This is a genomic window from Paenibacillus sp. SEL1, from assembly GCF_054602535.1.
In genome coordinates this window covers 2,867,501-2,925,171 of sequence record NZ_CM137723.1, presented here as the reverse complement: position 1 = coordinate 2,925,171, position 57,671 = coordinate 2,867,501, and the positions used below count along the sequence as shown (strand labels likewise).

The 57,671-nt window shown below is 47.7% G+C and carries 56 protein-coding genes, 2 rRNA genes, 1 pseudogene and 1 riboswitch (2 of these 60 running past the window's edge); of the genes and pseudogenes, 12 read left to right on the top strand and 47 right to left on the bottom strand.

The window, feature by feature from the left end; translation table 11 throughout:
- Positions 1-413 carry the 3' portion of a DoxX family membrane protein gene (locus ACYCSE_RS13425; RefSeq protein ID WP_459698380.1) on the top strand. Its footprint begins 106 nt before the window's first position, so only the last 413 of its 519 coding nucleotides appear in the window; the start codon falls outside the window, past its left edge; it ends in the stop codon at positions 411-413.
- Between the two features lie 158 nt (positions 414-571).
- Here the strand turns inward: ACYCSE_RS13425 and ACYCSE_RS13420 are convergent, their stop codons facing one another.
- From ACYCSE_RS13420 to ACYCSE_RS13410, 3 genes are all read right to left on the bottom strand, one after another.
- Complete coding sequence (locus ACYCSE_RS13420) at positions 572-1,363, bottom strand: dioxygenase family protein (RefSeq protein WP_250243234.1); 792 nt, start codon at positions 1,361-1,363, stop codon at positions 572-574.
- A gap of 92 nt (positions 1,364-1,455) precedes the next feature.
- Positions 1,456-2,280, bottom strand: coding sequence for an alpha/beta hydrolase (locus ACYCSE_RS13415; RefSeq protein ID WP_459698379.1), 825 nt, complete (start codon positions 2,278-2,280; stop codon positions 1,456-1,458).
- A 271-nt stretch (positions 2,281-2,551) separates the two neighbouring features.
- Positions 2,552-2,851 (bottom strand): hypothetical protein, encoded by a 300-nt coding sequence (locus ACYCSE_RS13410; RefSeq protein WP_013308832.1) that lies wholly within the window; start codon positions 2,849-2,851, stop codon positions 2,552-2,554.
- Positions 2,852-3,048: 197 nt separating this feature from the next.
- On the opposite strand from ACYCSE_RS13410, the gene ACYCSE_RS13405 reads away from it, so the two are divergent.
- A complete protein-coding gene (locus ACYCSE_RS13405; RefSeq protein ID WP_459698378.1) occupies positions 3,049-3,480 on the top strand; it encodes a hypothetical protein in 432 nt (143 codons plus the stop codon).
- Positions 3,481-3,641: 161 nt separating this feature from the next.
- Here the strand turns inward: ACYCSE_RS13405 and ACYCSE_RS13400 are convergent, their stop codons facing one another.
- The 10 genes from ACYCSE_RS13400 to ACYCSE_RS13355 form a co-directional block, all read right to left on the bottom strand.
- Positions 3,642-4,589 carry an ABC transporter substrate-binding protein gene (locus ACYCSE_RS13400; protein WP_459698377.1) on the bottom strand — a complete coding sequence of 316 codons (948 nt, stop codon included), beginning with the start codon at positions 4,587-4,589 and terminating at the stop codon, positions 3,642-3,644.
- Positions 4,590-4,718: 129 nt separating this feature from the next.
- A complete protein-coding gene (locus ACYCSE_RS13395) occupies positions 4,719-5,744 on the bottom strand; it encodes a FecCD family ABC transporter permease (RefSeq protein WP_459698376.1) in 1,026 nt (341 codons plus the stop codon).
- The gene (locus ACYCSE_RS13390) at positions 5,744-6,763 is read right to left on the bottom strand and encodes a FecCD family ABC transporter permease (protein WP_420488441.1); all 1,020 of its coding nucleotides are present in this window, start codon (positions 6,761-6,763) and stop codon (positions 5,744-5,746) included. The genes ACYCSE_RS13395 and ACYCSE_RS13390 overlap by 1 nt, the downstream gene beginning before the upstream one ends.
- A gap of 258 nt (positions 6,764-7,021) precedes the next feature.
- The gene (locus ACYCSE_RS13385) at positions 7,022-7,996 is read right to left on the bottom strand and encodes a glycoside hydrolase family 43 protein (protein ID WP_459698375.1); all 975 of its coding nucleotides are present in this window, start codon (positions 7,994-7,996) and stop codon (positions 7,022-7,024) included.
- 188 nt (positions 7,997-8,184) lie between these two features.
- Positions 8,185-9,471: a threonine ammonia-lyase IlvA gene (gene ilvA, locus ACYCSE_RS13380; protein ID WP_459698374.1), complete on the bottom strand. Its 1,287-nt coding sequence runs from the start codon at positions 9,469-9,471 to the stop codon at positions 8,185-8,187.
- A gap of 212 nt (positions 9,472-9,683) precedes the next feature.
- Positions 9,684-10,523 (bottom strand): carbohydrate ABC transporter permease, encoded by an 840-nt coding sequence (locus ACYCSE_RS13375; RefSeq protein WP_029517136.1) that lies wholly within the window; start codon positions 10,521-10,523, stop codon positions 9,684-9,686.
- Positions 10,524-10,526: 3 nt separating this feature from the next.
- Complete coding sequence (locus ACYCSE_RS13370) at positions 10,527-11,489, bottom strand: carbohydrate ABC transporter permease (protein ID WP_023987071.1); 963 nt, start codon at positions 11,487-11,489, stop codon at positions 10,527-10,529.
- 27 nt (positions 11,490-11,516) lie between these two features.
- Positions 11,517-12,809, bottom strand: coding sequence for an ABC transporter substrate-binding protein (locus ACYCSE_RS13365; protein ID WP_459698373.1), 1,293 nt, complete (start codon positions 12,807-12,809; stop codon positions 11,517-11,519).
- Between the two features lie 240 nt (positions 12,810-13,049).
- Positions 13,050-13,274 (bottom strand): small acid-soluble spore protein Tlp, encoded by a 225-nt coding sequence (tlp, locus tag ACYCSE_RS13360; protein ID WP_013308822.1) that lies wholly within the window; start codon positions 13,272-13,274, stop codon positions 13,050-13,052.
- A gap of 73 nt (positions 13,275-13,347) precedes the next feature.
- Complete coding sequence (locus tag ACYCSE_RS13355) at positions 13,348-13,959, bottom strand: alpha/beta hydrolase (RefSeq protein ID WP_061830865.1); 612 nt, start codon at positions 13,957-13,959, stop codon at positions 13,348-13,350.
- A gap of 216 nt (positions 13,960-14,175) precedes the next feature.
- On the opposite strand from ACYCSE_RS13355, the gene ACYCSE_RS13350 reads away from it, so the two are divergent.
- Positions 14,176-14,487, top strand: coding sequence for an autorepressor SdpR family transcription factor (locus ACYCSE_RS13350; protein ID WP_061830867.1), 312 nt, complete (start codon positions 14,176-14,178; stop codon positions 14,485-14,487).
- Positions 14,484-15,140: an SdpI family protein gene (locus ACYCSE_RS13345; RefSeq protein WP_254351178.1), complete on the top strand. Its 657-nt coding sequence runs from the start codon at positions 14,484-14,486 to the stop codon at positions 15,138-15,140. The genes ACYCSE_RS13350 and ACYCSE_RS13345 overlap by 4 nt, the downstream gene beginning before the upstream one ends.
- A 132-nt stretch (positions 15,141-15,272) precedes the next feature.
- Here the strand turns inward: ACYCSE_RS13345 and ACYCSE_RS13340 are convergent, their stop codons facing one another.
- Both ACYCSE_RS13340 and ACYCSE_RS13335 read right to left on the bottom strand, forming a co-directional pair.
- Positions 15,273-16,097: an aldo/keto reductase gene (locus ACYCSE_RS13340; RefSeq protein WP_459698372.1), complete on the bottom strand. Its 825-nt coding sequence runs from the start codon at positions 16,095-16,097 to the stop codon at positions 15,273-15,275.
- A 44-nt stretch (positions 16,098-16,141) separates the two neighbouring features.
- On the bottom strand, positions 16,142-16,435 hold the full coding sequence (locus ACYCSE_RS13335) for a putative quinol monooxygenase (RefSeq protein ID WP_459698371.1): 294 nt from the start codon (positions 16,433-16,435) through the stop codon (positions 16,142-16,144).
- A 161-nt stretch (positions 16,436-16,596) separates the two neighbouring features.
- On the opposite strand from ACYCSE_RS13335, the gene ACYCSE_RS13330 reads away from it, so the two are divergent.
- The 5 genes from ACYCSE_RS13330 to ACYCSE_RS13310 all read left to right on the top strand — a co-directional run bounded on the left by ACYCSE_RS13330 (position 16,597) and on the right by ACYCSE_RS13310 (position 22,148).
- Complete coding sequence (locus ACYCSE_RS13330) at positions 16,597-18,270, top strand: ATP-binding protein (RefSeq protein ID WP_459698370.1); 1,674 nt, start codon at positions 16,597-16,599, stop codon at positions 18,268-18,270.
- Positions 18,263-18,991, top strand: coding sequence for a response regulator (locus ACYCSE_RS13325; protein WP_250259378.1), 729 nt, complete (start codon positions 18,263-18,265; stop codon positions 18,989-18,991). Before ACYCSE_RS13330 ends, ACYCSE_RS13325 begins: the two co-directional genes overlap by 8 nt.
- Before the next feature lie 201 nt (positions 18,992-19,192).
- Positions 19,193-20,173 carry an ABC transporter substrate-binding protein gene (locus ACYCSE_RS13320; protein ID WP_069291128.1) on the top strand — a complete coding sequence of 327 codons (981 nt, stop codon included), beginning with the start codon at positions 19,193-19,195 and terminating at the stop codon, positions 20,171-20,173.
- The gene (locus ACYCSE_RS13315; protein ID WP_459698369.1) at positions 20,170-21,174 is read left to right on the top strand and encodes a FecCD family ABC transporter permease; all 1,005 of its coding nucleotides are present in this window, start codon (positions 20,170-20,172) and stop codon (positions 21,172-21,174) included. Before ACYCSE_RS13320 ends, ACYCSE_RS13315 begins: the two co-directional genes overlap by 4 nt.
- The gene (locus ACYCSE_RS13310; protein ID WP_322174417.1) at positions 21,171-22,148 is read left to right on the top strand and encodes a FecCD family ABC transporter permease; all 978 of its coding nucleotides are present in this window, start codon (positions 21,171-21,173) and stop codon (positions 22,146-22,148) included. The genes ACYCSE_RS13315 and ACYCSE_RS13310 overlap by 4 nt, the downstream gene beginning before the upstream one ends.
- Positions 22,149-22,188: 40 nt before the next feature.
- On the opposite strand, the gene ACYCSE_RS13305 is transcribed toward ACYCSE_RS13310, so the two are convergent.
- From ACYCSE_RS13305 to purM, 16 genes and pseudogenes are all read right to left on the bottom strand, one after another.
- Positions 22,189-23,442 carry a serine hydrolase gene (locus ACYCSE_RS13305; protein WP_459698368.1) on the bottom strand — a complete coding sequence of 418 codons (1,254 nt, stop codon included), beginning with the start codon at positions 23,440-23,442 and terminating at the stop codon, positions 22,189-22,191.
- Between the two features lie 183 nt (positions 23,443-23,625).
- Positions 23,626-24,051 (bottom strand): OsmC family protein, encoded by a 426-nt coding sequence (locus ACYCSE_RS13300; RefSeq protein ID WP_023987060.1) that lies wholly within the window; start codon positions 24,049-24,051, stop codon positions 23,626-23,628.
- Positions 24,052-24,105: 54 nt separating this feature from the next.
- The gene (locus ACYCSE_RS13295) at positions 24,106-24,855 is read right to left on the bottom strand and encodes an amino acid ABC transporter ATP-binding protein (protein WP_302055497.1); all 750 of its coding nucleotides are present in this window, start codon (positions 24,853-24,855) and stop codon (positions 24,106-24,108) included.
- Positions 24,856-24,869: 14 nt separating this feature from the next.
- Positions 24,870-25,517, bottom strand: a complete 648-nt coding sequence (locus ACYCSE_RS13290) for an amino acid ABC transporter permease (RefSeq protein ID WP_039272371.1) — start codon at positions 25,515-25,517, stop codon at positions 24,870-24,872.
- A gap of 85 nt (positions 25,518-25,602) precedes the next feature.
- Positions 25,603-26,460 carry a substrate-binding periplasmic protein gene (locus tag ACYCSE_RS13285; protein WP_452566268.1) on the bottom strand — a complete coding sequence of 286 codons (858 nt, stop codon included), beginning with the start codon at positions 26,458-26,460 and terminating at the stop codon, positions 25,603-25,605.
- A gap of 98 nt (positions 26,461-26,558) precedes the next feature.
- Complete coding sequence (locus tag ACYCSE_RS13280; RefSeq protein WP_452566267.1) at positions 26,559-27,236, bottom strand: TetR/AcrR family transcriptional regulator; 678 nt, start codon at positions 27,234-27,236, stop codon at positions 26,559-26,561.
- 267 nt (positions 27,237-27,503) lie between these two features.
- Positions 27,504-28,527: pseudogene (locus ACYCSE_RS13275) on the bottom strand (NADP-dependent oxidoreductase).
- Positions 28,528-28,614: 87 nt separating this feature from the next.
- The gene (locus ACYCSE_RS13270; protein ID WP_459698367.1) at positions 28,615-29,697 is read right to left on the bottom strand and encodes an alkene reductase; all 1,083 of its coding nucleotides are present in this window, start codon (positions 29,695-29,697) and stop codon (positions 28,615-28,617) included.
- A 49-nt stretch (positions 29,698-29,746) separates the two neighbouring features.
- Positions 29,747-30,532: an SDR family NAD(P)-dependent oxidoreductase gene (locus ACYCSE_RS13265; RefSeq protein WP_459698366.1), complete on the bottom strand. Its 786-nt coding sequence runs from the start codon at positions 30,530-30,532 to the stop codon at positions 29,747-29,749.
- On the bottom strand, positions 30,529-31,230 hold the full coding sequence (locus ACYCSE_RS13260) for an SDR family oxidoreductase (protein ID WP_250259391.1): 702 nt from the start codon (positions 31,228-31,230) through the stop codon (positions 30,529-30,531). Before ACYCSE_RS13260 ends, ACYCSE_RS13265 begins: the two co-directional genes overlap by 4 nt.
- A 361-nt stretch (positions 31,231-31,591) precedes the next feature.
- On the bottom strand, positions 31,592-32,170 hold the full coding sequence (locus ACYCSE_RS13255; RefSeq protein WP_250259393.1) for a TetR/AcrR family transcriptional regulator: 579 nt from the start codon (positions 32,168-32,170) through the stop codon (positions 31,592-31,594).
- Positions 32,171-32,572: 402 nt separating this feature from the next.
- Entirely contained in the window at positions 32,573-33,034 is a 462-nt protein-coding gene (locus ACYCSE_RS13250; RefSeq protein WP_459698365.1) for a DinB family protein, read from the bottom strand.
- Positions 33,035-33,250: 216 nt separating this feature from the next.
- Entirely contained in the window at positions 33,251-34,516 is a 1,266-nt protein-coding gene (purD, locus tag ACYCSE_RS13245; protein WP_459698364.1) for a phosphoribosylamine--glycine ligase, read from the bottom strand.
- Positions 34,517-34,587: 71 nt separating this feature from the next.
- Positions 34,588-36,135, bottom strand: coding sequence for a bifunctional phosphoribosylaminoimidazolecarboxamide formyltransferase/IMP cyclohydrolase (gene purH, locus ACYCSE_RS13240; RefSeq protein ID WP_459698363.1), 1,548 nt, complete (start codon positions 36,133-36,135; stop codon positions 34,588-34,590).
- 130 nt (positions 36,136-36,265) lie between these two features.
- Positions 36,266-36,880 carry a phosphoribosylglycinamide formyltransferase gene (gene purN, locus ACYCSE_RS13235; RefSeq protein WP_069012413.1) on the bottom strand — a complete coding sequence of 205 codons (615 nt, stop codon included), beginning with the start codon at positions 36,878-36,880 and terminating at the stop codon, positions 36,266-36,268.
- Entirely contained in the window at positions 36,880-37,920 is a 1,041-nt protein-coding gene (gene purM, locus ACYCSE_RS13230; RefSeq protein WP_068938538.1) for a phosphoribosylformylglycinamidine cyclo-ligase, read from the bottom strand. The genes purN and purM overlap by 1 nt, the downstream gene beginning before the upstream one ends.
- A 201-nt stretch (positions 37,921-38,121) precedes the next feature.
- Between purM and ACYCSE_RS13225 the strand changes: the two genes are divergently transcribed.
- Positions 38,122-38,298, top strand: coding sequence for a hypothetical protein (locus ACYCSE_RS13225; RefSeq protein WP_459698362.1), 177 nt, complete (start codon positions 38,122-38,124; stop codon positions 38,296-38,298).
- A gap of 81 nt (positions 38,299-38,379) precedes the next feature.
- Here ACYCSE_RS13225 and ACYCSE_RS13220 read toward each other — a convergent pair whose 3' ends face one another.
- The 11 genes from ACYCSE_RS13220 to ACYCSE_RS13170 all read right to left on the bottom strand — a co-directional run bounded on the left by ACYCSE_RS13220 (position 38,380) and on the right by ACYCSE_RS13170 (position 49,295).
- Positions 38,380-38,574 (bottom strand): hypothetical protein, encoded by a 195-nt coding sequence (locus ACYCSE_RS13220; protein WP_165179504.1) that lies wholly within the window; start codon positions 38,572-38,574, stop codon positions 38,380-38,382.
- Between the two features lie 59 nt (positions 38,575-38,633).
- Positions 38,634-40,115 carry an amidophosphoribosyltransferase gene (purF, locus tag ACYCSE_RS13215; protein WP_023987052.1) on the bottom strand — a complete coding sequence of 494 codons (1,482 nt, stop codon included), beginning with the start codon at positions 40,113-40,115 and terminating at the stop codon, positions 38,634-38,636.
- The gene (gene purL / locus ACYCSE_RS13210; RefSeq protein WP_459698360.1) at positions 40,100-42,343 is read right to left on the bottom strand and encodes a phosphoribosylformylglycinamidine synthase subunit PurL; all 2,244 of its coding nucleotides are present in this window, start codon (positions 42,341-42,343) and stop codon (positions 40,100-40,102) included. Before purL ends, purF begins: the two co-directional genes overlap by 16 nt.
- The gene (gene purQ, locus ACYCSE_RS13205) at positions 42,321-43,010 is read right to left on the bottom strand and encodes a phosphoribosylformylglycinamidine synthase subunit PurQ (RefSeq protein WP_459698359.1); all 690 of its coding nucleotides are present in this window, start codon (positions 43,008-43,010) and stop codon (positions 42,321-42,323) included. The genes purL and purQ overlap by 23 nt, the downstream gene beginning before the upstream one ends.
- A gap of 4 nt (positions 43,011-43,014) precedes the next feature.
- On the bottom strand, positions 43,015-43,260 hold the full coding sequence (purS, locus tag ACYCSE_RS13200) for a phosphoribosylformylglycinamidine synthase subunit PurS (protein WP_013308797.1): 246 nt from the start codon (positions 43,258-43,260) through the stop codon (positions 43,015-43,017).
- Between the two features lie 58 nt (positions 43,261-43,318).
- Positions 43,319-44,200, bottom strand: coding sequence for a phosphoribosylaminoimidazolesuccinocarboxamide synthase (locus ACYCSE_RS13195; RefSeq protein WP_025719826.1), 882 nt, complete (start codon positions 44,198-44,200; stop codon positions 43,319-43,321).
- Positions 44,201-44,892: 692 nt separating this feature from the next.
- Positions 44,893-46,191: an adenylosuccinate lyase gene (gene purB, locus ACYCSE_RS13190; protein ID WP_013308794.1), complete on the bottom strand. Its 1,299-nt coding sequence runs from the start codon at positions 46,189-46,191 to the stop codon at positions 44,893-44,895.
- Positions 46,192-46,193: 2 nt separating this feature from the next.
- Positions 46,194-47,369 carry a 5-(carboxyamino)imidazole ribonucleotide synthase gene (gene purK / locus ACYCSE_RS13185; RefSeq protein ID WP_459702447.1) on the bottom strand — a complete coding sequence of 392 codons (1,176 nt, stop codon included), beginning with the start codon at positions 47,367-47,369 and terminating at the stop codon, positions 46,194-46,196.
- Positions 47,366-47,851: a 5-(carboxyamino)imidazole ribonucleotide mutase gene (purE, locus tag ACYCSE_RS13180; protein WP_013308792.1), complete on the bottom strand. Its 486-nt coding sequence runs from the start codon at positions 47,849-47,851 to the stop codon at positions 47,366-47,368. The genes purK and purE overlap by 4 nt, the downstream gene beginning before the upstream one ends.
- 148 nt (positions 47,852-47,999) lie before the next feature.
- Positions 48,000-48,101, bottom strand: a riboswitch (purine riboswitch).
- A gap of 350 nt (positions 48,102-48,451) precedes the next feature.
- Positions 48,452-48,886, bottom strand: a complete 435-nt coding sequence (locus ACYCSE_RS13175) for a universal stress protein (RefSeq protein WP_061832065.1) — start codon at positions 48,884-48,886, stop codon at positions 48,452-48,454.
- 145 nt (positions 48,887-49,031) lie between these two features.
- Positions 49,032-49,295: a DUF1294 domain-containing protein gene (locus ACYCSE_RS13170; RefSeq protein ID WP_025719814.1), complete on the bottom strand. Its 264-nt coding sequence runs from the start codon at positions 49,293-49,295 to the stop codon at positions 49,032-49,034.
- Positions 49,296-49,489: 194 nt separating this feature from the next.
- Here ACYCSE_RS13170 and ACYCSE_RS13165 point away from each other — a divergent pair, with 194 nt between their 5' ends.
- A complete protein-coding gene (locus ACYCSE_RS13165; protein WP_081112528.1) occupies positions 49,490-49,618 on the top strand; it encodes a DUF4023 family protein in 129 nt (42 codons plus the stop codon).
- Between the two features lie 351 nt (positions 49,619-49,969).
- Positions 49,970-51,136, top strand: coding sequence for a type II asparaginase (locus ACYCSE_RS13160; protein WP_459702446.1), 1,167 nt, complete (start codon positions 49,970-49,972; stop codon positions 51,134-51,136).
- Between the two features lie 181 nt (positions 51,137-51,317).
- Here the strand turns inward: ACYCSE_RS13160 and ACYCSE_RS13155 are convergent, their stop codons facing one another.
- The 5 genes from ACYCSE_RS13155 to ACYCSE_RS13135 all read right to left on the bottom strand — a co-directional run.
- The gene (locus tag ACYCSE_RS13155) at positions 51,318-51,455 is read right to left on the bottom strand and encodes a hypothetical protein (RefSeq protein ID WP_459702445.1); all 138 of its coding nucleotides are present in this window, start codon (positions 51,453-51,455) and stop codon (positions 51,318-51,320) included.
- Positions 51,456-51,564: 109 nt separating this feature from the next.
- The gene (locus ACYCSE_RS13150) at positions 51,565-53,700 is read right to left on the bottom strand and encodes a DNA topoisomerase III (RefSeq protein ID WP_459702444.1); all 2,136 of its coding nucleotides are present in this window, start codon (positions 53,698-53,700) and stop codon (positions 51,565-51,567) included.
- 129 nt (positions 53,701-53,829) lie between these two features.
- On the bottom strand, positions 53,830-54,822 hold the full coding sequence (locus ACYCSE_RS13145) for a ketoacyl-ACP synthase III (RefSeq protein WP_069012421.1): 993 nt from the start codon (positions 54,820-54,822) through the stop codon (positions 53,830-53,832).
- Positions 54,823-55,037: 215 nt separating this feature from the next.
- Positions 55,038-55,154: ribosomal RNA gene (gene rrf, locus ACYCSE_RS13140) — 5S ribosomal RNA — on the bottom strand.
- Positions 55,155-55,231: 77 nt separating this feature from the next.
- Positions 55,232-57,671 (bottom strand): 23S ribosomal RNA (locus tag ACYCSE_RS13135) (it continues 489 nt past the right edge of the window).

Here is a 57,671-nt window from a genome sequence, read left to right as displayed (position 1 = left end):
CAGGTGGATTCGATGCAGGCGGATTTATCTCGGGGGCCATTGCTAAAACAGGTGGAGACCATCCCGCTGTACAAGGCTGGTGGGGATCGTTCCTGGAAGCCTTTGCCCTGCCTAATGTAGGTTTGTTTAACGTCCTGATCCCATTGGGTGAGTTCTTGGTCGGGGTTGGCCTGCTTCTCGGTACATTGACTACACTGGCTGCTTTGATGGCTATGGTTATGAACTTCTCGTTCCTGTTCTCGGGTACAGTAAGCACCAATGCAATCTACCTGCTGTTTGAAATCTTCCTTGTAGTTGCTGGTGCAAATGCCGGAAGAATTGGCTTTGACCGTTGGGTATTGCCCTTCCTGCGTGGACAGTTTCGTAAAAATAAAGATACCTTTCCAGTGGACCCTAGTCGAAAAATAGCTTAACCATCCCCAAAATAACCGTTATCCTCCGGGATAATGGTTATTTTTTTGCGCTGTTATGCTCACGATACACGTGCCTTCTAATTAATCGAAGACGCAAAATACACAAAAGAACTTCCATTCCCACACACCATGTGGATTCGGAAGTTCTTTTTTTACATTTACGTATCACTTTCTTGACCAAAAGCCCAACAATTGAGACTTAACGAGCCAAGGACATACGATTGAAAAAGCTTACGCGCGGAGCGCTCATGATCCGCAGCCCCCATCGCATAAAACAAAGGTGAAAAATGCTCTATTCCATAAGAAGGTACCGCCTGTTTGGCATATGGAGCCTTCTTGTCATATTGGAATAGGTGACGCAAATTCCAGTCTTGAAGCTGCTGTGCAATCCAGTCATCATATTGAACGGCCCAATCGGCTGGCTCACTCGTCTGCTTGAGTGTCCGCAAGTTGTGTACCAATCCACCGCTACCGATAATCAAAATCCCTTGTTCTCGCAACGGCGCCAGCATCCGCCCAATCTCGTATTGCTCCTGGGGAGCGCGCCGAGAATCAATGGATAAGGGTACGACCGGTATGTCTGCATCAGGATATATATGCCGCAAAACCACCCATGCTCCATGATCCAGTCCTCGGTTCCGAACCGGCTGGTGGAACAGGTTATGCTGACTGAACAGATGCTCTATCTCCTCATACAGCTTTGGATCGCCTGGTGCAGGGTAATCAATTGAGTACATTTCTTCGGGAAAGCCATAGAAATCGTGCAACGCTGCATGCTGATCATCCGCGCCAATACATTGATCGGGGCTATCCCAATGCGCGGAAAAAATGACAATTCCTTTGGGTCGGGGCAGGCTCGCGCCCAGCTTTGCAAGAAAGCTGGTATATGCGTTATTTTCTACAGCCAGTGTCGGTGAACCATGCGCAACAAAAATTGAGGGTAATGTCATCGCTGCCAACCTCCACACGCCAGTATAGTGTTACTCTTCCATTTTACTCCGGCGGAGGCGCAATTTCCAATACAATCCGTTATACACTGAAATCAGATCATCCAGTGCTGCCAATCCCGTTGAATATTTTCCTGTTCATCCAGCCATTCAAGTGTTCGATCAATCAGCCGTTGCCGCTCTTTACCTGACGAGAAAGTGTGATCTCCCTGGAAAATAATCTCTTTATCACAGCGTCCCTCTGGACGCATCCAGAATATCTTTTGAAACAGAAATGCATAATCCACAGGAATAATATCATCCGAGGTGCCATGAACAACGAGCACATCTCCGTTAAATTTAACGGCCTCCTGGAACGGCTGAAATTGAGCTAACGACTCAAAATAAGCAGGCGTAAACTTATAGCCCAAATAGTCGGCATGACCGGTTTTAACAGACTCATCGTACACGCTTCGCTCCGTAATTTTGACGATGTCGTTGAACGGATAGCCCACTGCGGACCAAAGAACCAGATTTTGTACTCTCTTGTCCCGTACGGCTGTGAGAAGGGCTACCGCGCCCCCCAGACTGTGACCGATCAGCGTCACCTTGGTCGGGTCAATATCCGCGCAATTGACGGCGTAATCCAACACGGTACGTGTCTGATTAATCATGGATTCTAACCCCTGCTTACCATATTCCCCCGTGCTTTCTCCACAACCGGCAAAATCAAAACGCAGGACAAAGTATCCCCCTTCGGCCAGTTCACGCGCAGTCTTGACGAATAATCGATCTACTCCGATACGATTGCCTACAAAACCGTGACATATAACAACGAGAGGAACCCTTTTCTGACGATCTCCCTCATTTGTACGGTTTGGATAATGAATTGTTGTTGCCAGTTCTTCATGTTCAAAGCGAATTCCAATTTGCCGTTCCATCCTGATTCCCCCTGTTTCAAGCTTTACTACACATTTATGAATTCAAACTCATATCGTAACGTGGAATATCCATCCAGGATATTCATTCACTTTAATTCCGATAAGTTTAATAAGATTTTATAGTAAAGTCAGTCTATCATCGCCCTGCTTCCTTGTCAACCTGTCAGTTCACATCGTTAAAAAAGTAAACAAATAGCGCTCCCCGATGCGATTCCGGAGAACGCTATACTACACTTATTAGAGTGAATCACTACATTAAAGTAGACATTCGTTATTCGTAGCTGTTCCTAAACATTTGGTGGGTCTCCGTTCGTCCCTCCCACTCCAGCTTACAAGAGGCGCCGTTATGTTCATCCTCATGCCACAGGCTGCGATAGTTCTGTGCACCTAGTTCACCCGCAAATTCTGTATCCTCAGCCACTTCGATATCGTCCAGTATACGGTACGTTGGAGATGATCCTTGAACGCTCCGGTGACTCACATTTGTAGACGAGGCCACCCCGCTATTCCCGTTCGAAGCGTTTGCCAGTCGTTTTTGGACTGAATAATCTGCCTGGTTCTCCAGTTTCATGATGCCACACCCTCTTAACGTTTATATTCAGGTTGCTCTATGTGCTCACCCTGTATCCAGTTTGAGGAGAATGCAGCGGTAATATACATTTTATAGATAAAGTCTTTTGCCATCCGACGCTTCCTCACGTATACTGTCTTTGTTACGAAATGGCGGTTCCATCAGCCCGGGATACGCTCATAAAGCAGGAGGAAGAAATGAATAAAGCAAAAAATTATACGCTTATTGCATGGATTGCCTTGTCTATGTTTTTCTTGACACAGGCAATTATCGGATGGTTTGTCACCTTTACAGGTGGGGATATCAACCCCTTTGAAAAAATCAGCCTATCCACCCTTATCATCATCGCCGCAGGAGCCATTCTACTCGTTGAAGCTCTGATGAATTTTATGGACCGTCCCGAAGAAGGCGAGGAGACACAACAGCCAGACCATGCCCCTGTAAAGCCCCAGATGAATCTTAAATCCATCTTGATGTATGTTGTGTTAGTTGTCGTGATTCTTGTCGCCGGACTGGCGCTGCGCAGTGTACTGCCAGTATTCAGAATCTCACCTTGGGTGAATTTAATTCTCGCCGCCATTGGATTTATTGGACTCAAACCGATTTTTCTCCGTAAAAAACGTTCATAGCCCGCAATTCTCATTATATGGAGCTGCCTCATTTTGGATCGCAGCAGCTCCTTTTCATTTCGATCAGGCAACCGACTTACAGCATGGGTGTGCGCCAAAAAGCCGTATTCCTGGCCTGCAAGAAGCTGCATGGGGGAATACGGCTTGATATACTTTAGAACTTATTTGGAAAATAGTTGTTCTGCATTATCCAGAGCAATTTTATGTCCCGTCGCGGAATAGTCCAGCCAAGGCTGTCCGTCCAACATGTAGACATGCCCTTGCTTCACCGCCTTGAGACCTTGCCATACTGTATTTCCTTCCAGCTGCTTGTATACCTTTTGGGCATCCGCGCCTTTACTGATGATAACAAGGATCGCATCAGCATCATAATCCGGTAAAACCTCTTGGGAAACAACCTGATAAGCCTTGTTGATCTTTTCTACACCTTTGGCTGGCTTCAAGCCCAAGTCCTGATACAGCAGCGGCCCTACCGGACGCTTCATCCCCATAACACGGACCTCTTTCGCCGTCACACGTACAGCCATAACCGTTCCGTCCCCAATTTTTGAATGAATCAGCTTTTTGACTCGTTCCTTCTGTGTATCATAATCTTTTAGAAATGCGTCTGCCTGTGCTTCATGTTTGACCATAACGGCTATTTTTTTCAATTGATCCTTCCATGTGCCTTCATCCAGATCAAAAACTTCGGTTGGCGCAATTTTTTCAAATTTGGCCACATCGGTTCCCGAATATTTTTTATCCAAGAAAATATGATCAGGTTGAAGCTCCAGTACCGCTTCCATATCCGGGTCTGTGACAACACCTAGCTTACGGGTATTTTGAAGACGATCTTTTACATGGGGAAGAAAATCCTTCACATCTCCACCAATGACCGAACCAGCCGGAGTAATGCCCAATGCCAGCAGGTTGTTCGTCAAATGAATAGACATCGAAGCAATACGCGAATCCGCACTAATGGTTGTCTGCGCACTGCCAGCCGCTTTCGTATCGGTAGCCTGCTTGTCGGCTGCTTGACCGCAAGCGGACAGCATGATCATGCATACAACAAGAGTTGTGACTACCCATGAACGTTTAAAACCTGAACCCTCAAATTTGTGCTTTCTCATGATTACTCTCTCCTATGCCACAGAAACTCTACATTATAATGATCCATATAGAAGGCTTCTACTTAGTTATTAATTTCAGCGGGTTGTATCACTTGCACCATATGATTTCATATGTACCTATTCCTTCTGTCATTTTGTTCGGGACAGCAGGAATAAAAAATACGGAGCTCCTACCACAGCAACCACCACACCTGCGGGAATCGCATTCGGCTGAAACACCGAACGCCCAATCGTGTCTGCGGTGACCAGAATGACGACCCCGACCAAACAAGCTACTGGCAGCAAATGCTGGTACATCGGCCCAACCAGACGGCGAGCCAGATGAGGTGCAATCAGCCCAATAAAACCGATGCCTCCAGCCATGGATACGCTGGCACTGGATAGAGCCACGGCTGCGCCCAGCAGTAATAGGCGCTGGTGCTTCACACTTGTGCCGATTCCAGCTGCGGTCTCGTCGCCCAACGACAGGTTGTTCAGACTACGCGTCTGCGACAGAACGTAGGGTAAAACAATGACTATCCAAGGCAGCAAAGCCGTTGCATGTATCCAGTCCCGGCCCCAAACGCTGCCGGCCAACCAACGTGCAGTAAATGCGTACGTATCCTCATCCAACCGCAACGACCAATACAGCGTTATGGCGCTAAGACCCGAGGCTACACCGATGCCGGACAAAATCAGACGCACGGGCACGATTCCTCTGCTGCGGCTATAGGACAACAAAACAATCAGCACGGCCGCAATCACACCTCCTGCAAAGGTAAACAAGGGGATCAGAACGGCGGCTGATCCCTCCAGATCGCGAAAAAAGCTAACGAACATTACCAGCCCCAACGCAGCCCCTGCGTGAAGTCCCAGAACTCCGGGATCAGCGAGTGCGTTCCGTGACAAGCCTTGCATGACCGCCCCGGCTGCACCTAGTCCCGCTCCAGCCAGCACCGTTACAGCAATACGAGGCAGACGATACTCGAACAGAACGATATGATCACGTCCACTGCCACCGCCAAACAACGTATCCAGCACGCGTAGCGGTGGAATACGAATCGTTCCGGTATTCAAACCCAAAACAAGGACGGCAAAGCTGATCCCCGCCAATACCAAACAAACGAGCCAAGCCTTTGTCGTCCTTGTATCCCCGGTCCCTAAAGAGCGTCTCACTATAAATCCCTCCTTTCCTTACGGGCGAGAAAGAGGAAAAAGGGTACTCCGATAAAAGACACCATAATTCCGATAGCTAGCTCCTCTGGTGGATTTGCCATTCTCGCTCCCAAATCTGCCAGCACCAGTAGCACGGCTCCCAATAACGCAGACAGCGGCACAATCTGGCGATAATCCACACCTATTAGCTTGCGAGCGATATGTGGGATAACCAAACCTACAAAGCCGATGGCTCCGGCAGCCGATACAGAGAGTCCAGCCAGTACTACTACAGTCAGCAGACCCAAAAGCCGGATACGCCTGAGATTCAAGCCAAGATTTAACGCCACCTCATCGCCCATCGAAATCAGCGAAATGGAACGTGCCAGCCCCATAGACCAGGCGATCACCATAAGTAAAATCGGTGCAAGAATCTCAAGCTGCGACCACTTAATTCCGGCTACACCACCCGCATACCAGAAGGCTAAATCCTGACTTAGATCAAAATAAATCGCAATCCCCGAAGTCATGGAACCTAACAAGGCAGCCGTCACAGCTCCAGACACCGTCAATCTCATAGGTGTCAATCCTCCCGGTGCAGATGCTCCCAGACCAAATACTAGTAAGGTACTCATCAGCGCCCCCAGGAACGACAATACAATTAACGTCCCATAAGGTAGATTGGGGAAAAAGGCAAAACTCACAGCAACTACAAACATCGCTCCTGCGTTAATGCCCAGCACACCTGTATCTCCCAGCGGGTTGCGTGTAATACCCTGAATCAGAGAGCCTGCCACCGCCAGCGCAGCTCCAATAACAGCTGCACCCAGTACACGCGGTAATCTCAGCTCGTGAATGATCTGATGTGTCATTAGCGAACGATCATAGTGAAATACTGCCGACCACACGGTGCTTACGGTCAAGTCCTTGGCTCCGAGAGAAATGGCGGCGAATATGGCCAAAGCCAACAATACTGCCGAAGCTGTGAACAACAACGCCTGCCGAATCCTACCCGCTCGAAGAACTGGAGGTGCTGTTATGACTACTTTAGGAACTTCCCTCTCTGTCAGAGCTGTATGTTTGTCCATGCTGTCTTTAGACTGCATTTGGTGAGGTCACTCCCTCCGTACCTGAAAATCATCACATCTCTCGTACGATAATGATAATTATTATCAACTTGATACATAATAGCATGTTTCTATGACATTGCAAGCCAAAAACTGTTCCCCTTAGGAGGAACAGTTTTTGAATATATCTATATGATTTTACTACACAGGTGACTCCAAACCGTCCTCTTTTTAGTACGTAGGCCAGCCTGCCGAATCCCATTTCAAATCACTAATCAGAAGCTTTGGATTTCCACCATCAGTGGCATCATAGGCATGACGTGCAATCACACTGTTGTTATAGACAGATTGTCCACCCGGTCCCTTCCAAAGGTCATTCCCCGCATCCAGTATCGTTCCACCGCCATCCATCAAGCTTTTTCCGCTCTTGTCCACATACGGTCCGGTAATACTAGTAGAGCGACCGTAAATAATCTTATAATTACTGTCTACGCCTTTGCAGCAGTTATCAATGGAAGCAAATAGATAATAATAGCCGTCGCGGTATGTAACATGTGGCGCTTCCAAACCACCAGCCGTACGCTTGGCGATAGAATAGATCTGGCCCGTAGGCTTCATCGTATTTTTGTCCAGTCGAGTCACTTTCAAGCCTGAATTCCATGAACCAAAGGAAAGCCACGGGTTACCTGAAGCGTCAATGACGAGATTCGGGTCAATGGCATTGTAATCGTTAGCATCCGTCGTACGCAGCACTAGTCCATCATCTCTCCAGCTCCCCGCGCCAATACTCGTTGCGGAGGCTAGTCCGATAGCCGAGGTCCGGGCACCAAAAGTAGAAATGGAATAGTACAGCCATACCCGTCCATTATACTTTTGAGCATCCGGTGCCCATACATCGTTAGGCTTTTGCTTAGGTACATACGATTTCCACCATGATGGCGGCGACAGGAATATTTGCGGCAATCTGTAAAAATTGCGTCCGTCGTCCGATCTTTGAACCTGTATCCCCTGCCCTGTGGAGAAAATATACCATGCGTTGCCTTCCTTCGTAATGGACGGATCATGCACTGCCACATCGCCAGTTAACGCCCAATGCTCTGCGGATGCAGATGGCATCACTGACAGCATTAAAGCAGCCGAGGTTACAGCAGCAAACGCCGTTCGGGTCAATTTACTCTGTACTGATTTTTTCCATGCTTTCAACATTCCTTCGCACCTCCGAATGAGTATCTTATAATGAAATTCAGGTGACACACCTATTACATTAGTGTTTATACTTATGAAGTTACCCATATATTAACCTATCACATTCACTTTTGTAAACGCTTTATTTCAAATAAAAAGAAATTTATAAACTATGCATTATACATAAAAAGGAGCCCGTAGGCTCCTTTTCAAATTAACATATTAAATAGATTTTCGTTTTTGTTCAGTTCCGTATATTTAAGCCCCTTGCGGTTCATTCGTTCAATTAAAGGAAGATAGTCTTCCTTGTGGAACAGCTCAATGCCGACCAGAGCTGGTCCATTTTCCTTATCATTCTTTTTCGTATATTCAAACCTAGTAATATCGTCGTCCGGTCCAAGCACATCCTGTAGAAACTCACGCAGTGCCCCAGCTCTTTGTGGGAAATTCACCATAAAATAATGCTTCAGTCCTTCATAAATTAGGGACCGTTCCTTAATCTCCTGCATACGATCTATATCGTTGTTACCACCGCTGACGATACAGACAACCGTTTTGCCTTGAATTTGCTCGCGATACAGATCAAGTGCTGCCACAGGCAGTGAACCCGCAGGCTCCACAACAATCGCATTTTCATTATACAGTTCCAGAATCGCGGTACATGCTTTGCCTTCCGGTACCTTCACAATATCGTCCAAGGTGTGTTTACAAATATCGTATGTCAGCTGACCCACACGCTTCACCGCAGCTCCGTCAACAAACTTGTCTATTTGATCCAGTGTAACGACCTTGCGCAAACGCATCGCTTCCGTCATCGACGCCGCGCCGAGGGGCTCCACGCCAATTACCTTGGTGGACGGACTCACGGTTTTAACATACGTACCTACGCCTGCCGCCAAACCGCCGCCGCCAATCGTTACGAACACATAGTCCATAGGTGTATCTAGGCTCTCCATCACTTCCATCGCAATCGTACCATTGCCCGCAATAATTTTCGGCTGATCGAACGGATGGATGAAGGTCATTGCCTGCTCGCTGCACACCTTCATGGCCTCATCATAAGCATCGTCAAACGTGTCTCCGGTCAGAATGACCTCTACACTGTTACCGCCAAAGCGACGAACCTGCTTCACCTTCTGATTAGGCGTTGTACTCGGCATAAATATTTTACCGTGGATACCAAGTGCATTACATGAAAAAGCCACACCTTGCGCATGATTCCCCGCACTCGCACACACGATGCCTTTTTCCATTTGCTCAGGAGTCAAGCTGCGGATCATGTTGTAAGCTCCACGGATTTTAAAGGACCGCACGACTTGGAGATCCTCTCTTTTCAGATACACATTACAGTTATATTTGGCCGATAGGACGGCATCCCTCTGTAAAGGTGTACGTACAATCACCTCACGCAGCATATGATGCGCTCGTACAATATCCTCCATGCCAACGGCTGACGCCATGGCCGGGTCAGTTCTCTGGGTTTCTGTTGGTTCCATAGGTTCTCCACGCTCCGCCTGAATATTTCTGTATTTGAAATCTTTCAAATATCATACCACGTTTACCCATAGCTTGTGCAGATGATAGTCATGAAAATGAGAATGAAAATCAATCGAATCTTAAAAAAAGGCAGACCGGGACACTGCCCGATCAGCCTTTTCTGACGTTGCACATTTCTTGTACTCCATTGCTGTATTTAATACCTTTCCGATTATCCTTTTACTCCGCCTGCCGTCATCCCTTCAATAAAGTAACGCTGGAAGAACAGGAACACGACGAGAATCGGTAAAATAGCCAAAACGGACCCCGCGATCAGCACATCATAATTGTTGCCATATGGCGTCAGCAGACTGGACAGTCCAATTGGCAGTGTCAGCATGTCGTTGGTACGCAATACAATCATCGGCCAGAGGAAGTTATTCCAACTGTTCATCGCCTGCAAAATAGCCATTGCTGCAAATGCAGGCGCCATCAGAGGCATCATAATCCGTACGAAAATGCCATATTCTGAACAGCCGTCAACCCGCGCAGCATCCATGAAGTCCTTGGGAACACCACTCAAATATTGACGGAAGAAAAAGATCGGGATCGGCGCGACGACAAATGGTAGAATTACACCCCATACCGTATTGATTAGCTTCATGCCGATCATTAGCTTGTAGAGCGGCAACATGATAATTTCTACCGGGATCATCATCACGACCAGCACCAGTGTGAAAATCACATTTTTCAATCTAAAACGGTACATCTCCAGACCATAGCCCACCATCGCGGACAATATCAGACATAACACCGTAAACAAGACGGTTATGACAATACTGTTCCAGTACCATTGAAAATAATCCGTCGTCCCCTGAAAGATGAACGCATAGTTTTTCAGGGACATGATGTCCCACTCCAGCTTAAGATTCAATCCGTAGCGCAATAGCTCCGTCGATGGCTTGAACGAGGCAAGCGTCACAGCAAATAGCGGAAACAGGGCAAATCCGGCAAATAGAATAAACAGGACAACGAGCAATGCGGATAACGAGCCTTTTTGTTTCTGAGCCATCGCTTAATCCTCCTTCCGGAACATGCCGAAAAATTTGAGCTGGATCAGGTTCAGCACTAGTGTAAATACGAGCAATACAATGCCCACCGCAGCTCCGAAGCCCATACTGTTCTGCTCTAGACCTTGGCGATAGAGATAGCCAACAATTGTTAAACCAATATCGTTCGGGGAGTTATTTCCGTTCCACAACATGTAGCTCTCCGTGAACATGGACAAACCCGCATAAATGCTAATCGTAAATACGTAGATCGTTACTGGTTTCAGCATAGGAATCGTAATCCGCCAAAATGAATCAAAACGACTGGCTCCATCAATCTGCGCAGCCTCATACAACTCAGGAGGAATGTTCTGGAGTCCCGACATGTAGTACAACATATTTACGCCCAACCATCTCCATAAGGCCAGCACAATCAACGCTAAAAAGCCGGTGTTCGCATTCATTAGCCATTTGTAAGGCTCCAGACCGAATACCCCCAGCAGGGAGTTCATCAGCGAACCATCCAATTCACCGAACATGAGGCGGAAGATCGTTCCTGCTACAACCACCGAGGTTAGTGCAGGTATAAACATCACGGAGCGAAACAACCCTCTGCCCGGCATTTTAGGCGAATTCAGCAATACTGCCAATACCAGCGGCAGAGGAATCAGCACGACTAGTGTAAGCAGCGTATACAGGACGCTATTCAATATCGCCTTTCCAAACGTAGGATTGATTAAGTCCTTATAATTTTCCAGTCCAACATAAGTTGTTATCCCTGGCAGGACTTCCTGAAAGCTCATAATGACCGTCGAGATGACTGGATAGGCAAAAAATAGCGCAAAGGACAGTAAAAATGGAAGGACAAACACATACGGTGCCGTACGGCTGGAATGAATAAAGCGACTCCATCGGCTTCTGGTCGGACGCTGAGGTTGTGGCGGCTGACCTGTCGGTACATTAGCGTTCGTATGAACGGGCGTTGCCATGAATCTCACTCCCTTTCCTGTTGGGGTCTATCTCAGTTCATCTGCCAGCTCATGTAGCACCGTGGCTGGATCTTCGCCATTCTGTAGTGTCCGATAAAGTATTTTATTGCGCACAGCACTGGCAATATCAGGTGTTTTCGGTCCGATATGCACCGCATTGATTTCATCTTTGACTTCGATGAGCGTGTCAAAAATATTCGTTCCGAAATACTCCGTAAATTTATTCTTGGCTTTGGCTTCCGGCATGGTCCACACTTCACTGCGGATGGGATCAAAACCAAGCTGCTTCCAGATCTCCACATTCCCTTGCTTGGATAGCTTGGCAAAGGCTAGAAAGCGCATCGCCAGATCCTGGTGCTCTGATTGGTTCGTGACTACTGTTCCGGTTCCGCCCATACCCGCTGAGCGAAAACCGCCTTTTTCCCACGCTGGCATGGGTCTGATGATAATTTTACCTTTTAGGTCAGGTATGTAATCCGTAAAACGTCCCATATACCACATCGGCATCCATACCGAAGCGGCCCCACCTTTGTTCATAAATCCGTAGTATTCCTCCATGTGATGCCCGCCGCCCGGTGCGGGAACAGCGATTTTGTCTTTTATCATCTGTTGAAGAAACTCGAGTGTTTTAATATTGGTTTCGTTATCCAACGTCAACTCGCCCCTGTCATCCAGAAAATCTGAATTTTGCTGGGAGATCATCGGCCAATAGCTCCACAGGTCATTCGTTTCTAAGGTCGCCATTGGCTTGCCTGTTTTCGCCAGTACTTGCTTGCCTGCAGCAGCATAGTCTGCCCAGGTGACGATGGAATCCGGGTTAACCCCCGCCTGATCCATAATCTCTTTGTTGTAATACATCACTTCGGCCCCGACATGGAAATCAATACCGTAATACTTCCCGTCTTTGCCGTAAATCTGTACTCTGGAAGGCACAATGTTATTGATCTCGGGGTCAATCACCGGATTGAGCGGGACCAGCTGCGGGATTCCTTTGAGGAAATTACCGATCTTGTTCACCTCGATATCCGCGATATCCGGCGCTCCCACCCCTGATTGCAGCGCAATCGACAGCTTGCTATGATGGTTATCATAAGGGAATGTATTCGCTTTCAAATTAATCAGTTCATCAGGGTGCTGTTGGTTCCATTGGTCAGCCATTTGCAGAAAAAACTTCTCATGCAGTTCATTGAACGTCCATAATACAAGTTCTGTTCCCGGCCCATCCTTTTCATCGGTCTTGAAAGAACAGCCTTGCAGCAGTCCAGCCATCAAAACCACCGCCATAAGCATCAAAGCCATGCTTTTTCTTTGCAGCAGCATATCCTTCCCCCTTCGCATGATGAAATCCTAATTCATAAATGATTGCGCTTTCTTTTATTATTTAACATCAATACAAATTAGTTTACAACAACATTATTTATAAAATATTTATTTTCAATGCAGATTAGCGTCCCCCTTGCATTATAGGGGGAAAATGAATTGTATGAGGTTATGATGATTTTTGCATAAAAAAACGACCCAATTCCAATTGAAACTCGGAATTGGGTCGCGCTTTTTAAATTATTCTTGCGAATGTGCTGCTTCGTCCTTCACTTCTTCTCGAAATGATCTAATACTTTCTTTACGACGATTATTTTTTTCTTCGATCTGCTTACGCTCCTCGTTGCTGATTTCAGAGGAAAATTCGTTTAGATATCCTTCAGCTTCATGCAGGTTCTGCTGTGTGTTCTGAATACTTTGTTGCAAATGTTCAACATTGTCGGCTCGATTATCTGGTTTTGCCATTCGTTTGTCGCCTCCTAATAATGGGGTCGCTCAGTAGAGCGCTAATCCGTAGCTTGATCGCTATCGGATCATTTTATGCATTAAAATGCTCCCCAAACCACTTTCCTGCGGCTTCGGCTTCAGTCCGCGTCAATTGATGACCATTGCGTTCCCAATATGCTTCCACCTGCGCTCCGGCCCCTTCCAATAATGCTTGCAGCTCCTGAGATTCCGAAATCGGAACAATGGGATCATTCTCACCGGAAGATAAAAATACAGGGATACCATTCAAAGCGGGCAAATCCAGCCCACGCAACGGCACCATTGCATGGTGTAAAATAGCTCCACGTAACGCTTTTGCATCGTGAAAGAGCATGCTGGCGGCTATGTTTGCACCATTGGAATAGCCAAGAGCCACCACGTTATTACGGTCAAAATCGTATTGCTCTGCAGCTGTGTCCACAAATTCGCTCAATTCTTTGGTGCGAAATACGAGATCCTCAATGTCGAACACTCCTTCTGCCAAACGGCGAAAGAAACGCGGCATCCCATTTTCCAGCACATTTCCTCTCACGCCTAACACAGAAGCTCCCGGTGCTACCATCTCAGCCAAAGGTATCAGGTCTTGTTCGTTCCCGCCTGTACCATGCAACAGCAAAATAACTGGGGCTTGCGGATGAGTTCCTTTACGAAATACGTGTTTCATTTATATTTCCTCCTCAATTTTCTTTAAATTAAGATTCTTATTTTTATTATAAATTAATTATAGCCAACTTCGCTGCCTTTTACAAACCTAATGAGTCTGATCTAAATCTTTTTTCTAAAATGATGACTTGTTCCATTGACATGTAGTATAGCTCTATTTTACTATGATGTTAGATATTTAGAATATTATCTAAATATCTAAAGGAGGAAATGTATTTTGAACGATGCCTTCAAAGCTTTGGCTGATCCGACCCGGCGTACAATCTTACAGCTTTTAAAGGAGAAAAGTATGAGCGCAGGCGAAGTGGCTGAACATTTTCAAATTAGTAAGCCCAGTATCTCCCACCATCTCAATATCCTGAAGCAGGCTGGGCTGGTGCTGGATGAACGACAGGGGCAAAACATTATCTACACCCTGCATACAACGGTTGTGGCGGATGTCATCGGTTGGATGTTCAGTATCGCCCACTCTGATACCCCTGCCAAGAAAAATGTGAATCATATTAAAGATGCGGAGGAATCTGAATGAAATTGCGAACACCTTGGAGCTTGACGGATGTTTTGACGACTTTGATTGCCTTATCACCTGCTATAGGCGCTTTACTACTGTATAACCAACTTCCCGATGTGCTGGCCTCTCATTTTAGCTTTGACAATACAGCAGACGGGTATATGAGCAAAAGTGGTTCTATTATCATGCTCGTGCTGTTGGGTCTAGTACCACTGGTCATTCGATTAGCCCGCTACATGGACCCCAACAGAGCAAATTATGAGAAATTTTCAAAAGCCTATGAAGTTACGCGTATAGGTACTTCCCTGATCCTCGCTATAGCTGGTTGGGGAATGCTGCTGTATAACCTGAACATACGACTGCAAATGAATTCTGTAATTTTAGGGATAATAGGCCTGCTGCTGCTGGTGATGGGTAATTTTCTGACTCAGGTACAGCCGAACTATACCTTCGGTATCCGCACGCCGTGGACTCTGTCTAACCCCGAGGTGTGGCGTAAAACGCACCGTTTCGGCGGACCTATGATGATGCTCGGTGGTGCTTCGGGTTTGGTAGCGGCATGGGTCGGTGGAGTGGCCGGGACGGTCATTTTTCTCACCGGGCTGGGTATATCCGTCGTCACCCCCATCCTCTACTCCTTCCTCCTGCATCGCAAATTAAATCAACAGTAGGATACAGGACGTGGTAACTCTGTCCAAACGGACAAAAGCGTATGAGATGATCCCAATGCATAAATAAAAAAAGAACCTCCCATCCACGATTAACGTAGAATAGGAGGTTCTTTGTACATTTAATCTTTAATATTAGAACAGCAGCTTATCGGGATGCGTGCCTACACGCTCATCAAGATGAAGACCATTGATTCGTTCAATATCCTCAGCCGTCAATTCAAAGTCGAATAAATCAGCATTTTCGCGAATACGATGCGGGGTTACAGATTTGGGAATCGTCACAATCCCCCGATCCAGATGCCAACGCAAAATAACCTGCGAAGAGGTTTTACCGTATTTGGCAGCAATCTCAACGATGTCCGCTTGCTCGGTTAATTTCCCCTTCATCAGTGGACTCCACGATTCAAGCTGAATCTGGTGCTCCCGGCAGTATTGATGCAGTTCTTGTTGAGTCAGACGAGGGTGAAGCTCCACTTGGTTGATGACAGGAACCATGTTGCTGTCTTTGAGGAGGTCTTCGAGATGGTGAACTTGGAAGTTACTAACTCCGATAGCGCGTACGCTTCCTTCTTCATACAGTCGTTCGAATGCCTTCCAGGTTTCCTTGTACTTATCCTTGCCAGGCCAATGAATGAGATACAGATCAATGATATCCAGACCCAGCCGCTTACGGCTTTCCTCAAAGGCACGCAGTGTTGAATCGTAGCCCTGATCCTGATTCCATAGCTTGGTGGTTACAAACAGATTTTCTCTAGACGTCCCACTATCACGAATGGCTTGTCCAACCAGTTCCTCGTTACCGTAGATCGCCGCTGTATCAATGTGACGGTAACCGACCTCAATAGCTGTTTTGACCGCTTCGTAGACCTCATTGCCTTCCGCCTTGTAAGTACCAAAACCGAGCCAAGGCATCTGAACTCCGTTATTCAGTACAGTTATATCCGCAATGTTCCCCATGTCTATTCCTCCTGTTCCTGATTATGAATGATCCAACGGGATGATTACAGTTTAGTTGCATCCTGAAAAGCATTCACTTGAAGCGGAGCAGCCAACAATTCTTTAGCCGCGGCAACAAATGCCTGGAAATGGGCAGAATTATTATGGAAATCTACAGCAGCAGCATCTTTCCACTCTTCAACCATCGTAAATTCGTTGGGATCATTCAGATCCTGCATTAATGTGTAGCGTACATTGCCTTCTTCAGCTTGGGATGCGCTGACCAGCCCTTGGGTTTGTTGCAGAAAAGCCTCTCTTTTTTCAGGTAAAACTTTCATATCGGCATGAATAATAATCATTTTATGTTCCTCCTCGTATTATGTAACTATTTCTATTATAGACCATTCTTTCGAAAGAATAAAAGTGCGGGCGTTTCTGTAATACAGTAAAATAGATCGTATGGGGGAGAAGATCAGCAGATCCGTTCCTCCTATATTTTGTTTAACGGCGGTGAAGGCATGTGCGTTTTCAGACAAAACTAATGGTATTTATATCCCTTTTAGTACTGGTCGTTACCGGGCTGTTGGGATTATCCTTTCGATATATGATCACCTCCGCTCTATATGATGAAATCGGAGAAAGGGCGCTCACCGTCGCCAATACCCTCGCCGTAGATGCACAGGTCAGAGACGCTCTGGAGCAGACTGAGACGACGCAATTGCGTTCGCGTATCAACAAGGTCATAAAGCCTGTCCAAGCCAGCAGCGGCGCTGATTTTATTACTATTGCTGATCGTCATCTCATCCGGCAGTGGCATGTAAACCCGGAGCGTATCGGCACGCCTATGATAGACCCCATGAATGATAAGGTACTGCAAGGGCAGTCCTTTATCACTGAATCGACGGGCTCTCTCGGACCGTCAATACGCGCCAAAACAGCCGTTTATGATACGCAAGGTAAGGCCATCGGGCTCGTCTCTGTAGGTTTTTTAATGACAGATGTGCAGCAAAATATTCGTACATACACATATGCATGGCTCTGGTTTATGGTGGGCGCGCTGATGATCGGCATATTGGGAAGCCTGGTTATAGCGCAACGGGTACGCCGCGCACTGCATGGACTGGAGCCAGTGGAAATCGGACGGTTGTACCAGGAAAAGCAAGCCATTATTGAGTCCATCGGCGAAGGAATTATCGCGGTGAATAGTAAAGGACAAATCACACTTGCCAATCCACAGGCAGCTCGCTTGATCGGACTCCCGCCGGAAACCTCTATCTACGGATGCGACCTTCGTCACTTGACTGGTGTTCCGGATGTACTGGTTGATATGCTTGTTGCCGATTACACAGTAGAGCATTCAACGATGGGGCCAGATCAGGGACAGTACATATGGAATAAGGAAATTGAGGTCCAGCAGCGAATTGTAGTCGTCAGCCGTGTGCCGATCCAGGATCGTTCCGGTCGCATCATGGGCACGGTTGCCAGTCTGCGTGACAAGACCGAACTGCTCCACATGACACAACAGTTGACAGAGGTCAAAGATTACGCGGAAGTACTGCGATCACAAACACACGAATACGCCAATCGGCTGTATCTCATATCCGGCCTGATTCAGTTGGAGTGTTATGACGAAGCGGTGGACTTTATCACCCAGGAATCAGAGGAATATCGTGTACACAGGCCGATTGGCACAGCTCTCCTAACCGATTCAATCATCGCCAGCCTACTGATCGGTAAGAAGAAACAGGCGCTGGAAAAAGGGGTTTTACTCCATTCTGATATTAAAGGAGCATTCTCAACCCAGTCCCCTACGTTGGAGTGGTCCTTTCTCGCTTCCATAGCTGGAAACCTGCTGGACAATGCCATGGAAGCTGTTGCGATGTCCTCCATCTCTGACGGACAGGTCTGGTTCCTGCTTGAAGAAACGACTGAAGCCATCATCGTCGAAGTTGCGGATAACGGATTGGGAATTTCGGACGATATCCAAGAAAAATTGTTTGTCAGAGGAGCTTCGACCAAAGCAGAAGCAGGACATGGATATGGCCTTGCTCTCGTGCTGGAGTACACTGAACGAATGGGCGGCTCTATAGAAGTGCACAAACGTCCTGGTGGAGGAAGTATTTTTGAGGTATACATTCCTTTAATTAGGACAGATACGAGTAATGATGCAAAAGGAGGTTATGCCCATGAATGAGCGGGTTGTATCGGACATTGAGGTTCTTATTATTGAAGATGATCCGCGAATTGCGGAGATTAACCGCCGATTTATTGAAAAGGTGGACGGGTTCACCGTATGTGCAATCGCGACGAACGAATTTGAGGCAAAACTTCAACTGGACGTGCTCCGTCCTCCTCTAGTCGTGCTGGATGTTTATTTTCCTGACACGGATGGTCTAACCCTGCTATCGTTCATCAAGCAACACTATCCGGGTACAGATGTTATTATGCTGACTGCCGCCAAAGAAGCTGAAACAGTGGTACAAGCCGTTCGAGCAGGCGTGTTTGATTTTATCGTAAAGCCGCTTATATTCGAGAGATTGCGTGCGACCTTGGAGGAATATGCCCGATTTCGGCGACAAATCACAACATGGCAAGAGGAACAATCCACAGTCGAACAATCTGAAATTGACAGTTTGCTTCAAAGCGCGGGCACCGGTCGGATGGCGGGGAACGGAGTTGGAGAACTATGGGCCAAAGGCATTGATAAAGTAACTTGCGACAAAGTGCTAGATCTCCTGAATCGACGGGGTGAGGTGACTACGGGTACAGTGGGAATTGAGCTGGGTATGAGCCGTTCTACAGCCAGAAGGTATCTGGAGTATTTAGTGGAAAGTGGCGACGCGCACCACGATCAGGTGTACGGAACCGTCGGCAGACCGGAGCGTATCTATCGCCGACAGCGGAGGGATGCATAAACCGTCCAACTCTGATGTCCTGGTACTTCCCCCTCCTCCTATTCATAATTTTATTGAATTTAATTCACTTAATCGATCAAAACGGTTTAAATAACCACATTATTTACGTCCTCCTTCCCGATTGCTAGAATGATCAACAGTTAGTTGATTGATAATGATTATCAGTTTCTCTGATAATCATACTGGAACGGGGGATAACATATGGCAACACCGAAACAACCACTGCGCACAGGTATGCTGCTTGCAGCGGTCCTGGCACTACTGACGGTCATTATGGCGGGATGTGGAAGCCAGTCACAAGATAACAGCGCAGTAGCACCTCAAGCAACAGGCGACACTCGAATCATTAAACATGAGATGGGAGAAACCAAAGTTACAGGTACACCCAAAAGAATCGTAACCCTGGAATTCTCTTTTGTCGATGCCACAACCCAACTGGGCGTAACACCTGTCGGTATAGCTCAGGAAAATGACGATGATATTGATGGGCTGCTCGGCAAGAAAATCGACTTCACACCAGTAGGCACACGCAAACAACCAAACCTGGAAACGATCAGCTCCTTGAAGCCGGATTTGATTATTGCTGATCTGAATCGTCATAAAAGCATATACAAAGAACTTAGTGAGATTGCTCCGACCATTGTTCTAAAGAGCCGCAATTCCTCCTATGAACAAAACTTGGCATCCTTCGGTGTCATCGCCGATGCGTTGGGTGAGAAGGAAAAAGGCGAGCAAATTCTCGCTACGCATAAAGCTACAATGGAAAAGTTGAAAGAAGGCATCAAAGCTGGTGAGCCACGCAGTGTATTGCTAGGGGTATTCCGTTCTGATTCACTATCGGCTCACGGCGCTTCATCCTTTGATGGACAACTACTGGAGCAAGCGGGTATCCACAATGCCCTTCAAAATACAAGCGAGCCTACCGTCAAGCTGACGCTGGAGCAAATTTCACAAGCGGATCCTGATGTGATCTTTTTGGTGGAAGCCGATGAGAAGCTGATTGCGGAATGGAAGCAAAACCCGCTTTGGCAAAACATTACGGCCGTCAAAAAAGGGGAAGTTTACGAAGTAAACCGGGCACTGTGGACCCGATACCGTGGACTCGGCTCAGCCGAAAAAATACTGGAGCAAGCCATTTCGCTTCTGTATCCCGCGCAAAGTAAAGGAGACGGCTCCCGTTGATCGGACAAGCCTCACGCGACCGGCTGAATAAGCCGGTCTTCTTTGCACTTATCGCTGCGTTGCTGGCGGGATTGCTGCTTAGCGTGGCGATTGGCCCAGTCAGGATGGACATCCCCACCGTGCTAACTGCGCTGTTCACTGAGCATCCGTCTAAGGATCAGCTCATTGTCTTGACGGTACGCCTACCGCGTGCCGTTATTGGCCTAATCGTCGGGGCCGGGCTTGCCGTGGCTGGAGCCCTGATGCAGGCCATCACACGCAACCCGCTGGCTTCGCCGCAGGTATTCGGGGTCAGCTCAGGCGCTTCGCTGGCTGTCGTGCTGTCCGTCGTGCTGCTGCCGAATATCGGATCGTCCGGCAGCATTTATTTTGCTTTTGCCGGGGCCATCGCAGGCGGCTCCTTCGTATACGCGCTGGCCGGAACGGCGGGCATGACGCCGGTCAAGCTGGCCCTTGCCGGGATGGCCGTGCATCTGTTGCTGGCCTCCATCACCCAAGGACTGCTCGTGTTCAACGAGCAAATATCTGATGTGCTGTATTGGCTCGCCGGAGCCATCGACGGGTCCACTTGGGCCGACACGCGTCTGGTGCTACCATGGTTCGCCGTGGGTATGATTCTTGCGCTGGCGCTGGCCCCCTCGCTATCTGTGCTGAGCCTCGGGACGGAGGTCGCACAGGGATTGGGACAAAACGTACGTCTTGTCCGTCTACTGGCCTCGGCCTCAGTGATTATGCTGGCAGGCTCTGCCATAGCGGTAGCCGGGTCCATCGGCTTTGTGGGCCTGATGGTACCGAATATCATCAAGATGTTTACAGGCGACAATTACAAACGGGTCATTCCCCTGTCTGCAATCTGCGGAGCTCTGCTGCTGACATATGCAGACGTGCTTGGACGATTTATTGCATTTCCTTATGAATCACCCGTTGGCATTGTAACCGCGCTGGTGGGTGCGCCCTTCTTTTTATATCTGGCGCATAAGAACGGGAGGGCTTCACGATGAAAAAACTGTGGATTTTACTCGCGCTCATGCTGGGTGTTGCTTTTATAGCTATAGGCGTGGGCAGCACCTACATTACGCCCTCTGAGCTGATCAAGGCTCTGACGGATCGGAATGCCTCTTCCTGGTTCATCGTTCACCATTATCGGCTGCCACGCGGTCTGCTGGCCATCATGGCCGGAGCTGGGCTGGCAGTAGCCGGTGTTCTGCTGCAAGGCATGATCCGCAACCCGCTAGCCTCGCCAGATGTGGTAGGTGTCTCCAAGGGGGCCGGCTTTGCGGCGGTTCTCGTCATCGTGCTGCTGCCCTCATCCCCAGTGGCGCTGCTGCCTGTAGCCGCCTTTGTCGGGGCTGGGCTAGCTGCACTGTTGCTCGTACAGCTTTCGATGAAGGGAGGCATGCGTCCCAATATGCTAGCCTTGACCGGACTGGCGGTGGGCGCTATTTTTCAGGCTGCGACCGATTATATACTGGTCAAGTATCCACTCGAAGCCAGCGACACGCTCACTTGGCTAGCTGGAAGTCTGTGGGGCAAAGGCTGGGACGAAGTGTATGGGCTACTGCCGTGGTTAATCGTATTGCTGCCTCTCGCCTATACACTACAGCGCAAGCTGGACATTATGAGCCTAGATGAGGAAAGCTCTGCTGGGCTGGGACTTAGCGTGAAGCGTGTGCGTACAGGACTGCTAGCCGTGTCAGTCGCCTTGGCTGCCTCCTGTGTCGCTGCCATCGGCTCCATCGGATTTATTGGACTGCTGGCACCGCATCTGGCACGGCGGTTATTTGGCAATCGCCACCGCTATCTATTGCCCGGTTCGGCGATGATCGGCGCCCTGATTCTCGTCCTTGCTGACGCGCTGGGACGAGGTCTGAAGCCGCCGCTCGAAATTCCCGCTGGCATCGTGACAGCCGTCATTGGCGCGCCATATTTTTTGTATCTATTGCTGCGGGAACGCAAACAAAAAGACAGTGGATAGGATGAGGATAAGAAGTTGCGCAGCGCAGCTAAACGCAGTACTATACCCTAGCGTTTAGCAGCGCTACCTGTACACCGATACGCCGATTAACTTCTTTTCTAAACGATTCATCATGCAGTAGCCTCTTTTTAAAACCATTTATCATTTCGGGAAAGCTGGCATTTGTGCTTGGGTCCAAATCGTTAAAAAAGACAGCTAGCTCTGTCGTATGCCCTTCCTTATCTGTCGCATACATGGCCAGTGTCAAAACATAAGCCGTAGAGCCACCTTTTTGCCCAGTATGTTTCAGAGATTGCTGGTTTTCAGGAAGAACCATAAATGGTTCCTCCAACACCTCGGACAATAACTTTTGCTCAGCTTTTGTGAACCCTTGACGGCGATTCAGCTTACTCATTAAAGAGGCATACTCGGCTGTCGTTGAAGCTATAAAGCGATCCGTATTGATACGATCATAATCCTGATCATACCAAGTCGTAATATCTGCGTTTCTCTTGTAAGAACCACTCACATCACGGCGCAGCTTGTTATGAATCACGCGGGCATATCGGCGAAATTCCGTATCAGACATCGCCTGAATGGCTTCTTTGGCAGAAATATTATTCTTTGTATTATTCCAATTCTCACCTTGTCTCTCCTTCATCCATTCGTAGGGAATCAAAATGGAGGATACAAACGGATAAATGGGATCATGATTTTGCAGCCCCATTTTAGCTCTCGTCCGATTGATCGCATCCACCCCTAGTTTGTCCATTAAATACTCCGCATTGGCGTTGGAACTAAATTGAATCATCCCCTTGGCGACGTCTCGTACAGATACAGTTTCATTCTGTATCCGCCCTTTAGCCTCCATATTCTGTAGCCACGCCGTATGAGCACCCCCATCCAAACCCGGCAAATAAAACCTTTCCAGCGAAATCAGCTTCACTCTCCCGTCCGGGTTAATCTTACCCACCATCGCTTGCTTGACATATTCGATCGCAATGATTGTTTTGACGGTGCTCGCCAAAGGCATCATCCGATTTTCTTCTTGGCCTGCCAGCTTTTTTCCATCTCTCAGAATCGTAATCGAAACTTTTTCTGCATTCGCCTCCACAAAATGAAGTAAACGCCGGGCAGCATCCTGTTCCTTCGTTTCTTCCTTAACGTCAGCTGCAATCGCAGTTGTGGGCCGGACGGTATTCGAGGGATTAGCCACTTGATTCTGCATGAAAGATAGTAAGCCTGCCGCTACACCCATAACGATGAGCACTGTAGCCAAACTAGTTGCTACCACGATAAGGCGCTTTCGTTTCACTCTTACCTCCCCCCGTATGCACTTCACACACAGGTTTATTTTCCCATTTCTATATTTCAATTTCTATTTTAAACGAAAACACAGTACAAAAAGTTTCATTACGTGTCATATTTTCAAATAACATAAAAAAGAGAGCCTCCTGTATATAACACAGGCTGACTCTCTTTCACTATCCTTTAACACTTATGCTGGATAGGGTACTTCGGTTCCATTCAATATGAGGTGCATCCGAATTTCCGCTTTTAAGGAGTCGGATACCGCACAATATTTTTCCTTCCCCATCTGAATCGCTTTCCATACGCGGTAATCTGGAATATCTCCATCTACGTGGAATGTCAGATCAATCGCTGTAAAGCCTGTCGGCATTTCTTCCTTGCGCGTACCTTCTGCGTCAATATCGATGCGAGTAATGTCCGACAAGAAACGATCCAAAATCATCGTGATATCAATGCCCATACATCCCGCCAGACCCGCCAACAGCAGTTCCATGGGTGTCATTCCTTTACCATCACCGCCATAAGCCGCCGTAGCATCCATCCCAACGGAATAACCGGATGGACCCTCCGAAGTAAACGCGCGTTTGCCGTGCCAAGTTGTAGATACTTTCATGTTCAAAGGCCTTCTTTCCATCTTAATAATCTATGATTTATTCTCGATCTTACTTTAAAATTCACTGATTTGGCGTAAAAATTTCTGTGTTCTCTCATGCTGGGGAGTGTCAAAAAACGCCTGTGGCGCTGCCTCCTCCAAAATGATACCATCTGCCATAAATACGACCTTGTCCGCCACCTCGCGAGCAAATTTCATCTCATGAGTAACGACGACCATCGTCATTCCGTCTTGAGCCAACTCTCGCATAACACCTAGTACTTCCCCTACCAGCTCGGGATCAAGCGCCGATGTCGGTTCGTCGAACAGCATAATCGCCGGGTCCATCGCCAGCGCACGTGCAATGGCGACTCGTTGCTGTTGTCCACCGGACAGACGTGAAGGATGTACATCCTGCTTGTCCGATAACCCCACCCGCTCCAATAACCGTTGTCCGATGGACATAGCCTTGTCGCGCGGCATTTTTTTTACTGTCAGCAGTCCTTCAATGACATTGCCGATTGCGGTTTTGTGCGGATACAGATTGAATTGCTGGAACACCATCCCTGTCTGTTTGCGAATCTCACGAATGGCTGCTTGGCGGACACGAACGGGAGCCGTAGCATCGACCTCAACCCCATTCACCTCAAACTTGCCGGAAGACAGCTCTTCCAGACCGTTCAGGCAGCGCAGCAAGGTACTTTTACCTGAACCGCTCGGGCCGAGTAATACGACGATTTCACGAGCGGCAACCTGAAAATCAATGCTTTTCAGAACCTCTACCTGTCCGAATCGTTTACCTAATCCGTTAGTTGTTATCATCATCTATCATCTCCACCTTAATAAGCTCGAGCCAGACGCTTTTCCACCCGCTCCAGTATAGCGGAGAATCCAATGCTCATAATCCAGTACATCAGGCCAATTTCGAGCAGAAACGGCATGTAAAGCAAATACTGCGCCTGTAAAAGCTGTGCCTGCCGCATCAATTCACTGACCCCGATAACCGACACCAGCGACGTTTCCTTAAGCATACCTACAAATGTATTCCCCATCGGTGCAATTGCGATCCGTACCGCCTGAGGAAGAATAATACGCCACATCGTTTGACCCGGCGACATTCCCGTTGCATAAGCTGCCTCGGTCTGCCCCTGGGGTACAGCTAAAATAGCTCCACGGAACGTCTCCGATAAGTACGCCCCTGTATTAATGCTAAGTGCCAGACAAGCAGCTGTCAGCGATCCGAATGATATTCCATAATCATCCAGTCCATAATAAATGACCGCAATCTGCACCAAAACCGGCGTCCCCCGAATGATCGATACATACATGCGCGCCAGCCATCGAACAGGTCGATTCCCCTTCAACCGGGCCACAGCAACAATCAAACCAATGATTAGGCCAAAAAACATAGAGACAATCGTAATATATAGCGTATAATAAGCACCCTTTAATAAAAAAGGGACGTTCTCCCACATTAATTCAAGCATTGGTTATATTCCCTTCTTTCAGACGAGTGGCCCCATGTCAGCATAAAAGCCAAGACTGGAGCCAGACGCCTCTAACAGGCTTACGTTATTCTTTTGGCTCCTCGCCAAACCATTTTTTGAAAATTGTTTTGTAAGTGCCGTCTTCCTTCATTTCCTTCAAAGCCTTGTTCAAGGCTTCTTTGAGCTCAGGAGTTTTCTGGTTAATGGCTACACCCGCTTGATCCGATTTAATCGGCTCGCCTACGGCTTTAATTTGGAACCCGTTTTTATCGATAATAGGCTTGAGAGCATACAGATTGTTGATTGTTGCGTCAATACGACCAGAGTTTAGATCCTTTAAGGAAGTAATGACATCATCATACGTTTTAATCTCAAAATCGCCTATCTTCGGCAGTACTTCATTCCGCAGATAAGATTCATCATTCGTTCCCAAGCCGACACCAATGGTTTTGCCTTTAAAGTCCTCCAGCTTGGTAATATCATTTGTTTTGCTGTTTACGATAATGTTTACATTGTTTGTGATATAAGGCTCTGTGAAGTCAATAGCCTTCTTACGATCCTCTGTAATCGTCACCTGACTAATCACTGCATCGAATTTTTTCTTTTGCAAACTTGGAACCAGTCCCGAGAATTCTTGTGCCGTGAACTCCGGTTTCACTCCAATCCGCTTCGCCAATTCTTTGGCGATATCCACATCAAATCCGTCCAATTCCTTGTTATCGTTCAAGAAATTGTACGGCGGATAAGTGCCCATCATGCCTACCTTAATTACACCAGCCTTCTTGATTGCTTCGAGCTGGTTACTCGCTGCCACATTACTGCTACCCGCTCCATTGCTAGTATTAGAAGCTTCTGGCTTAGTACCGCAAGCGCTTAGCACAAGGCTGAACAATGCCACAGCCATGAGTGTAGTTACCAAGAACCCTTTTTTACGTGTTTTCATGTATCCTTCTCTCCTATCTGGATGTATATGATTGAGTTCATATATGTGATTTGGCTATATTATTTGTTCCAACTACCCATTCATGCGATGTTGACCCTCTAGCTTTGACCTAGTAGTCCATAAAACTCAAAATTAGCCGCCTCTGCTGCCAATCTTTTAGCAGTTATCTGTGTGATGTGGTCATATGTTCCCTCTGAACCGAATAGCCAGCGTGTAATGACACCTTCGATCATACTCATGAGTAGTGCCGCCCTTAATTCGACATCCAATTCAGCAGGCAACATGTTCAGCTCGATCGCTCTTTCCATATTGCGCCGGAATGCCAGCTCCATCGCGGCCCTTGTCTCTCGGATACTCTGGCGCACCGGTTCATCGACACCACTGCCGATCAGCAGCAAACCCATCAGATAGCGGTTCTCCAATGCAAAATCAAATAACCGAACAAACAGCGCCTCCGATGCCTTAACCATATCAGCCAGCGTTCCCGCATCACGGCGATATCCCTGTCCAATCGCTGACAGTAGTTGTTCACGACCGGTAGCGATAATCTCCAGCGCCAGTGCCTCTTTGCTTTTAAAATGCCAATAAAACGTGCCTTGGGCTACTCCAGCCTCTACCACGATATCTGAAATCTTTGTTTGATGGTAACCCTGCTCGGCGAACCGCTTCAATGCAATGTGAAGAAGCTGTGTTCTGCGGTCTGTTTCTTCCCCCGTGTGCTCAGCAGGTTGGTCATTTGAGACGGTCTCGGACTGCTTCGCCTTTCGTGGCTGCATGGGTTCCCTCCTCCCGATTGATCAGTCAGTCAGTTTTGTATTTTTAATCCTATAGGATAAGTATACTTTTGTCAAAGAAAAAAGTGTCAGAAGAAAATAAGTATTAGACTGGCGCCAACAAAAAAGACAGCGGCAGTCTTAGACTACTGCTGTTTTATTAAACTAACGTTCTCCTTTAGCGTAATCAGCCAAATGCTACGAAGCGTGAATGTGGTGTTATGCCAAGGCACCTTTCGAGCGTATTTCCAAAATTCATATATCCTCTCCTTAGAAGGTTACTATCACTTTTCCTTCGGAGTGGCCAGTAGAAACTTTATTTAAAGCCATGTTAATGTCATCAAAATTATAAACTGAATCTATAGCGGGCTTAATATCTTCATCCTCAACTAGTTTCGTCAGTTTTTGTAATTGCCTGCCATTAGCGGACACGAATAAGAAGCGATATTCTTTATTCTGTTTAACTGCTAATCGATCTAAACGAGCACCTACTAAACCAAACAATAGCTTTTTCCATATTGGAAAGTTATTTTCAGCAGCAAAGCGGTAATTGGGTAAAGCCTTCAATGATACCAATTTCCCTTGGGGTTTGAGAATAGCAAGTTCCGTTTTAATTTCTTTTGCCCCCAATGTATCGATAACATAATCGATATTAGATAGCAAATCAAAATAATTTTCCTCTTTATAGTTAATGAATTGATCAGCGCCGATGGACAGTGTTCGTGATCTCCCTCTTTCACTGCCGCTCGTAATCACATATAACCCCATCGATTTGGCAATCGGGATAGCCATCGTACCAAAGCCGCCGGTTCCTCCAGAAATAAATAGTTTTTTATCGGGTTGAACATGAAGTACATCATGCAAGGCTTGATATGCAGTCAAAGCCGTGAGGGGTACCGCGGCGGCCTCAATAAAAGAAAGATTTTTAGGCATAACGGAAATCGCATCCTCATGGACTGCCGCATACTCAGCAAAAGCTCCGATTTTATTTATTGGCAGCCTCGTATAAACGGGATCTCCAACCTTGAATTTCACAACATCTTTTCCAACAGCCTCAATAACGCCGGATAGTTCGTTTCCTAAAGTTAAAGGGAAGTCATAATCGGCAATCATGCGAATACTACCATTTAAAATAAGAATGTCTAAGGGATTTACACCTGCAGCTTTTACTTTGATAAGAACTTCATGGTTATTGATTTCCGGTATTTTTTATATTGTTTATTTCTAATTGGATTTGTTTTGAATATTTTTGCATTTGCGCAGCTTTCAATTCTTCATCTTCTCCTTTTCTCATTTATCTTAATTCCACATTCGTTTATTGGAAAAATTGATGGCGTACTTTAACTTGTACGCCATCATAAAGCAATATCCATGTTATTCTTTACTGATGTTGAGATTGAAGTTCTTTCATCGTAGGATAATCTGTGTAACCCTCGCTTCCGTTACCAGAGTACAATGTTTTACGATCTGCTTCATTCAAAGGAAAGCCTTCTTTAAGACGTTCAACTAAGTCCGGATTAGCTAATGACCATACCCCGACTGGCGCCATATCAGCAAGGCCATTATCAATATCTACACTAAGATCTTCTAGAGCCCGTCCAGCTCTATTGACTAATAATGGATTTGGCCAGATGTTGCGAATTTCATGGAGCAGTGTTTCGTTCCCTAAATGCATAACATGGAGGTAAGCTAAATTATATTGAGCTAATTCTTTTACAAGGTGAAGATAAACTTCAAGACCGTGTTCGCCCTCATCAATTCCGTTAAGAGGTGTTCCCGGCGAAATACGGAAGCCTGTTCGTTCTGCTCCAATTTCTTCAACGATTGCTTTCGTTACTTCAATTGCAAAGCGAGCACGGTTCTCTATCGATCCACCGTATTTATCCGATCGTATATTAGAATTCTCCCCAATAAATTGATTAATCAGATAACCATTTGCTCCATGAATTTCAACGCCGTCGGCTCCTGCTTTAATAGCTGCCGCTGCTGCTTTCCGGAAGTCTGCAATTGTCGTCTGGATATTTTCTTCACTTAACTCTCTTGGAACGGGTATTTCCTGCATCCCTTTAGCCGTAAACATTTCTACACCGGGTGCGATCGCAGATGGTGCAACGGGTTGACGATGATGTGGTGTATTGTCGGGGTGCGAAACACGACCGACATGCATTAATTGGATAAATATAAATCCACCTTCTTCATGTACCGCATCCGTAACCTTTTTCCAACCTTCAATATGCTTTTCCGTATAGATGCCCGGTGACCTTAAGTAACCTTGACCATCATCAGAAGGTTGTGTGCCTTCAGTAATAATTAAACCCATCGATGCTCTTTGAGCATAATAATGGGAAGTTAGCTCTCCCGGCGTACCATCCTCTTGCGCTCTACTACGTGTCATTGGTGCCATCGCTAACCGATGGGGTAATTCCATGTTGCCAATTTTCGTTTTGCTCCACAGTTTTTCCATTTTAAAACCCCCTCTTTGAATTGAGTTTATTAACTCCAATGTCTTTCGATTATCGCTCCACTTTAGCCTGTGCGGATCTGACCGCATTTGTCATGAACTTGCGAGGCAGCAACCGCGGCAAGAACGCCATGAACTTGTTGCGCCCCCCTGTTATGATTAAAGTCTTGCCCCGCAAGAATTCGCGATATCCTATGTCAGCCACCTGCCCAACCTCCATGACGCCGCTTCTAAACAGCTTTGAGGTGGCTAGCCCAGCACGATCGACAAAGCCAGTCGCTGTCGCTCCCGGACAGAGTGCGGACACAGTCACGCCTGTGCCGCGCAGCTCATTCTCCAAAGCCTCAGTGAACGATAGTACGTACGCTTTTGTCGCATAGTAAACTGCCATCAGTGGTCCAGGAAAAAAAGCCACCAACGAAGCCACATTCAGCACGCCCCCTTGCTGCCTTTTGACCATATCCGGTAAGAACACCTTAGTCATTACAGTCAGAGCCTTGATATTAATGTCGATCATATTCATCTCTTGCTCCAACTGTGTCTCCAAGAATTCCCCGTACAAGCCGAAGCCCGCATTATTAACAAGAAAGTCGACGGTGATCCCTTTTTCTTTAAGCTCCCTGTAGATTTCCTCTGCCACGCCAGGTAATGCAACATCTTTGGCGATGTATGTCGTTTGGACACGGTACTTTTTCCGATATTCCCTCGCGAGATCCACGAGCTTGTCCTCGCTGCGTGCGACCAGCACCAAATCGTATCCGTCTTTGGCGAAACGATCCGCCAGCTCTTTTCCAATTCCGCCCGACACTCCGGTAATTAGTACAGTTTTGCTCATCATTTAAGCTGTGGGTAAATAGCAGCTACACCGCCAGCGAGAGCACGCTGGAGTTGACGGCTCGGTTCATCAGCAAGAATTTCAAAGCTATCGGACTCTATTCCATCAATTGCAATTTTTGCAATATCAGCAGGGTTGGACTTCGGAGCTTCAACGCCTGACGTCATGTCTGTATCCATAAAGCCCACATGCAAGCCAGCTACTCTCACATTTTGAGGATACAGATTTAAGCGCAACTCGTTCGTCATTGCCCACGCAGCCGCCTTTGCAGCCGAATAAGCGCCTTCACTCCCGCCACTACTGAACCATGATAATGCGGAAAGGATATTCAGTATGGATCCCCCACCATTATTAATAAGAATAGGTGCGAAATTGCGAATCATGGATAATGTGCCAAAGAAGTGCGTATTAAATTCCAACTGTATTTGATCGAGATCACCGTCAAGCAAAGTAGCTCCTGTAGCCGAGCCTGCATTGTTGATCAGAAGCGTAACATCTTGAGCGGCCATAGCAGCTGCCGCTACCTCTTGAGGGTTCGTAATATCAAGCTTTACAGGAATTGCACCGGGAATGTCAATGGACTGCGGATTTCTTGCTCCGGCATACACCTTAGCCCCTCTGGATAGAAGTTCAAGGGCAAGATGGCGACCAAAACCTCGGTTCGCGCCAGTGACAAATACAACTTGTTGAGAAATATTCATTTTCATGTGCTCCTTTTATTGTATTTTGTTTATGAAATTGTTTTCTTGAAGCTATTTGGCCTGCGTTTTGATACGTAGTAATTACGGTAAGCGAGTTTTACTCGATACTTGTTTTCTAACGAGAACGTTCATTCTCAAAATCGTTAAAAAAAATACTGAGTGCCTTACTCTGTTGTTTTTATGTGTTGTGTTGTTTGTTGTTTTAACTGCGCTGATAAACTTCATTGTAAACTATGCTTTAGAGCTTCTTTCGGCGTTTTTAGAATGTTCATTCTAAATTAAGCGTAAGATAACTCCATCGCAAAGAGCATGGATTAGCAGAAGGAACACTTCACATCTGAACTGACTACCACAACTACCCTTATTCTTCAAGGAGCTTCATCGAAATATGAGTAATACGGTGAAGCTTTTCTCTGGAAGCCGAGGTTCTTGCCATTACCCTTAACCCAATCCATACATTATGCAGGTATTCCGCCAATTCCTCAGCATTGTATGTGGAGGTGAATTCACCTTCACGCTGTCCCCAAAGAATAATCTCCTTGAGCAATTGCTCTGCTGTCGTGAATGCTTTCGTGGCCTTGTTGTCCACCTCGACGTCGCGCGCCGCCAATTCTACGGCCGAATTCACCATTAAGCATCCGGCTGGCGAGTCCTCATCCCCGTCGATCATGAAGCTAAAAATAAACTGTAATGCCTCCGATGCGGTCTTGGATCCTTTAACCCCTCCTGCAAGCGCGGCGATGATTTTGTCGTCAAACCGATCCATCGCTTTCAGGAACAGACTATGCTTATCTCCAAAAGTATCATACAAGCTTCTTCGATGAATACCCATATGCTCAACCAACTCGGTCATGGACGTTTTCTCGTACCCCTGCTCCCAAAAGAGCCGCATCGCCTTATCCAAGACTTCTTTCTCTTCAAACTCCTTGCTTCTCGCCATTCCCATCTCCCTCCCTCAATTAATATAACATATTGAGAACGATCAGTAAAGAATCGTTATGCTCTTTTTGAATGACATAATATTTCCATCGAGTTGGTTATCATACAATTCTACATATTGTAACTCCCCTGCCCGTTAGCTTAAACAAGTACCGGCAGTCTAATGTAGTGCTTATGAAAAGTAAATAAGCCCATAACCGTATTTGGAAGGTAAATTAATTTTCCAATTTATAAGGGTATGGGCTCTCTTTGATCCTAAATAAGGCAGTGTAGGTTCTTATCACTTATAAAATATCATCGTCTGCTAATATACATTAGCATATTGTTCTTATATGGTAAAAGCAATTTGTTGAGCTATCATACCGTCGTTCAATGTCAATCCCATTCCGAGTAATGGTGATTATTAGGCTCTGAGCCTCGCGAACGTGATGTAATCGATTTGGACAGGCTCTGCCGATTCGATCCGAAGCGCCCGGTTGATCTGTCCCCGGTGATATTGCCCATGTAAGAGGACCTGCGACAGGATGTCCCGGACGGACGTTCGGAACGGAACCCCGCTCTGGTTCGCATAGTCGATCATCTCGTCCAACTCGGATTCCTCGAGCCCTTCGATATAGACGCGATATTGTTCGGCGTTTTCTTCGAACATCGTCCGGATCGCCGTCAGGTCTTCTGCTTCCTCCCACAATGAATATTGCGCGCTGCCCTTGCCCTGCAAACGGGACAGCCAGACTCGTTCCGCGACCGCGATGTGCCGAACCAGCTTCAGAAGGTCCTTGTTCTTCGTCTCACTCTCCCCGAGCGCGTCCAAGATGCGTCCGTCCGCCCAGTACAGGTGGTCCATCATGCACTTGATCGTCTTCATTTCGGTTTCCCCCTCTTCGTCTCATCGATTACTTGAACCTACTATTAACCGTTAGTTTAATCATGTGAATGAACTAAAACAACCTTTTTTGGGTGAAGTCCTTGTTGCTGTAAACTAAGCACTAAGAAAACGCTTTATTTCCTCAGTCCACAACTTTATTTCCTTTGAACAAAAAGAGAACCTCCACAGAGGTTCTCTTTATCCTTTATATCGCTGCTACAGCAAGGCTTTTGCCGCAATGTCCGTACGGTTTTGTTTACCTTCAAAGGTAATACGATCCGCCTGTTCGTAAGCTTTGTTCCGTGCCCCGGCAATATCACGTCCCAAGCCGACCACACCTAATACACGTCCGCCGTTCGTTACCCACTCGCCCTGTTCGTTGATGCCCGTTCCAGCATGGAACACGATAGCTTCGTCTACCTGTTCCAATCCGTGGATAGGTACACCTTTGGCGTAAGCTCCAGGATAACCTCCAGATGCCAGCACCACACATACCGCTGCTTCATCCTTCCACTCGATCTCCACCTGATCCAGCGTGCCATTTACAGCAGCAAGAAAAATATCGAGTAGATCGGATTTTAAACGAGGCAGAACCACTTGAGTTTCCGGATCACCGAAACGTGCATTAAACTCAATGGTCTTCGGCTTGCCGTCCGGCGAAATCATCAATCCGGCAAATAATACACCTCGGAACGGGCGCCCTTCAGCAACCATGGCCTTGGCCGTCGGCTTAATAATCGTCTCAATAGCTTCCTCAATAATAGAATTGGCTATGTGAGGCAACGGAGAATACGTACCCATGCCACCTGTATTCGGCCCTTTGTCACCATCAAAAATGGGCTTGTGGTCTTGGGCCGCGGCCATCGGACGAACCGTTTCACCGTCGACAAAGGAGAGAATCGACATTTCCTGACCAGCCAGAAACTCCTCAATCACGACCTGTGCCCCGGCTTCACCAAACACCTTGGTCACCATAATGTCGGAGAGAGCCTTTTCCGCTTCCTCCATCGAGTAAGCGACCGTTACCCCTTTGCCTGCCGCGAGTCCGTCTGCCTTAATGACAACCGGAATCGGTTGTTCCTTCAAGTATGCATGTGCTTCCTCATAAGTATAAAACTTGCGATAGGTTGCTGTCGGAATATGATATTTATGGAGCAAATCCTTCATGAAGATTTTGCTACCTTCAATTTCCGCTGCATTTTTACGCGGTCCGAATACTGGAATGCCTTTCGCTTCAAAAGCATCCACAATACCATCTGCCAGCGGATCATCGGGACCAACCACGACAAGTCCTACCTTTTTGGATTCCGCCAGTTCTGTCAGCGCGTCAAAGTCACTCACCGGAATCGGCACGCACTCCGCTAACTGTCCGATACCAGCATTGCCTGGTGCGCAATAGATCTGCCCGGCCTTGTGGCTTTTCTTCAGCGCCCACACAATTGCATGTTCGCGGCCGCCCCCTCCGATAACCAAAATATCCATTCAGGTGTTTCCTCCCGCTCCCATTAAGATTGTTCAGGTGAAAATGCTGCTGCATCCTCAACTCATACAAGTTAGTGCTTGAAATGACGTACGCCTGTAAAGACCATGGCAATGCCGTATTCGTTAGCAACCTTGATGGACTCTTCGTCTTTGATGGAGCCGCCCGGCTGAATAACTGCTGTGATGCCTGCTTTAGCTGCCAACTCCAACGTATCGCCCATCGGGAAAAATGCATCGGATGCCAGTACGGCACCTTTTGCTTTGTCACCGGCCTGCTCGATAGCAATCTTGGCCGCACCGACACGGTTCATTTGTCCTGCGCCTACGCCAATGGTCATATTATCTGCCGCCAGTACGATGGCGTTGGATTTCACATGCTTAACCACTTTCCAGCTAAACAAAAGCTGTTTCAGTTCTTCCTCGGATGGTGCCCGCTCCGTTACAACTGTAAGTGCATCCGAGTCTACAGCGTGAATGTCATTTAGCTGAACGACCATACCACCTTCAATGGAAGTCACGACGAAACGGCTCTCTGCCTGTTCAGATCGGGAAAGCTCACCCAGATCAAGCAAACGAATATTTTTCTTTTTCGTTAAAATCTCCAATGCTTCTTTCGTAAAGCCCGGTGCCAGTACAATTTCCAAAAAGATCTCACTCAGCTTATTCGCTGTATCACCATCAATAATCCGGTTAGCCGCTACGATGCCACCGAAAATCGAGGTTGGATCAGCTGCATACGCCTTGCTGTACGCTTCATAAATACTTCCGCCAATTCCCACACCACAAGGATTCATATGCTTAACTGCTACTACTGTAGGTTCGCTGAATTCTTTGACGATTTGCAAAGCGGCATTAGCATCATTGATGTTATTGTAAGACAGCTCTTTGCCGTGAAGTTGTTTCGCTGTTGTCAGTGTACCCTTTGCCGCCAATGGCTCACGGTAAAATGCCGCCTGCTGATGCGGATTTTCGCCATAACGCAAATCCTGAATTTTTTCATAGGTTACAGTGTAACGCTCAGGCAACGGCTCGCCTGTCACATTCGACAAATAATCGGATATCAAAGCGTCGTATGACGCCGTATGACGGAAAACTTTTGCGGCCAAACGCTTACGGGTATTCAGTTCCGTATCGCCATCCTTACGGATTTCCTCCAACACTGTGCTATAGTCATCAGCATCGACTACCACACTTACAAAAGCATGATTTTTTGCCGCAGAACGAAGCATCGTTGGACCGCCGATGTCGATATTTTCAATCGCGTCCTCATAAGTTACACCGGGTTTGGCGATCGTTTCCGCAAAAGGATACAAATTCACAACGACCAGATCAATATAACCCAATCCAAGTTCTTTCATCTGACGCTGATGCTCTTCATTATCCCGAACAGCCAGCAAGCCGCTGTGTACCGCAGGGTGGAGTGTTTTAACACGTCCATCCATAATTTCTGGAAAACCCGTTACCTCTGAAATGCCGATGACAGGAATGCCCTCCTTCGACAACAAGCTGCTCGTTCCCCCTGTCGAAACGATCTCCACACCCAATTTGGACAACTCGCGGCAAAATTCCACGACCCCTCGCTTATCCGATACGCTGACGAGCGCTCTTTTAATACTCACCCTGTCTCCTCCTTTAGCTCTTTCAGAATTTTGCAAAATTCTCTTTTATCATTTTATTTCCCGAGAAATATCGGAAAATGCCTGTACAGCATCCTTGATATGACAATGATATGACAAATTACAATCATTCTTAGAGAAGTGAAATCACTTTGCGACCATTTAATTGGATTTTACCTTGGGCCAATTTGCCAACTACCTCTGGATATAGCTGACGTTCCACGGATTGAATGGCTGCGGATAAGGATTCCGCTGTATCATGGTCGTCAACTTCCACGACACGCTGGGCAATAATGGCTCCCGTGTCCATGCCCCCGTCCACAAAATGAACGGTGACGCCACTTACCTTGACCCCATAGGTCAATGCCTGTCCAACAGCATCTTTCCCTGGAAATGCCGGAAGTAGTGACGGATGAATATTAATGATTTTTCCGGCGTAGGCATCGACCATGACGCTGGATAGCAAACGCATGTAGCCAGCTAACACGATGAGATCAATCGATTTCTGCTCCAGTAAAGCCACCAATTCACGCTCATAGTCTTCTCGAGAAGGATATTCCTTGGGTCGAAAAGTATGACACGCAATTCCGGCTTTCTGTGCTCTAGCTACGGCAGGAGCCGCAGGCTTGTCACAGATGAGCAGTTCTACCGAGGCCCCGCCCAGTTCTCCTCGCGCAGCCGCATCCACCAATGACTGAAAATTCGTCCCTTCACCTGATGCAAAAACAGCAATCCGGTACTCGTTCATTACACCTCTGCTCCCGTAAAGGTCACGATAGAACTGCCTTCCGTTACTTTTCCGATCACATATGCGGCTTCGCCCTGTTCCTTCAGAACTTCCAGTGCAGTCTGTGCATGCTCTTCGCCTACAACGATTACCATCCCAATTCCCATATTAAAGGTTGTGAACATGTCTTTGTTGGAGATTGCGCCTTTTTCCTGCATGAGCTGGAAGATTGGCAAAATCGGCCAAGTGCCGTATTCTATATCCACATTGACGTGATCCGGTAACACTCTAGGGATATTTTCAATAAAACCGCCACCTGTGATATGCGCCATGCCTTTTACTTTTACCTTGTCCAGCAATGCCAAAACGGATTTCACGTAAATTTTCGTCGGCTCCAGCAGTACATCGCCCAGTTTGCCGTTCAAGCCTTCGATTTCTTCATGCAAATCATAGCCCTGCTGTTCCAATAACAGCTTGCGCACCAGGGAGAAGCCGTTACTGTGAACTCCACTGGAGGCCAGTCCGATCACTGTATCTCCGGGAGCAATGGAGCTACCGTTGATAATTTTGCTTTTATCTACAATCCCTACCGTGAATCCGGCAATATCATATTCACCCTCGCTATACATCCCTGGCATTTCTGCGGTTTCACCGCCGACCAGCGCACAGCCCGATTGGTGACAGCCCTCGGCAATACCGGCTACAATCGCTTCAATTTTCTCAGGCACAACCTTGTCACAGGCGAGGTAATCGAGAAAAAAGAGTGGCTCCGCGCCTCCGACGACAATGTCGTTTACACACATCGCAACCGCGTCAATACCAATGGTGTCATGACGATCCATTGCGAAAGCAAGCTTCAGCTTCGTGCCGACACCATCGGTACCGGAAACGAGTACAGGCTCCTCGTACTTATCCTTATTCAGGCCGAACAACGCACCGAATCCGCCCAAGTCCGTCAGCACTTCGGGACGGAAGGTACGTTTAACGTGCTTTTTCATCCGTTCTACTGCTTCATTACCGGCAGCGATATCTACCCCTGCGTTTTTGTATGCTTCGGACATTCATGAACACTCCTTCAAATGATTGACCCTCCTAAGTCCTCCCTAATAGGGAGGACTCCATGGGGCTGCTCCCCCTGGACCCCTCAAGAATCGGTCAGATGTGTAGGGTTGGGTGCTACTTGGTGGTTGGTTCGTGCTGTGAGTCGCGTGTTGTCCTTGTGAATTGCGGGTCATTCCCGCAATTCACAAGGACACGCTTTGGTGCGTGGCCGCCTTCACGGCGGCGGGCACGTCCCGGGCTGTTTGCTTCGCAAAGGCGGGGACGTGCCAGGCAAAGAAGTGAACGGCGCCTACGAGCGGCTCACTTCTTTGTCCTTTGAGGCAGGCACCTTCGCCTTGCCTGCTGTTGAGCTTCGCTTCGCTGGCTCAACCTTATAAGAGCAGGGTGACTTTTTATGAGTCACCGCTCCGTTAAAAACTCATGGCATGAAATAGTTATGCCATGAGTTTTTAACGACCTTACCTATCCTCTTCCCGGTGGGAACCAAAGAGGTACAGGCACTGCTGCAAAATGCTGCACATCTGAGGAACGGAGCGGGTGGAAGGATTCTGGAGAAGCGAAGCGTTCGCCTTTGCCGCTGGATTCCAACCCTCTAAGGGGTTATTCCAATCCAGGAATCCAGCGGCAACAGCGATCGGAAGAACCTTCCACACGCGGAGTGCCCCCTCAGAACCACCATCACTTGCTCATGCACCTCTTTTGTTCCCTTTTCTCAACAACTACATCCGAACTTTTCTTCACCTTTGAAATCTACCTGAGTCGGGTAATCATTATCAAAACAAGCTAGGCACAAGCCGCCTTTGTAATCCTGTTCGTTATATCCACCTACAGCGGCAATCAAACCCTCGGCGCTCATAAAGTAAAGCGAATCGGCGTTAATTTCCTCACGAATTTCCTCGACGGTTTTGGATGAAGCAATCAGCTCCCGGCGATCCGGCGTGTCGATGCCATAGAAGCACGGGTTTTTGAAAGGCGGCGAGGTAATACGTACATGTACCTCCAACGCGCCCGCATCACGCAGCATATTCACGATTCGGCGGGATGTAGTGCCCCGAACGATAGAATCGTCGATCATAATGACTCGTTTACCTTCAACAACACGTCGTACAGCGCTCAGCTTCATTTTCACACCCTGCTCGCGTAGCTCCTGACTCGGCTGAATGAAGGTACGTCCAGTGTATTTATTTTTAATCATACCCAGCTCATAAGGAATACCTGTCTGCTCAGCATAACCAATCGCAGCCGAAATACTGGAATCCGGCACTCCTGTCACCAGATCCGCATCGACAAAAGCTTCCAGCGCCATCTGGCTACCCATTCTTTTGCGCGCAGCATGAAGATTGGAACCATTCAAATCACTGTCAGGACGGGCAAAATAAATATATTCCATCGCGCACAGTGCTTTACGATGCTTACCTTCACTGTAACGGTCTTCGTGCAGACCATTTTTGTCCAACACCAACAGTTCACCCGGCTCGATATCGCGCAACAGCTCTGCCCCAATCGTTTCCAAAGCACAGGTTTCAGAAGCAAACAAATATGCATCACCTAATCTGCCCATCGTCAACGGACGCAAGCCATTGGGATCAGAGGCGACCAGCAATTTATCGTTGGTCATAATCAGAAAGGCAAATCCGCCGACAATACGCTTCAATGCATCTTTCGCGGCCTCCACTAAATCCTTGGATGATCGTGCGATCAAATGCGCCACTACTTCTGTATCGCTGGTCGTTTGAAAAATAGACCCGCCCTGCTCCAGCTCATGCCGGATTTGCAAAGCATTCACAATATTCCCGTTCGTAGCTACCGCTAGATCGCCATCACGATACTTGAACACCAAAGGCTGTGCATTCGTTAGCTTACTGTCTCCACTTGTCGAGTAGCGCACATGTCCTATGGCAATATCGCCTGTCAGCGAAGCCATCAAATCTTTATTGAATACTTCTTTTACAAGCCCCATTCCACGATGATAATGAAACTCGTCGCCACTGCTCACACAGATGCCTGCACTTTCCTCTCCGCGATGCTGGAGTGCATGCAATCCGTAATATGCTAGGGAAGCGGCATCGGAGTGCCTATACACTCCAAACACGCCGCATTCCTCTTTTAATTTATCAAACAGCCCCTCTTTACCAGAGCCTTCATTATAATAATCTCCAGTCCACAACGTCCGTGCTGTTATTTCATCAGACATGGAATGACATCCTCCCAGATTTGCTTCAAACTGGCGACTGCCTCGTTCAAAGCGGGTTGTCCGTTCACCTCAACTGTCAATTGTGATCCTTCAACTTTTCCTAATACAGTAACTGGCACTTCCAAACCACGCAGATGTGCTTCCAGAGCAGACGCTTTATCCGGCGATGCAGATAACAAAATACGGGATTGGCTTTCGCTAAACAAAGCATGGTCAGGACGCAAAGTCGTTTCTACGTTGACCTGTGCTCCTAATCCGCCGCTAATCCCAGATTCCGCAAGCGCTACAGCCAATCCGCCCTCTGCCAAATCATGCGCAGATTGTACCAATCCGCCCTGAATCGCTCCCAGTACCGCAGTCAGCAGTTTTTTCTCTACGTTCAAATCCAGCTCAGGAGGGCGTCCCTCGGATACACCGTGTACGACAGCTTGGAACTCACTGCCTCCCAGCTCAGCCTTCGTTTCCCCCACCAGAAAAATCACATCGCCTTCGGCTTTGAAGCCTTGTGTCGTAATATGATCTGTATCATGCACCAAACCTACCATACCGACAACAGGCGTCGGATAGATGGAGCCTTTAGCATTTTCATTGTACAAGCTGACATTGCCCCCGATGACAGGTGTATCCAGTACACGGCAAGCTTCTGCCATACCGTCCACGGCTTTTTCCATTTGCCAGAAAATGTCCGGCTTTTCAGGGTTACCGAAGTTCAGGTTATCCGTAATTGCCAACGGCTCGCCGCCGGAGCATACAATGTTACGCGCTGCTTCGCTGACTGCAATCCGTCCGCCTACCTCTGGATCAAGGTATACATAACGTCCGTTACAATCTGTCGTCATGGCGAGTCCCTTACGAGTTCCGCGCACAGTCACTACAGCTGCATCCGATCCCGGACGAACGGCTGTACTCGTGCGAACCATGTAGTCATACTGCTCGTATACCCATTTCTTACTGGCTACACTTGGTGATGACAGCACCTTTTTCAACGCACCGTTCAAATCCGTCACTTCTGCATAACGAAGTGTGTCAATAGCAGCATTTTGCTCATAATAAGCAGGGACTTCGGAAGGCTTGTCATAAATCGGACACTCGTCAACCAGCGCCGTCACTGGCATATCTCCGACCACTTCATTGTGATGGAACAAACGCAAACGACCGTCATCCGTCACTTTACCGACCTTTGCACAAATAACACCCCAGCGCTCGAAAATTTCCAGTGCCTGTGCTTCATCCTTAGGCTCTACTACGAACAGCATCCGTTCCTGTGATTCAGACAGCATCATTTCATAAGGTGTCATGCCCTCTTCACGCTGCGGTACCTGATCCAGATACAGCTCCAGACCGTTGCCAGCCTTACTCGCCATCTCCGCGCTGGAGCAGGTAAGTCCCGCGGCACCCATATCTTGAATACCCAGCACAATACCGCTGTCGATCAATTCCAGACATGATTCCATAACCAGCTTCTCCATAAAAGGATCGCCTACTTGAACCGCAGTCCGGTTCGCTTCAGATTCCTCTGTCAGCTCAACCGATGCGAATGTCGCTCCGTGAATCCCATCACGACCTGTCGGCGGTCCCACGTAGAACACCGGGTTACCGACCCCTTTAGCAACACCACGCTGGATTTTATCATGGTCAATCAGTCCGACACACATTGCATTGACGAGCGGATTGCCTTCGTAGCTTTCATCAAATACAACCTCGCCACCTACAGTCGGAATACCGATACAGTTCCCGTATCCCGCAATACCAGATACCACATGCTCGAACAAATATTTCACACGGTCGCTCTCCAGCTTGCCAAAACGCAGAGAGTTCAACACCGCAACTGGTCTTGCACCCATGGAGAAAATATCACGGATGATACCGCCTACCCCAGTCGCTGCCCCTTGAAAAGGCTCCACAGCGGATGGATGGTTATGACTTTCGATTTTAAATACAACCGCTTGGTTGTCACCGATATCTACAATGCCTGCGCCCTCGCCGGGTCCCATCAGAACTCGCGGACCGCTCGTTGGAAAACGACGCAACAACGGCTTGGAGTTTTTGTAAGCACAATGCTCTGACCACATGACACTGAACACGCCTATCTCCGTATAATTGGGCTGACGTCCCATGAATTCACAGATCAACGCATATTCACTGTCCGATACACCCATCTGCTGATACAGTTTATGTTCGGCAACCTGCTCTGCCGTCGGTTCCTTAGCGGACACTTGCTGCGCCATGTCGATCCCTCCAAGCGTTCAAAATAGATGTAAACATACGTTTGCCATCATCCGTCCCGAGCAATGCGTTCACCGCGCGTTCCGGGTGGGGCATCATGCCCAGCACATTACCTTGCTCATTACAAATCCCTGCAATATCCGTCACGGAACCATTAGGATTATCTTTATACTTAAATACAATCTGATTGTTCGCCTGCAAACGAGCCAGCGTCTCATCATCACAGTAATAGTTGCCTTCGCCGTGGGCGATCGGAACAATGATCTCTTCACCAGCAGCATAGTCTCTTGTAAAAGGTGTTTGGTTATTCGCAACCTGCAACACCGTATCCCGGCATAGGAATTTCATCGACAGATTGCGGCGTAAAGCCCCTGGCAACAACCCGGCTTCGGTCAGAATTTGAAATCCGTTGCAAATCCCTAAAATATATTTGCCCTCGGCAGCCGCTTTGGCAACTTCCTTCATCACCGGAGCAAACCGGGAAATCGCACCGCAACGCAGGTAATCCCCGTAGGAGAAGCCTCCTGGAACAAGAATACAATCATAAGGCGACAAATCCGTCGCAGTATGCCAAACATAATCGACAGGTTCACCGACCGTGTCCTCTACCGCCTTATAGCAGTCAATATCACAGTTGGAGCCCGGAAAAACCAGAACTGCAAATTTCATGGAATCAGCCCTCCAGTTCGTAGCGGTAGTCTTCAATGACCGTGTTGGCCAACAGCTTTTCGCACATCTCAATGATGCGCTTTTCAGCACTCTCGCGGTCTGTTGTATCCAGATTCAATTCCATATACTTACCAATTCTGACGCTGTCCACTTCTCCGAAACCCATAGAATGTAGTGCGCCTTGCACCGCAACCCCCTGCGGGTCCAAAACGCTTTGCTTAATCGTGACATAGACTGTTGCTTTCATCATGTTCCTTCAGTTCCTCCTCCGAATGAGTGAATCCTATTGGTTGAATTATGATTACTATTTACTGTGCCGTCAGACGCCGCCAAATATCCGTATATCTTGCAGTTGTTTCTTCTACGACCTCAGCAGGCAATGGATCGGGCTTGCTATTCTTGTCCCAACCGGATGATGCCAAATAGCTTCGTACCGGCTCCTTGTCCATGCTGTCAATCTCAACATCCAGCTCATACTTTTCCTGCGCCCAAAAACGGGATGAATCTGGAGTGAAAATCTCGTCAATCAAAATCACCTTACCGTTAACAAGACCAAACTCAAACTTGCAATCGGCTAAAATAATCCCCCGCTTCTCGCAGAATGCACGTGCAAATTCATACAACGCCAAGCTCTTTTCTTCAAGCTCACCTGTTAGTTCAACCCCGACCAGTTCTTTCATTTGGTGAAGGGAAATGTCCTCGTCGTGTCCAACATCATTTTTTGCAGCCGGTGTAAATAATGGCTTGGGAAAGCGCTCGTTTTTACGCAGCCCCTCTGGCAATGGAATGCCGTTCACCTCACCGTTCTGCTCATACTGACGCCAGCCGCCTCCGGTAATATATCCGCGCACCACACACTCAATGTCGATGCGTTCAGCCTTCAGCGTGACCATGATCCGGTCCTTCAGCAACTCTTTATTCTGTTCGTCGATCACATGCCCGAGCTTGTTCACATCAGTGTGCACGACATGGTTTTCCAACAAGTCTTTCGTCTGCTCAAACCAGAAAGCGCTGAGCTTATTCAGCACATTCCCCTTTTCGGGCACGGGTGGCTCTAACACATAATCAAAAGCCGAAATTCGGTCTGTCACCACAATCAGAAAATGCTCTCCGAGATCATACAGTTCACGCACCTTGCCTTTATACAAGAGCGGCGCATGGATCAGACCTTCGGCAGTAGACAATGACATTTCATTACACCTCTTTCAAAAGAGTATTCCCCCTCCTAAATCCTCCCCTCGGGGAGGACCCCCAGGGCTGCTGCCCTCGGGACTCCCGCAAGGGTTGGCTGGTGAGCGGGTTGGGGTGGTCTATTTTGTAACTACGGTGGAGTGAGCGCGTTTCGCTGGATAAAGGCTTGTTGGTACAAGCCCTCATCCAGCAACGCTTTTACGTTGGTACAAAAAACGTTTTTACGTGCATGTCGCCGCAATACCATTCGGCCCGTGGCCGTAGCACGGCATGCCGTGCAGCGAGCATTCTGGCTTCGCCCTGTTGTGCACATGTGCTACGCTGCGCACGGATACGGTGGCTCAAGGCTTCGCTTCTTGAGCCTGCGCGTTCTCGGGAGGGCAGCGGGCTGTTTGCTGCGCAAATTCGGCAGCCCTCACGAGAACGTGGCCTGCGATAGAAAGCAGTGGAACACGCTTTTCCATCGCCTTTGGGGAGGTGCGGCATCTTATGTGCCGCACCTTCCCATAGTTCTGCTCCCACATGAGGGTTGATGCTGGGTGCAGCGGAGCGGACGGAATCGTTCTGGAGAAGCGTCAGCGCTTGCCTTTGCCTCTGGATTCCAACCAATATCTGGTCTTATACAATGGCAACAGCAATTGGAAGAATGATCCGTTCGCGCAGCGGCCTCACCACGCAGCAACCTTCCCTCCTACTCCCCTAATCCCAGCTTTTTGAAGATCGTATCCACGTTCTTCAGATGCCAGGCTGGGTTGAACGCATCCTCGATTTCGTCTGCGCTGAGCACGGCCGTAATTTCCGGGGTCGCCTCGACGATTTCGCGGAACTGGCGTTGTTCTTCCCACGCCTGCATAGCACGCGGCTGCACGGTATCGTAGGCTTTTTCACGACTAAAGCCTTTGTCGATCAGCTTCGTCATAATACGGCCGGAGAATGGTACACCATACGTACGTGCCATATTGCGCTTCATATTTTCAGGGAAGACCGTCAGATTTTTTACGATATTGCCAAAACGGTTCAGCATGTAGTTCAACAGCATTGTTGCATCCGGCAGGATAATACGTTCCACAGAAGAATGCGAGATGTCGCGTTCATGCCACAGGGTTACGTTCTCATACGCAGATACCATATGCCCACGAATCACACGCGCCAGACCGGAGATGTTTTCACTGCCGATCGGATTGCGTTTATGCGGCATCGCGGAAGAACCTTTTTGACCTTTGGCAAAAGCTTCTTCCACCTCACGGAACTCACTCTTTTGCAGAGCACGAACTTCTGTAGCAAATTTGTCCAGCGATGTGGCGATCAACGCTAATGTTGCCATGTATTCGGCATGACGGTCGCGCTGAAGCGTCTGTGTAGAAATTGGTGCAGGCTTGGTGCCCAGCTTGCGGCATACAAATTCTTCTACAGCCGGGTCAATGTTGGCATATGTCCCAACTGCACCGGACATTTTACCGTATTGTACTTGGTCAGCCGCAAAACGAAAGCGTTCCAGATTGCGCTTCATTTCCTCGTACCACAATCCCATCTTCAGTCCGAATGTGGTCGGCTCGGCATGCACTCCATGTGTACGTCCCATCATCGGTGTATGCTTGTAAGCCAATGCCTTTTCCTTCAAAATTTCAATAAAATTCAAGATATCGCGCTCCAGGATTTCATTCGCCTGCTTTAACAGGTAGCCCAGTGCCGTATCAACTACATCTGTGGAGGTCAAGCCATAATGTACCCATTTGCGCTCGTCTCCAAGACTTTCGGATACCGTGCGGGTAAAAGCAATGACATCATGTCTTGTCTCCTGCTCAATTTCATAGATCCGTTCAATATCAAAACTTGCATTCTTACGCAGAGCCACAGTATCCTCTTTTGGAATAACCCCTAATTCCGCCCAAGCTTCACAGGCACACAGCTCTACTTCCAGCCACGCTTTAAATTTATTTTCTTCCGTCCAAATCGCTCTCATTTCCGGTCTGCTATAGCGTTCGATCATGACTATTTATTCCCCCAAATATTGGTTTGTTCAATCCATTCCAGCGCTTGTTCCGCATCCTGGCACAATAGATTAATATGTCCCATCTTTCGGCCTGGCTTGGCTTCACTTTTTCCATACAAATGCAGCTTGGGTACAACATCCAATCTTTCAGCTTCAACATCCGATTGCGCAAACCGCCGAACCACATCCTCCAAATGCTCACCTAGCACATTGACCATCACAACGGAAGTCAGCAGCTTCGTGCTGCCCAAGGGTAAACCGCAAATCGCACGTATGTGCTGCTCGAATTGCGACGTCGCGCACCCCTCCATCGTGTAATGACCAGAGTTATGCGGTCGTGGTGCTAACTCATTAACGTACAATTGTCCGTCTTCGGTGACAAACATCTCCACAGCGAGCAGTCCCACCGCACCCAGCGACTCTGCCACAGCCAGCGCCAACTTGCGTGCTTCCTCCTGGACAGGCTCTGGCACACGTGCAGGCACAATTGACGTGTGCAAAATATTGTTCACGTGAATGTTTTCGGCAGGTGGAAAGGCTTTGGCTTCACCGTTCGTGCTGCGAGCTACAATCACCGAGATTTCGCAGCGAAAACGAATGAACTGTTCCAATACCAGTTCCGCACCGCCTCCTGCCAGTTGTTCGTAGGCAGCCGTGGCTTGCTCCGGTTGGCGAATGACCACTTGTCCCTTGCCATCATAACCACCGACTGCTGTCTTGAGCACACACGGTACACCCAGTTCAGCTACCGCTTGAACCATATCCGCAGAACTACTGATTTCACGATACGGAGCGACAGGGACACCAGCAGCTTCAATAGAACGCTTTTCTCTCAGACGATGCTGTGTTGTGTACAAAAGACTACTACCTTGCGGTACGTTGGATTCCTGTTCCAAAAGCGCAGCCACACCTGCGTCCACATTTTCAAACTCATACGTGATCACATCGCACCGCTCAGCCAGCTCTCTGGCCGCATACTCATCATCATAGGCAGCGCGGATTTGTTCTGACACCTGTCCACAAGGGCTATCCGGTGCAGGGTCCAGTGTCACAAAGCGATATCCTAGATTGGTTCCGGCCAGTACAAGCATTCTTCCTAATTGCCCGCCTCCTAAAAGTCCAATCGTTGTACCAGGAGGTCGGATACGGCCTGCGGATTCACATGCCCCATTCATAGCGAGTCACTGCCTTCCAGCACCTCATCACGAATACGGTCGCGTCTCGCCAAAACCCGCTGGCTTATCTTTTCGTCAAAAGCGCCTAATATTTGTGCTGCCAGCAGCCCTGCATTTGTAGCGCCTGCCTTACCAATTGCCACAGTGGCAACCGGAATACCACCCGGCATCTGCACAATGGAGAGCAGGGAGTCCAGACCGTTCAGAGCCTTCGACTGAACAGGCACACCAATGACCGGCAATGCTGTCTTCGCAGCCACCATTCCTGGCAGATGCGCAGCCCCACCCGCTCCAGCAATAATGACCTTTAGTCCACGCCCAGCGGCCTCTTCTGCAAAACGAAACATTAAATCCGGTGTACGATGGGCTGAAACTACTTTTTTCTCATATCCGATTTCAAGCTCGTCCAGCACAGCACATGCATGCTGCATGGTGTCCCAGTCTGATGTGCTGCCCATAATGACAGCGACCTGCACTGACATGTCCTTCACTCCCTGTTTATCAATAAGCGCCAAAAATCCGGCACTCGAAAATAACGTTATTTTCAAGACACCGGACTACGAAAAAACAAACGACAGAGCCTCTTAAAGGCATGCCAAAAGCAAGCCTCTTCCACCGCATCCAATGCGGCTTCAGCCGTATGTCTCCCGTAGTCCGGAAATTTAAGGTTTCCAGGTAGAAACTTCCGGGCCATATCCCCGGCATTATACGAGTTAGCATTGTGCCTATTCCATCCCAATCGATATTCTTTACAAGTATGATCGTGGTTTGTTTCGGCTCAAACATGTGTACCTTATTAAATTGCACCTTAAGTTCATTTTTTATCGAAAATACACTTCCTAGTTTAACAATTCCCTACACCTTATGTCAACTTGAAAACGAACATTAGAATAATCATACAATAGAATGTTCGTGTTTAGTGAAATCAGTACCCTTATATACCCACAGGTCAGGACTATTGTATTATATTTAGCTATCGCTCCCCTCCCTGATAACAGCGACCGCAACGCATCCCACTGAAAAAAAATAAAAGTCGGCACTCCCTATACAGGCAGTAAACCGACTTTTACTTTTTTATTCAGTTATTTTACGACCAGCACAGGAATGCGCGCATGCTGCACCACATTGTGACTCACGCTACCTAATACAAATTCACGAATACCGCCCAAGCCGCGGCTGCCGATCACAATCGCATCGAAGCCATTCTCATTGGCATAATCCAAAATGACTTCGGCTGGAGAACCTTGAATCAGTTCCACCTTGGCATCTACACCCTGCTCAGCAAGTCGTTTTTTAACTTCATCCGTAGTTTGTTCGGCCAAATCGTAATATTCTTTATTTATTGAAGCCGGAATTGGAGCCAAACCTTCGCCCATAAAGATCCGAGGAAAATCGAATGCCGTTACCACCTCAAGCTTCGAGGACGGTGATGCCTTGACCAATTCAGCCGCCTTTAACAAAGCCTTGTTGGATGCATCCGAACCGTCATAAGCAAGCAATACTTTTGAAAATATCATAATATGCACCTCTTCCTCATTCAGTTTATTGATTCAAAACCTGAAATATGTATTTCTGTGGTTGTTCATTCCATGTCACCGGATGGCTGGAATAGTCTTCTCACTCATCATTAAACTTCCCTATGAGAACCTAAACTCCTCCCCTTTACCGTAAAAAATACCCATACAGCAATGCGTTCATGAATAGCAACGCAGGAATACCTAGTCTGAAGCTCATATGCCGTGTTTTATGGCGTTTACGGTACATGGCAATTAGAACGCCTAATGCTCCCCCGATCAGGGCCAGGAAAAACAACGTCCGTTCAGGTACACGATCACGATGTTTACGTGCTCTCTTTTTATCCTCCGACATTACCAGATAGCCTACTGCATTGATAAACAGCAGCCATACCAACAAGCCTGTCTGCAATGTCTCTCCTCCTTTTGCACACCGTACCAAGTTCAGGTATTAGGCCTTATATAGCGCTCTCCCCCTCATTATAACCCCACCCCTTTTACAGAAACAACGCCTCTTCTGACTTGGATAGCGCTTTTGCGGAAATAGTAAGGTGGCATAAGGGCGATCCCCGAGTGCATCTATTTCGTCTTAAAGGAGGAACTGCGATGGAAAGCACCCATGAATACGTTGAAAAGCTGCGAGAAAATGCAAAAAAGGCAGAACGCAACCGTAAACGAGGAAAAGGAACTCCCAGCGCCAGCTTGCCGACAAAACAGCATTCCAACAATCCTTGATCAACGAATCTGCATTAAGCTGTATAGCCGCGTTATTAACCTAAAGTATCAACTTAACCCTGCAGCCTTTTATGCGAATTGATTACGGGGTAAACTCTATTGTTTAGCTTCCACAATAACAGCAAGCAGACTCCTTATGAGATATCTGCTTGTTGTTTTGTTTTGCAAATGTCTTTTTTGAAATCGATTACATTTATAATAAATAAGTTCTAAAGTCATATTTCCTAACATAAGTGTTGACTAAAAGTAATTTTACACCCTATAATTCGTGATATTAACGTAATTCGACAAAATATTTGTCAGTTAATCTATCATTTATATTTGAGGTTTAAGATTGGAGAGGAGCTTTATATGACTAACATGAAAAAAATGACGATGATTCCCCTGTTGGCTAGCTTTATTCTCGGTAGTACCTTATGGAGTGGTGGATTTACCGCCAACGCTGCGGCTGCGGCAGCAGCTACAACCAGCACAACTGCACCTGCTTCTACCACTACAACGTCGGACAAATCCGAAAATCCTCAAACCAATCATTTACCCAATATTAAAATACTTGCCACAGGAGGGACCATCGCAGGATCATCTTCCGTCAATACGGATACAACCGGCTACAAAGCAGGCGCGTTGGGTGTGGAAACTCTGATCAATGCCGTTCCTGAGATGAAAAGTATTGCAAATGTCAGTGGTGAGCAAGTTGTTAATGTAGGTAGCCCCGACGTTAATAATGAGATCCTCTTAAAACTTGCCAAACGCACCAATGAACTGCTTGTCAGAGACGATGTAGATGGCATTGTCATTACACATGGTACAGATACATTAGAAGAAACAGCTTATTTCCTCAATCTTGTTATCAAAAGCGATAAGCCAGTAGTTGTCGTTGGCTCTATGCGTCCAGCTACTGCCATCAGTGCTGATGGTCCCTTCAACCTTTATAATGCAGTGAAAGTCGCTGGGGCTTCGGCCTCTAAAGGTCAGGGTGTACTCGTCCTGTTGAACGACCGTATCGGTGCAGCAAGATACATCACCAAAACGAACACAACAGCAGTCGATACGTTCAAGTCTGTGGAGCAGGGATACCTTGGAGCTGTTGTGGGCGATCAAGTGTACTACTACAACAAATCCACACACAAGCATACGACTTCTTCTGTATTTGACATCTCTAACCTGACTGAACTGCCACAAGTAGATATTTTATACGAATATCAAAACAATGGTCGCTATCTGTATGATGCAGCCGTAGCAGCTGGTGCCAAGGGAATTGTCGTAGCTGGTTCCGGTAATGGCTCCTTGTCCAAGACCTCCTCAGAAGGCGCAGAGGCCGCTGGTAAAAAAGGAGTGATCATTGCCCGCTCCAGCCGCGTGGGAAGTGGAGTGGTGTCCCCGTCAACAAAAGACGCGGCATCGAACTTTGTATCGACCGATTCGCTTAATCCGCAAAAAGCACGGATTTTGCTCATGCTTGCTTTGACCCAAACACACGATGTTAACCAAATTCAATCTTTTTTTAATGAATACTAAAAGTAGTTATCTCAAATCAAATAAATCAACATTCTATTATGAAAAAGAAGCAGCGATTACGGTTAACCACCGTAACTGCTGCTTCTTTTTTTTGCGAGACAGGTCTAGCATAGTAACTACTTCATCTGACGTCCAATCGTCTTGGTTCTATAAAGTAATTCGTTGTCCCTCCCACGCAGCATCAAGACTCCTGTTTGGGAATCCCATTCAAGCTTGGAGGATATTTCGCTTGCTTCTCTGGATGAGCTGCAATTTCCTCCTCCAGTATGCTTGATTTATTTTGCTGATTATTGATTTTAAGCGGTTTATGTTTGGGCATAAATACTCACCTCCTCGGCTTACCATGCCAAGGAGTGATCGTTTTTATACCGACGTATACCTGCTGATTATGTTGACTGTAGCACTTTTGGTCATCCGTTATTTGCCTGCTATTTGCCCTGCTTTTGTTCCATCGCTGCTTTAAGCAAATCACCCAAACTGGATCCAAAAGATTCCTGCTTTTCAAATTGTCTTACTAGCTTTTGCTGTTCCCGTTTGTTTACCCGTTGCTTGTCCTTATCCAACGTCTCGGTAATGCCACAGGGCAGGCATCTTACATACAATCCTGCTTTGCCCTCTTTCATTTCCATTTTCTTATGACACTGCGGGCAACGTCGATTGGACAAACGTTTTTCCCCTGAACGACGGTAACCGCAATCCGCACTTGGACATACAAGGAACTTGCCTTTCTTGCCCTTCTTCTCCAATAGCTTTGTACCACAATCTGGACAATGACTATTCGTCACATTATGGGGCTTGTACTCCGCATTGCTATTTTTCACAGTGGAAACCAGCTCTTTCGCCATAGCACGAATAGAATTCAAAAACGGTTCCGGTTGTCCTTGACCACGAGCAATCCGTTCTAGCTCCGCTTCCCAACGTGCCGTCAATTCGGGCGTTCGAAGCTGTGGAGCCGCCAGTTCAATCAGTTGCTTACCTTTCCCGGTTGGATGCATCACGTTCCCCTGACGCTCAATCGTATCCGAGCTGACAAGCTTCTCAATCAGATCGGCACGGGTAGCAGGAGTACCCAGTCCATGTTTTTCCATCTGAGCGAGCAGGGCAGCTTCTGTATACCGCTTCGGCGGCATTGTTCGCCCAGCTCGTACAAGACAACGCTGTAACCGGACAGATTCTCCTTTTTGCAGCTCAGGTAAAATAACGCCTCGTCCATTGTTTTCCCGATCCTCTGCTTCTTCATCATCCATATCATAATGGTTCGCGTCATATACAGCACGCCATCCGCTATCTTTTACCGTTGTACCTTTTACCTGAAACGTCTCCTGCTCCACCGTTACTGATACGGCTACAGCATCATAACGTGCAGGTGGATAGAATAAACTGATAAAACGTCGTGCAATCAGATCATACAGCTTACGTTCCTCAGGGCTCAACTGATTAAGCAATAATGTCTGCTCAGTAGGAATAATCGCATGATGATCCGTGACTTTACTGTCATCCACAATTCGCTTTGTTATTGGTAGGTTGTTACGCAATAGCGGACGTGCCAAGGAAGCATACGGACCTACTGCTACACTACTGAGCCTTTCCTTAAGTGTGTCCACCATATCGGATGTCAGATAACGACTGTCTGTACGTGGATACGTCACCAGCTTATGCTGCTCATACAGACGCTGAAGCAGATTAGACGTCTGTTTAGCCGAAAATCCATAGCGCTGATTAGCATCTCTTTGCAGTTCCGTTAGATCATACGCTAGCGGATGAGGCTCGTTCTTTTCGCTCTTTTTAACACTGGCAACTGTGCCTTTGGCCCCCTCAAGTCTGCGGCGCAAAGCCTCTGCTTGAGTGCGGTCAAACATGCGTGAATCCCTGCTTTCTGCCCGCCAAGTTGCCTGAAAATCGCCAAAATCCGCCGTCAGAGTATCATATTCCTGAGAACGGAATTCGGTAATTTCCTTCTCACGCTCCATAATCATCCCCAGCGTTGGTGTCTGCACTCTTCCAGCCGAAAGTTGGGCGTTATAACGACAAGTCAACGCGCGAGTTACATTGAGACCAATCATCCAGTCTGCTTCAGCTCTGCAGCGAGCCGATTCATATAAACGATCAAACTGCTGACCAGGCAATAGCTTTGCGAAACCTGCCTTAATCGCCTTGTCCGTCTGCGAGGAGATCCATAAGCGCCGGAAGGGCTTTTTCCAGTTTGCCATTTGGATGATCCAGCGTGCCAACAATTCTCCTTCGCGGGCAGCATCGGTTGCCACGATAAGCTCTCCAATGTCCTGCCGCTTCATGAGCTGCTGCACAGCTTTGAACTGATGATTACTTTCGCGCAGCACCTTTAACTTTGAACTCTTCGGAAGAATAGGCAAGTCCTCCAAATTCCAGGTCGCATACTTAGAATCGTAATCCTCTGGCTCTGCTAAGCCGACCAAATGTCCCAGTGCCCACGTCACCACGTACTGGGGTCCTTCTATATAACTTTTATGCTTCTCGCGGCTACCCATCACACGTGCAATCTCTCTGGCCACGGACGGTTTTTCTGCCAATACCAATACCTTCATGTTACGCTCCTTTCTCTCATAGTGTTAATTATACCATCCTGCCAACTTACGATAAATTCTAATGCCAACGGCTCTTATTAACATGATCGTACATACTAGTGCTATTGCTTCTCCATGGGTTAGGATAACTTACAAATCAGGCACACTCCATTTTAATAGCAGACCCGCATAGGTGAGGCCTCCCCCAAATCCATATAACAACACATGTTGTCCATACCGTAAACGTCCATCATCCAAACCACACTGCAAAGCCAACGGGATGGATGCCGCCGATGTATTACCATACAATTCTACGCTTGTCAGCGTTTTTTCCAAAGGTACTGTACTTCTTTCACATATGGACTCGATCATTCTCAAATTAGCGCTATGAGGTACAAACCAATCAAGATCCTCCTTCTTCATATTTGCCTTATCCAATAATCGTTCGATTCCCGTTGGAACAGAGCGAACAGCCCATTTATAAACCTCTCGTCCATTTTGAGCAATAAATCCATGGTCTTGCAGCTTCTCTCCATCCAAATGATCAGATAATCCCACACGGTAAAGATGTGCTCCCCCTTGCCCATAGGTACCTATATCTGAAGTTAAAAATGATCCTTCATCCTCGTCATATTCTACAAGTGCAACCCCTGCACCATCTCCAAAAAGTATACACGTCGTCCGGTCCGTATAATCTGTAATTTTGGACAACGTTTCGGCTCCCACTACCAGCACCTTACGATGCAGACCACTCGTAATAAGGCCATTTGCCAAATGAAGTCCATAGGAAAAACCTGCACATGCTGCACTAACATCTATTGACCCTGTGTTTGGAATATCAAAATGAGCCTGAATACGTGAAGCCGTGCTTGGAAAGTAGTAATCAGGTGTACTCGTCGCTACAATGATCATCTCAACATCGTTTATATTTACGTCATACAGGTTAATCATACGAGTAATAGCTTGTATACATAAATCAGATACATATTGATCTTCAGCCGCAATGCGTCTTTCATGCATACCCGTTCTCTGTACAATCCACTCGTTACTCGTATCCACAAGCTTCTCCAAGTCAGCGTTCGTCAAAATCCGTTCAGGTACATAAGTGCCAAAGGCCGTAAGCTTAGCTTTTGAATTCAACAATCTGATCACTCTCCTTTGTAATCCTTATTCACATTATAACACCAGATACTAATACCTGGTACTAAATTATTTTAAAACCGTCTTCTTATTTATTAGTTAATATCCACTTATCCAGTTGAACTTATAACAAACTCACTTTAAATAAAATCCCACTGTCTTTTAACGCAAAAAAAGAGACCAAGATCTTCAGAAGATCATGGTCTCTCTTGCTTGTTGCTTGGCGACGTCCTACTCTCCCAGGACCCTGCGGTCCAAGTACCATCGGCGCTGGAGGGCTTAACGGTCGTGTTCGGGATGGGTACGTGTGGAACCCCTCCGCTATCGCCACCAAACATGAATTTACATCGTAAATTCTACATTCAAGGTTACACCCTGAAAACTGGATCCGAAACTCATTTGCGTTTTATTTTAGGATAAGCCCTCGACCGATTAGTATTGGTCAGCTCCATGCATTACTGCACTTCCACCCCCAACCTATCTACCTCGTCGTCTTCAAGGGGTCTTACTAATTGGGAAATCTCATCTTGAGGGGGGCTTCACGCTTAGATGCTTTCAGCGCTTATCCCTTCCGTACATAGCTACCCAGCGGTGCTCCTGGCGGAACAACTGGTACACCAGCGGTACGTCCATCCCGGTCCTCTCGTACTAAGGACAGCTCCTCTCAAATTTCCTACGCCCACGACAGATAGGGACCGAACTGTCTCACGACGTTCTGAACCCAGCTCGCGTACCGCTTTAATGGGCGAACAGCCCAACCCTTGGGACCTACTTCAGCCCCAGGATGCGATGAGCCGACATCGAGGTGCCAAACCTCCCCGTCGATGTGGACTCTTGGGGGAGATAAGCCTGTTATCCCCAGGGTAGCTTTTATCCGTTGAGCGATGGCCCTTCCATGCGGTACCACCGGATCACTAAGCCCGACTTTCGTCCCTGCTCGACTTGTAGGTCTCGCAGTCAAGCTCCCTTCTGCCTTTGCACTCTTCGAATGATTTCCAACCATTCTGAGGGAACCTTGGGGCGCCTCCGTTACTCTTTAGGAGGCGACCGCCCCAGTCAAACTGCCCACCTGACACTGTCCTCGCACCGGTTTACGGTACCAAGTTAGAACCTAGATACGATCAGGGTGGTATCCCAAGGATGCCTCCTCTCAAGCTGGCGCTCAAGATTCTACGGCTCCCACCTATCCTGTACAGATCGTACCCAAATTCAATATCAAGCTGCAGTAAAGCTCCATGGGGTCTTTCCGTCTTGTCGCGGGTAACCTGCATCTTCACAGGTATTAAAATTTCACCGGATCTCTCGTTGAGACAGCGCCCAAGTCGTTACGCCATTCGTGCGGGTCAGAATTTACCTGACAAGGAATTTCGCTACCTTAGGACCGTTATAGTTACGGCCGCCGTTTACTGGGGCTTCGGTTCATAGCTTCGCCCCGAAGGGCTTACCACTCCCCTTAACCTTCCAGCACCGGGCAGGCGTCAGCCCGTATACTTCGCCTTGCGGCTTCGCACAGACCTGTGTTTTTGCTAAACAGTCGCTTGGGCCTTTTCACTGCGGCCCCCTCGGGCTATTCACCCTACCGAGGCACCCCTTCTCCCGAAGTTACGGGGTCATTTTGCCGAGTTCCTTAACGAGAGTTCTTCCGCGCGCCTTAGAATTCTCTTCTCGCCTACCTGTGTCGGTTTGCGGTACGGGCACCTTCTCCTGGCTAGAGGCTTTTCTTGGCAGTCTGAGATCATGACCTTCGCTACTACAATTTTCGCTCCCCATCACAGCCCAGCCTTAACGATGTGCGGATTTGCCTACACATCAGCCTCACTGCTTAGACGGACATCCATCAGTCCGCGTCACTACCCTACTGCGTCACCCCATCGCTCATAACGGATTACGGTGGTACAGGAATTTCGACCTGTTGTCCTTCGACTACGCCTATCGGCCTCGCCTTAGGTCCCGACTTACCCTGAGCGGACGAACCTTCCTCAGGAACCCTTAGGCTTTCGGCGGATCTGATTCTCACAGATCTTTTCGTTACTCATACCGGCATTCTCACTTGAATGCAGTCCAGCGCTCCTTACGGTACACCTTCAATCCGCATTCAACGCTCCCCTACCCCTGATGCAAAGCATCAAGCCATAGCTTCGGTGGTGTGTTTAGCCCCGTTACATTTTCGGCGCAGAGTCACTCGACCAGTGAGCTATTACGCACTCTTTCAATGGTGGCTGCTTCTAAGCCAACATCCTGGTTGTCTGTGCAACTCCACATCCTTTCCCACTTAACACACACTTGGGGACCTTAGCTGATGGTCTGGGCTGTTTCCCTTTCGACAATGGATCTTAGCACTCACTGTCTGACTCCCGGAACTAAATCTATGGCATTCGGAGTTTGACTGAGCTTGGTAACCCTTGCGGGCCCCGCACCCAATCAGTGCTCTACCTCCACGATTCTTCTTTCCGAGGCTAGCCCTAAAGCTATTTCGGGGAGAACCAGCTATCTCCGGGTTCGATTGGAATTTCTCCGCTACCCCCACCTCATCCCCGCATTTTTCAACATGCGTGGGTTCGGGCCTCCAGTGCGTGTTACCGCACCTTCACCCTGGACAGGGGTAGATCACCCGGTTTCGGGTCTACGTCCACGTACTCATTCGCCCTATTCAGACTCGCTTTCGCTGCGGCTTCAGCTCTTCACCTTAACCTTGCACGGGAACGTAACTCGCCGGTTCATTCTACAAAAGGCACGCCATCACCCATAGATCGGGCTCTGACTTCTTGTAAGCACACGGTTTCAGGATCTATTTCACTCCCCTTCCGGGGTGCTTTTCACCTTTCCCTCACGGTACTGCTTCACTATCGGTC

Bases quoted from the DNA above. Each gene is read 5' to 3' on its own strand.
- ACYCSE_RS13420 (WP_250243234.1), bottom strand. From the start codon at position 1,363: ATGACATTACCCTCAATTTTTGTTGCGCATGGTTCACCGACACTGGCT.
- ACYCSE_RS13415 (WP_459698379.1), bottom strand. From the start codon at position 2,280: ATGGAACGGCAAATTGGAATTCGCTTTGAACATGAAGAACTGGCAACA.
- ACYCSE_RS13410 (WP_013308832.1), bottom strand. From the start codon at position 2,851: ATGAAACTGGAGAACCAGGCAGATTATTCAGTCCAAAAACGACTGGCA.
- ACYCSE_RS13405 (WP_459698378.1), top strand. From the start codon at position 3,049: ATGAATAAAGCAAAAAATTATACGCTTATTGCATGGATTGCCTTGTCT.
- ACYCSE_RS13400 (WP_459698377.1), bottom strand. From the start codon at position 4,589: ATGAGAAAGCACAAATTTGAGGGTTCAGGTTTTAAACGTTCATGGGTA.
- ACYCSE_RS13385 (WP_459698375.1), bottom strand. From the start codon at position 7,996: ATGTTGAAAGCATGGAAAAAATCAGTACAGAGTAAATTGACCCGAACG.
- ilvA (WP_459698374.1), bottom strand. From the start codon at position 9,471: ATGGAACCAACAGAAACCCAGAGAACTGACCCGGCCATGGCGTCAGCC.
- ACYCSE_RS13375 (WP_029517136.1), bottom strand. From the start codon at position 10,523: ATGGCTCAGAAACAAAAAGGCTCGTTATCCGCATTGCTCGTTGTCCTG.
- ACYCSE_RS13370 (WP_023987071.1), bottom strand. From the start codon at position 11,489: ATGGCAACGCCCGTTCATACGAACGCTAATGTACCGACAGGTCAGCCG.
- ACYCSE_RS13365 (WP_459698373.1), bottom strand. From the start codon at position 12,809: ATGCTGCTGCAAAGAAAAAGCATGGCTTTGATGCTTATGGCGGTGGTT.
- tlp (WP_013308822.1), bottom strand. From the start codon at position 13,274: ATGGCAAAACCAGATAATCGAGCCGACAATGTTGAACATTTGCAACAA.
- ACYCSE_RS13355 (WP_061830865.1), bottom strand. From the start codon at position 13,959: ATGAAACACGTATTTCGTAAAGGAACTCATCCGCAAGCCCCAGTTATT.
- ACYCSE_RS13345 (WP_254351178.1), top strand. From the start codon at position 14,484: ATGAAATTGCGAACACCTTGGAGCTTGACGGATGTTTTGACGACTTTG.
- ACYCSE_RS13340 (WP_459698372.1), bottom strand. From the start codon at position 16,097: ATGGGGAACATTGCGGATATAACTGTACTGAATAACGGAGTTCAGATG.
- ACYCSE_RS13335 (WP_459698371.1), bottom strand. From the start codon at position 16,435: ATGATTATTATTCATGCCGATATGAAAGTTTTACCTGAAAAAAGAGAG.
- ACYCSE_RS13325 (WP_250259378.1), top strand. From the start codon at position 18,263: ATGAATGAGCGGGTTGTATCGGACATTGAGGTTCTTATTATTGAAGAT.
- ACYCSE_RS13320 (WP_069291128.1), top strand. From the start codon at position 19,193: ATGGCAACACCGAAACAACCACTGCGCACAGGTATGCTGCTTGCAGCG.
- ACYCSE_RS13310 (WP_322174417.1), top strand. From the start codon at position 21,171: ATGAAAAAACTGTGGATTTTACTCGCGCTCATGCTGGGTGTTGCTTTT.
- ACYCSE_RS13300 (WP_023987060.1), bottom strand. From the start codon at position 24,051: ATGAAAGTATCTACAACTTGGCACGGCAAACGCGCGTTTACTTCGGAG.
- ACYCSE_RS13295 (WP_302055497.1), bottom strand. From the start codon at position 24,855: ATGATGATAACAACTAACGGATTAGGTAAACGATTCGGACAGGTAGAG.
- ACYCSE_RS13290 (WP_039272371.1), bottom strand. From the start codon at position 25,517: ATGCTTGAATTAATGTGGGAGAACGTCCCTTTTTTATTAAAGGGTGCT.
- ACYCSE_RS13285 (WP_452566268.1), bottom strand. From the start codon at position 26,460: ATGAAAACACGTAAAAAAGGGTTCTTGGTAACTACACTCATGGCTGTG.
- ACYCSE_RS13280 (WP_452566267.1), bottom strand. From the start codon at position 27,236: ATGCAGCCACGAAAGGCGAAGCAGTCCGAGACCGTCTCAAATGACCAA.
- ACYCSE_RS13270 (WP_459698367.1), bottom strand. From the start codon at position 29,697: ATGGAAAAACTGTGGAGCAAAACGAAAATTGGCAACATGGAATTACCC.
- ACYCSE_RS13265 (WP_459698366.1), bottom strand. From the start codon at position 30,532: ATGATGAGCAAAACTGTACTAATTACCGGAGTGTCGGGCGGAATTGGA.
- ACYCSE_RS13260 (WP_250259391.1), bottom strand. From the start codon at position 31,230: ATGAATATTTCTCAACAAGTTGTATTTGTCACTGGCGCGAACCGAGGT.
- ACYCSE_RS13255 (WP_250259393.1), bottom strand. From the start codon at position 32,170: ATGGCGAGAAGCAAGGAGTTTGAAGAGAAAGAAGTCTTGGATAAGGCG.
- ACYCSE_RS13250 (WP_459698365.1), bottom strand. From the start codon at position 33,034: ATGAAGACGATCAAGTGCATGATGGACCACCTGTACTGGGCGGACGGA.
- purD (WP_459698364.1), bottom strand. From the start codon at position 34,516: ATGGATATTTTGGTTATCGGAGGGGGCGGCCGCGAACATGCAATTGTG.
- purN (WP_069012413.1), bottom strand. From the start codon at position 36,880: ATGAACGAGTACCGGATTGCTGTTTTTGCATCAGGTGAAGGGACGAAT.
- purM (WP_068938538.1), bottom strand. From the start codon at position 37,920: ATGTCCGAAGCATACAAAAACGCAGGGGTAGATATCGCTGCCGGTAAT.
- purF (WP_023987052.1), bottom strand. From the start codon at position 40,115: ATGTCTGATGAAATAACAGCACGGACGTTGTGGACTGGAGATTATTAT.
- purL (WP_459698360.1), bottom strand. From the start codon at position 42,343: ATGGCGCAGCAAGTGTCCGCTAAGGAACCGACGGCAGAGCAGGTTGCC.
- purQ (WP_459698359.1), bottom strand. From the start codon at position 43,010: ATGAAATTTGCAGTTCTGGTTTTTCCGGGCTCCAACTGTGATATTGAC.
- purS (WP_013308797.1), bottom strand. From the start codon at position 43,260: ATGATGAAAGCAACAGTCTATGTCACGATTAAGCAAAGCGTTTTGGAC.
- ACYCSE_RS13195 (WP_025719826.1), bottom strand. From the start codon at position 44,200: ATGTCATTGTCTACTGCCGAAGGTCTGATCCATGCGCCGCTCTTGTAT.
- purB (WP_013308794.1), bottom strand. From the start codon at position 46,191: ATGATCGAACGCTATAGCAGACCGGAAATGAGAGCGATTTGGACGGAA.
- purK (WP_459702447.1), bottom strand. From the start codon at position 47,369: ATGAATGGGGCATGTGAATCCGCAGGCCGTATCCGACCTCCTGGTACA.
- purE (WP_013308792.1), bottom strand. From the start codon at position 47,851: ATGTCAGTGCAGGTCGCTGTCATTATGGGCAGCACATCAGACTGGGAC.
- ACYCSE_RS13175 (WP_061832065.1), bottom strand. From the start codon at position 48,886: ATGATATTTTCAAAAGTATTGCTTGCTTATGACGGTTCGGATGCATCC.
- ACYCSE_RS13165 (WP_081112528.1), top strand. From the start codon at position 49,490: ATGGAAAGCACCCATGAATACGTTGAAAAGCTGCGAGAAAATGCAAAA.
- ACYCSE_RS13160 (WP_459702446.1), top strand. From the start codon at position 49,970: ATGACTAACATGAAAAAAATGACGATGATTCCCCTGTTGGCTAGCTTT.
- ACYCSE_RS13155 (WP_459702445.1), bottom strand. From the start codon at position 51,455: ATGCCCAAACATAAACCGCTTAAAATCAATAATCAGCAAAATAAATCA.
- ACYCSE_RS13150 (WP_459702444.1), bottom strand. From the start codon at position 53,700: ATGAAGGTATTGGTATTGGCAGAAAAACCGTCCGTGGCCAGAGAGATT.